The organism is Phaeobacter sp. NW0010-22 (genome assembly GCF_040365955.1).
Taxonomy (GTDB): domain Bacteria; phylum Pseudomonadota; class Alphaproteobacteria; order Rhodobacterales; family Rhodobacteraceae; genus OMPR01.
Genome location: NZ_BAABWT010000008.1, coordinates 115,344 through 173,014, shown reverse-complemented (window position 1 = coordinate 173,014; position 57,671 = coordinate 115,344). Strand labels below are relative to the sequence as shown.

Here is a 57,671-nt window from a genome sequence, read left to right as displayed (position 1 = left end):
GTTTGATTATTGTCAGGGGCAAACCGTCATAAGCGCTCTGCCATTTGCGCCGCGGTATGATGTTGGAAAGATCGTTTTGATCGGCCCTGCGGGGGCCTGCACAGGTCCCGAAACCCAATGATCGGGCGGTGCGGACCCCACCAGTGACGGGCGACGCGAGGTAATCGGCCCATTATGTTGATGCGCCTGTACTGTTTCCCTATTTCTTGTGCCAATTGCTGCCAGTCCAGCCTCGTCTGCTTTGCGCGCATGACGTGAACTCAGAGGATCCTGACCATGACCGACAACATTCTCATCACGACCGAGGCACGCGTCACCACCGTGACCATCGACCGCCAAGATAAAAAGAATGCCATCACGCAGGCGATGTACGGTGCGATGGCGGATGCCATCGAAGAGTACGGGCAAACGGATACGGCCCGCGCGCTGATCCTGACCGGGGCGGGCGACATGTTCACCGCGGGCAATGACTTGCAGGATTTTTCGATCCAAGGAAGTGGAAAAAGCGAAGAGATGCCACCAGTGGGTCGGTTTCTGAATGCGATCCGGGATTGCCCGAAACCGTTGATCGCGGCAGTGAATGGGCCGGGGATCGGGATCGGCCTGACCATGCTGCTGCATTGCGATCTGGTCTACGCAGGTCAAAGCGCCACATTCGGCGCACCGTTTGTAAAATTGGGGCTGGTGCCCGAGGCCGGTGCCTCGATCCTGTTACCTGCATCTGTGGGCATGGCTGTGGCCAACGACATCTTGTTGGCTGGTCGGACCCTGACGGCTGACGAAGCGCATAGCTACGGCTTGGTCGCGCGTGTCTTTGCGGATGCCGATCTGATGACAGAGGTTCAAGCCATTGCCCAGTCGGTTGCCCAATCTGCCCCCGTTGCATTGCGTCGGTCCAAGGCATTGATCCGAAATCAGAAAGATCAGATTGCCGACCACATGGCAGCTGAAATCAGCGTGTTCGTAGAGCAGCTCAAATCCCCGGATTTTGCCGAAAGCGTTGCCGCGTTGATGCAGAAACGTGCGCCAAACTACGGCTGACCTTTTGAAACCGCCGCCATTATGACGGTGGGATGGCTGTGTTGTACATCTCGGCGGAAGTTTGCATTTCTTCTATGCCTGGAGGGGCCTTAGTTTATTCCAAGGCCCGGTGCGGCGCGCGCGGGCAGCGACGTGTATTTAGGCCTCTGACGGTAGCAAAGGTGCTGGAAAGCTGTGCTTAAACCTAGCCATCATTCTGGCGTGAGCCGAAGTTTGGAAGAATAGCCAGAAGGCAATGGAAGTGCCTTGGCGCATGGCTGTCTGGGGGTGGAGGGGGATTTTCGAATAGCGTTTGGAGGTTTGAAAAGATGCGGTACTTGCGCGCAAATCTACCAAAATGGGTGAATTTACCGCGTCGTGAATTCATAATACCGTGAATATTGCGCACTTCTCGCACTGGTTCTCAGGTAGGTGTACCTGAAACACATTAGGAGTGAAGCCCCATGGGGACCAACATGAACGTCTATCAATCTATTGCGCGATCCGTTGCTGATCATGGGGCAGCTACGATGTTTGGGCTGATGGGCGACGCCAACTTATTCATGGTAGATAGTTTTGTGCGCGATTGCGGTGGCCGATTTGTGCCTGCAGCGCACGAGGGCAGCTCTGTCTTGATGGCTTTGGCCTATGCGCATGTGGCTGGCAAAGTGGGCGTGGCGTCGGTTACTCATGGTCCGGCGCTGACGAACTGTATCACGGCGCTGACCGAAGGGGTGCGGGGTCATGTTCCCATGGTTCTGCTTGCGGGGGATACCCCGGTCGCCAACCCGCGCCATTTGCAAGGCATTGATCAACGTGAATTGGTTAAAACCACTGGCGCTGGCTTTGAGCAGGTGCGCGCGCCGGATACTGTGAGCAAGGATATAGCACGCGCCTTTTACCGGGCGCAGGTGGAACGTCGCCCTATCGTTGTGAATATGCCAGCGGATTTTATGTGGCAGGAAACCGAGCACGACGTACAGGTGCTCGACGTGTTCACCGCTCCGGGTGGTGTAGCGCAGGGTGACATTCTGGACGAGGCGATTGGTATGATCGCGTCTGCACGCCGTCCTTTGATATTGGCCGGTGCGGGCGCAGTTGGTGCGCGCGATCAGTTGATCAAACTTGCCGACAGGTTGGAATCCCCGCTTGCGACGACGCTGAAAGCCAAGGGGTTGTTCAATGATCACCCTTATAACATTGATATATTCGGCACACTCTCCACACCCGCGGCCTATGAGCTGATTGCCCAGTCTGATTGCATCATTTGTTTCGGAACGGCTCTGCATGACTTTACCACGGACCGTGGTAAGCTGATGAAAGATAAACGCATTATTCAGGTGGACATCGAACCCACCGCGATTGGTGGGGGGTTGCACCCGGATGCGGCTTTGGTGGCGGATTCAGGTTTGACCGCAGAAACCATCCTCTATTGGTTGGACGAAGCAGAAATCCCTGCGAGCGGGTTTACCCGCGAGTTGGACATCGAAACTCTTACGGCACATCCAACGGGATCAGACAAAACGACAGATGGTTTTGTGAATTATGTGCAGGCGCTGGAACGGTTTGAACAAACGCTGCCGTCTGACCGCATTCTGGTCACGGATGGGGGTCGTTTCATGACCGAGGTGTGGTGCCGTATTTCCTCCCCTGATCCGCAGAGTTTCGTTGTAACTGCGAACTTTGGGTCCATTGGTTTGGGCATCCAAGAAGCCATTGGTGCGGGGGTGGCAGCACCCAACCGGCCTGTGGTCGTCTTTAGTGGCGATGGGGGATTCATGATGGGCGGGATCAATGAATTCAACACCGCCGTACGTCTTGGTCTGGATCTGATCGTGATTGTTGCCAACGATTCAGCCTATGGTGCGGAACATATCCAATTCCTCGACAGGAAAATGGATCCCAGCCTGACACAGTTCGATTGGCCCTCTTTTGCAGAGATAGCCACTTCGTTGGGGGGGCAGGGCATCGAAGTGCAGTCTGCCGAGGATTTGGAAGCCGCGATTTCTGCGCTTGAGACTCGTAAGGGACCTGTGTTGATTGAACTGCGCATTGATCCAAACGATGTACCGCGTATGCGGATCTAAAACGCCCTTTGGGAATCGGAATTTGGACCGATCAGAACGGCGACGGATCTCCGTCGCCGTATCTATTTGTGGGAAAGGCTTTTTGGATCGGGGTGTTTTCAAATTGTATACCGACAAGAATTCAAGATTGTCCGCAAATCAATTGACATTTCTTTCTGCCCTGTCAGAAAGAATATCATCAATCGAGGACATGACCCAACATGAGCACAAGCGTTGATTTGGTGTACGAGCAAGTGCGTCACATGGCGGCCAATTTTGAATTCAAGCCAGCAGAGCGCATCAACGAAAGTGAGCTGTCCAAACGGCTTGGGGCAAGTCGCACACCGCTGCGCGAGGCGATGAACCGGTTGACGGCCGAAGGGCTGTTGATGTTTGAGGCTGGGCGCGGGTTTTTCTGCCAACCACTCAATCCGCAACTGGTTGTGAACCTTTACGAATTGCGAGAGGCGCTGGAGACCGCAGCCATTCGTGCCGCGGTTGAACGGGCAAGTGATGACCAGATTGCCGAACTGCAGCAATTCATTCTGGATACGGCAGGTCGCTATACAGACGGAACCCCAACGCGGGAAATCGTTGCACTGGACGAACAGTTTCACCTGATGATCGCCAACCTGTCAGGCAATCCCGAATTGGTGAACATGATCGAACTGACTTACGAACGCATTCGGTATGTCCGCTGGATCGCGATGCGCGAAAAGATCGACATTACCCATGCGGCTCACATGCACATTTTTGAGGCGATCGCCGCACGTGATGCGGATGCTGCCGTGGCCCGGATGCGCGATCACATCAAGAAACACAACGCAGAAGCGACCGAGATTGTAGGCAAGGCTTACACGCATCTTTACGTCCCTCAGCAATAAAAGACCCTGAAAAGGTATCACATCATGACAATGGTATACGGCGGGAAATCTGTTTACGGGGCGGTGTTGGGTATTTTGATGCTCGAAGCACGGTTCCCTCGTATTTTTGGCGATATTGGCAATGCGACGACGTGGTCGTTTCCAGTGCAGTACAGGGTCGTCAAAGGGGCAAGCCCGGACAAAGTTGTGCGTCAGGATCCGATGCTGTTGGTGGATGATTTCATAGCCGCCGCGAACGAGTTGGTTGAATCTGGATGTGATGGGATCACCACGAATTGCGGCTTTCTGGCACTGACCCAAGAGCGTATTTCCAAGGCCGTGCCTGTGCCTGTGGCCACTTCTTCGCTTATGCAGATCCCGATGGTTCAGGCCTTGTTGGCGCCGGACAAAAAGGTTGCCGTTCTGACCATTTCCAAAAATACGCTGACGCCTGCGCACCTGCGTGCGGCGGGGGTGAAAAACCTGGATGAGGTTCCCATTTTCGGGACCGATGAGGGCCACACCTTTACCCGCAGTATTCTGGATGATCACGAAGCTATCGACTTCGAAGCTTGTCGTCAGGATATGATTGATGCGGCGCGCCAGATTGTCGAAACGGATCGCGATGTCGGGGCTATCGTGCTGGAATGTACGAACATGACGCCCTATGCGCTCGACGTTCGAAAAGTGACCGGGTTACCGGTGTTTTCAATCCATTCCTTTGTGAACTGGTTCCATCAAGGTCTGATCCCAAGCCGGTTTCCATTGGATCTTGATGATCCACGATCCGGCCTCTTTTAAGGCCGGATCGTGGGGCCTGCCTTATTCGAAATAGGGGAGGTTCTTTGCTTTGGCAGCGCGGACCCAATTGGGAACAAACGGGATGATCTTGTCCTGCGTTGGCACCATCATCTCGATAAAGCTTGCTCCGGGGTGGTCGATTGCGTCCTGCAAGATCGCCTCGATATCATCTTCGCTGGTGATGCGTGCGGTTTTAAAGCCAAAGGCCTCAGCCAGTTTGATGTAATTGACAGATCCGAAATCAGTCGACCAAGGCTCATCCACATCGTCCAGCAACAGGGCTTCGCCCCGGATCCAGCCAAAGGCGTCATTGCGGGTCAGGATGACGGTTACGTTTTTGTTGCTGCGTCGGATGGTTTCCATATCGCCCATCACAAAGCCAAATGAGCCGTCCCCGGTGAACGAAATGATTGGCCCGTCCGAGGCGTAAGACGCCCCCAAAGCTGCGGGAACCGAATAGCCCAACGCGCCCATGGAATAGTTGGTGATATAGCGGCGCCCGGCCTCTTTGATGGTCAGCAAGGCAGAAGGGTAAATCGCGCTGACGCCGGGTTCGGACGTCACGATCGCATTTGCCGGCAGGATTTTGTCCAACGCCTGACTGAGCTTGACTGGTGATACAGTCCCTTCGGGCATTGGAATGTTGGAATTGAACACTTTGTCCAACGCGGTTTTCTTGATCGGGTTCAGATCGATCTCATCACGTTGCAGCGTTGGGTGATCTGCTTTGATGATCTCAACCATGTATTCCAAGCTGGCGCGTGCATCGCCAACCAGCCCGATTTTGACCGGGAAATTGTTGCCCACGTGGGCTTCGGCGATATCGAGATGCATGAACGTTTTTGCGTTCGGGTCGCCATACAGTTTCCAATGATCGGTTGCGGCACTGTCGGTGTTTGTCCCGATAAAGAACACGGTGTCTGCCTCGCGGACATAGCGGTTGGAATACTCCATGCCACCCCGTCCCCCGATCACGCGCAGCGCCAAAGGATGGTTTTCGGGAATGGTGCCTTTGCCCGGCGTTGTGGTTCCAACTGGAATTTGCAACAATTCTGCCAGCTCAAGAAGCGCGTCCGTCGCTTTGGAAATCAGCCCACCTTGGCCACAGACAATGACCGGTTTTTCGGCGGCGAGCAAAACCTCAACCGCGGCTTTGATCTTGCTGTGATCGGCGACGGGCCGGTGCGCCGGATAAACGCTGTAGTCGCTTTCGGCGTATAGATCCGTGATCTCGGCCTCTTCGTGAAACACGTTGATCGGGACGCGAATGTGCACAGGGGCAGGGCGCCCCGAGGTCGCCACGCGGAACGCGCGCCGGAGTAGAAAGGGGATGTCCTTGGCATTGGTCAGCACAAAGGACTCTTTGCAGATGCTGTCATACAACGCGGATTGGTCCACGCCGGTTAGACCGTGCTTTTTGTCCTGATTGATTGGGATATCCGAGCTGAAGAAAATGACAGGAACAGAGCTTAGATAAGCTTCGGTAATGCCGGGGGAGCAATGTGTGACGCCGGGGCTTGGCGCCTCGAGCACACAGGGGCGGCCGGTGATTTTAGCATAGGCTTCGGCCGCGTACGAGGCCGTGCGTTCGTCTCGAGTCAGAACATATTCGATGTCGGAATGTTCGCGCCATTCCTTATACCACCCGATTGTGGTTTCCCCGGGCAGGCCAAAAACATGCTTAACGCCATGAAGTTCAAGCATTTTCAAAATGATCTGTGCACCGTTTAAGGCGGTAGGAGTTGTCTCGTTCACGGCGTGACCTCTGCGTTATTGAATTGCATTACATTCTGTATACAGTTCGTAATGCCAAAAGGTACGCAGGTCAACGATCAGCATACATTGCGAGACCGTTGTTAATGATGCGCGTTTAAACAAAGGGCAATTTTCAGTGGATCAGACTGTGTTTGAAAGGGCCGCCAGCGTGATCTTTGGGCTGGCGGACCGTGCGGTTCAGATGTCAAAAAAGACGGTTTCGTTTTCGCTCTGCAGTCGGACATCAAACCGATAAACGATCTGACCATCGCGGTCTGTGCGTTTGGCGATCAGGGTGGCGCGGCGGCGTTCCCATTCGATCAGGTTCAGCACTGGATCGGCGGCATTGGCATCCATCTCATCGTCAAAATAGATGCGCGTGTTCAACCCGACATTGATACCCCGCGCTACGATCCAGAGATTGATATGAGGGGCCTGCATCCCAACATTGCGTCCGCGCGTTGCACCCGGTTTGACAGTGTCGAACCCCCATTCACCGGTTTCAAAATCGGTAATGACACGCCCCCACCCGCGAAATCCCTCTTCGACGTCTCCACCGCCTTCGGGGTGGGCATAAATGCCCGTTGCATTGGCCTGCCACGCCTCTAGCAGCCCATCTTTGATGGGCGATCCGGTGCCATCAATCACGACCCCTTCTATCCGGACGCGCTCCCCATTGGCATTAGGGCCGCAAATGTCCCATCCCAACTCCTGACGATAGATGTCAAACCCGGCAGCCCCCGGCGCCAATCCGATGTGCACATAGGGTCCCGCGGTTTGCGAAGGGGTTTCTTTGAGGTAATTCAGATCCTGAGACATCAGTTGCCCTCCAACCGGTTTTCAAACAGGGTCGACCGGCGCCCGCGCAAAACGATGTCGAACTTGTAAGCGATTGTATCCAAAGGGATCGTCGCGTTCAGATCCAGCCGGGCGATCAGCTGCTCGATGGCATCGGGATCCGGGATCGTGTTGACGATCGGGCACTTGTGGATCAGCGGATCGCCCTCAAAATAAAGCTGCGTAATCAGGCGTTGGGCAAAGCCCGAGCCAAAGATCGACAGATGAATATGCGCAGGTCGCCAGTTGTTCACGAGATTGCGCCAGGGATAGGCACCGGGTTTGACCGTGCGGAAATAGTAATACCCGTTTTCGTCGGTCATCGTGCGCCCGCAGCCGCCAAAGTTTGGGTCAATCGGGGCAAGATAGGTGTCTTTCTTATGCCGATAGCGTCCACCGGCATTGGCCTGCCAAATCTCGACAAGCGTGTTGGGCACAGGGCGCGCGTTTTCGTCCAGAACCTTGCCATGGACGATGATGCGTTCGCCAATCGGGCTTTGATCCGGCTGCGCGTAATTGCTGAGCAGATCATTATCGATCGGGTCAATGTCCGCATGGCCGAAAACCGGTCCCGTGATTTCGCTGACCGAGTTTTGCAATGAAATCAGTGCGTACCGAGGGGATCGCGCAACACTTGTTTTATAGTTGGGCGTCAGGGCGGCTGGGTGCCGCTCGCGGTCGCGTTGATAGAATTCGGCTGGTTTAGACATGGCTGGATGACACCTCTGGCTGGTCCTGTCTGTGCATTTCCCTTGTCACTCCTGTTCCATCTCTTCGTAGGTCTGTTTGGCCAGCTTTAGCGCGTGGTTGGCGCGGGGCACGCCTGCATAGATCGCGACATGCTGAAACGCCTCGAGCACGTCTTGTTTGCTGGCCCCGGTGCGCGCGGTGGCGCGGATATGCATCGGGATCTCTTCGAAATTGCCAAGCGCCGCCAGCAAGGCCAGCGTCAGCATGGACCGTTCCCGGTCGCTAATCCCGTCCGAGGCCCAAACCGTGCCCCATGCCCCTTCGGTAATCAAGGTTTGGAACGGTTCATCTATTGGGGACTTCGCCGTTTCAGCCCTGTCAACATGGGCGTCGCCCAATATGCACCGCCGCACTTTCATGCCCGCGTCAAAGCGATCATTCATGACGATGTCTCCTGTAGGAATGCGGGGGGAGTTTATCTCTATGTCGGAGCAGGTTTGCCATTTTCGAACGCATCAGTACGGCAAGCCTACATAGTTCTGGGCAAAGACCGACTGCGCTTCGCGGTTTCCACGCAGGAAATCGACATCGGCCTTTTGCATCTTCAGGTCAAATGCATTTTGGTCGGGAAAACGATGCAATAGGTTTGTCGTGGACCAGCTGAAACGCTCGGCCTTCCAGATGCGCGCCAATGCTTTTTCGGAATATTGGTCGATGCCGTCGCTTTTGCCCGTTTCGTACATTTGCACCAAACCATTGTACAAATAGTGGATATCACTGGCGGCAGTGTTCAACCCCTTTGCGCCTGTGGGTGGAACAATATGGGCCGCGTCCCCGCACAGAAATAAACGCCCCCAGCGCATCGGCTCGGTCACAAAGGATCGGAGCGGGGCAATGGATTTCTCGATCGAGGGACCTGTCACCAGCTTGTCTGCGTATTCGGCGGGGATACGTCGTTTTAGCTCGGTCCAAAACGCGTCATCTGTCCAATCTTCGGGGGCATCAGACAGCGAGCACTGAATATAATACCGGCTCAGGTTTTCGTTGCGCATCGAACACAAGGCAAAGCCGCGTTCGGAGCCAGAGTAAATCAGCTCGTCATTCACGGGTGGGGTTTCCGACAAAACACCCAGCCAGCCGAACGGGTAAAGCTTTTCATATTCTTTTCTGATGCTTAGGGGAATGGTTTGGCGGCTTATGCCGTGGAACCCATCGCATCCGGCGACATAGTCACAATCGATCCGATGTTCGGTGCCATCAACTGTATATGTGACATGTGGTGCGTCTGAATCCGCGCCGTGAATAGTCACGTTTTCTGTGTTGAAAACAATCTGACCACCCATTGCTTCGCGGGCTTCGTATAGGTCGCGTGTGACTTCGGTTTGGCCATAAACAACGACATTGCTGCCTGTCAGCTCTTTGAAATCAATGTTGAATTGGGTTTCGCCAAAGGAGATGACGGTGCCATCATGGGCAAAGCATTCTTTGTCCATACGGTCTGCGACCCCGGCTTCGCGCATCAGGTTCACAAAGCCGACTTCCAAAATACCGGCCCGTATTCGACCCAGAACGTAATCTTTGGTTTTGCGTTCCAGCACCACTGTGTCGATGCCTTTGCGGTGCAGAAGCTGACTTAGCAAAAGCCCGGAGGGGCCACCGCCAATGATCGCGACTTGGGTGCGCATTTTGACTCTCCTGAAATCTTCTACAGAGATATTGCTTGCGATAAACGATTAAGTAAAATGATCTTATGTCGATTTTAGTTTCGGAAAGTAGCAAGTAAGTGATCGATCGCCGTATCAAGTTTCGTCACATCCAATGTTATGTGGAAATCTGTCGCGAGCAGAGTCTGAAGGGCGCGGCGGAAAAGCTGTTTTTGACCCAACCGGCGATTTCTAAAACATTAAAAGAGCTGGAAGGCATTATGGGGGCAACCCTGTTGACCCGAAATCGGGCAGGGGTCGTTCTGACACGACAGGGAGAGGTGTTTTTACATTTTGCCGAGATGTCGTTGGCCTCGCTTCAGCAAGGGTTAACCGGGGTAGAGCAAGTTGGTGCGCGCGGTAAGACCCTTTTGTCTGTAGGGGCGCTGCCATCAGTTGCTGCGCGTCTCATGCCAAGTGTTGCAGCCAAGTTTGCCGAATTGGCCCCAAATACAACGCTTAGAATCGTGGATGGGCCACATAGCTACCTTGTTGAACGGTTGCGCCTTGGGGATTTGGACCTGGTGATCGGCCGATTGGGGCGACCAGAGACCATGCAGGGAATTACGTTTACGCAGCTTTACGAAGAACAAGTCGAATTCGTGGTGCGAGCGGGCCATCCGCTGTTGGATGCGCCAGATTTGAAACGGATCGGTGAATGGCAGGTGATTTATCCACCCGAAGGGTCTGCGATCCGGCCATTGGTGGATCGTTTTTTGATTGCCCACGGTGTGGGGCAGATCGACAATCGCCTCGAAACCGTGTCAGGGGCTTTTGGTCGTCATTTCACGCGGCATTCCGATGCGATCTGGATCATTTCAGCGGGGGTTGTGGCCAACGAAATTGCAGACGGGCATCTTAGGGCACTGCCGATTGATACCGCGATTACGCGCGGGCCAGTCGGGCTGATGCATCGCCCAGATGAAATTTTGTCTTCGCAGGCGCAGGTTTTTAGTCTTGCCGTGAAATTAGCCTTAGAAGAGCAGGAACTAGGAGCAGATTTTTAGCCACCCACGCCTATCCTGGAAGGGTGTGATGTGCCGTTTAAATTGCCCCATACGTCCGATCTTCGATAGGGATCTCAGCAAGTTCAGCCTCACAGTTGGACAAGAAGATGGCTTCGGCGTCGGACTGGCGGCGGGCAGGATTTGTGATCAGATAGATGTTCACCAAGGGCAGGTCATCATAAGGCGGCAACTGGCGAATGTTGCCCGCAATCACGTCTTGCTTTGCGACGTGAAGAGGCAGCGCGCCAATTCCGACATTTGCCATTATCATCCGGCGAATTTCATTCAGGCTAGAGGACACGCCGCGCCAAGTGTTGGCCAGACCCGCACGGGCACGCAGGCGGGAAATGACATCCAGTGGACCGCCTTCGGCTTCTGTTTGAAAGGCTACGAACGGCTCACCTTCCAGATCTTTGGGGCGGATTTTCTTGGCAAGAAACAAGGGATGGCGGGCGCCGCAAAAGAGCCCAAAGAATTCTCTGTATAGAACCAATCTGTCCAGATTCTGCGGGGCTTTAGACAAGAGGCAGATGCCAAAACTCGCTCTGTTTTGCGAGATCATCGTTTCGACCTCGTCGCTTTCGTAAACTGAAAAGGAATAAGTTACGTGTGGATGTGCGGTGGAAAACCGATCCAAGAAGTCGTCAAAATGTTCAGAGATTACAGAGCTGGTGGTGGCAATAGAAAGATGTCCGCGCAGTTCTGCATTGTCGACATTCAAGAGCGAAGGGAGTTGCGAGATCGAACCGAAAATCTTGGCACATTCGGAATAGAGCGCATGGCCTGAGCGCGTGATGGTAAACTCGTTGGGTTTGCGAATGATGAGTGTCCGGCCCGTCGCTGTTTCGAGGCGCTTCAAAGCGGCAGAAACTGTTGGCTGCTTCAGGCCCAAAAAGTCAGCAGCCTTTGAAATACCGCGCTGTTCGACGATGACCATAAAGGTGCGCAGCAGATTCCAATCAAGGTTCCAAGGAAAGCGTTGTTGATGCGGTAAGCTCATAGATCTCATCTATATTGATAATGGCATATATTTATTTGCACGATATGAGAGACCATGCAAGTCTCAGCTTGAGCGGGGGTAATCCGCCAAGACTGCACGGGCCTTTACCCCGGCAATTATCAACAGGAGAGACAAAGATGACTGTTCGCCGTACCATCCTGAAATCTGCAATCGCCGCTGCTGGCTTTGCAGTAATGGGGCTGAACGCCGCTGTCGCAGAGGAGCTTGATACCCTGAAAGAAAAGGGTGTGATCCGCATCGCAATGTCAGGGGCTTACCCTCCGTTTAACTTTGTGAATGATGAAAATCAGGTTGTCGGATTTGACCCGGCGGTTGGCACGGAAATCGCCAAACGCATGGGGCTAGAGGCCGAAATTGTGACCACTGCGTGGGACGGCATAATTGGCGGGCTTTTGGCGAACAAATACGACGCGATTGTTGGGTCGATGACAATCACGGCCGAACGCGATGAGGTGGTTGATTTTGTTGGGCCATATTATTCGGATAAGCGCGCTATCTTCACCAAGCCAGGGTCAGATATTACCGACCTTGATGGTTTGAAAGGCAAGAAAGTTGGCCTGACTTTGGGCGAAACCCACGAGGATTGGGCCCGGGAGATGGGGTATTCAATCAATACTTACAAAGGTCTGCCTGAACTTCTGCTTGAATTGGAAAACGGGCGTGTTGATGCGATCGTCAACGACTCGATTGCGGCCATTCTGGCGATGACGGCCAAGGGTCAGGAATTTGCAATGTTCGACGATCCCGGCACCGAACCGTTTGGGGCGGGCATCGCAATTCGTCAGGGTAACCCAGCCTTGGCTGAGGAAATGCAAAAAGCGTTGGATTCCATGATGGAAGACGGCACCTATCTTGCGCTGGCCGAAAAGTGGATCGGCGCGGATATCCGCTAAGCGCTCTCCTCCCCGCCGTCGGCTTTGGCGGCGGGGCTTTCTTTTGGGCATGGACCGTTGGTGTGAGCTTGCATGTTCCTCAACATCGGTAAACCTTCGTTTCAGAGACGGTGCGCTGTGCCCGTTTCACAAGATATGGCCACAGGGGGGCAGCATGGATTTTGAACTGATGCTTAAGGTCTATCCGTTCTTTCTTGAGGCCGCTTGGATCACAGTGCTTTTGTCGATTTTGACGGCGATATTGGGTTTGACCTGTGGAGCGCTCGGCGCGGCGGCCCGCTTGTCAAGATATGCGGGATTGCGGTTTGTCGGTGCGGCTTATGTCAGTGTGTTTCGCGGCACGCCTGCTTTGATCCAGCTGTTTATCCTCTACTTCGGGGGGCCCCAGATAGGTATCCAACTGGATGCGTTCGAGGCGGGTGTGATCGGACTTGGCATAAACGCCGGCGCTTACATGACTGAAACCATCCGCGGTGCGATTATCGCGATCGACAAAGGCCAGCGCGAAGCGGCCCGCACCCTTGGGCTGAGCCAATGGCAAGCCATGTACAGGATAATTCTACCGCAATCTGCCCGGCTGATGGTGCGCCCGTTGGGGGTGAATATCAACGCACTGATCAAGGCGACTGCGCTGGTCGCGGCGATCTCGGTCGTCGAACTGACCTATACCGCGCAGCGTTACATTGGATCGACCTATAAGCCCTTTGAAATGTTCCTGCTGGCAGGGGTTCTTTACATGATCATCATCTATGTGGTCGGCCGTGGCATCGCCTGGCTAGACCGCAAAGTGCAAATCACCTGATCGGAAAAGGAAAGACTGATGGGCCTCGATTTTTCGATTATTCCCAAATATTTCGACGTGATCCTGCTTGGTTGTGCCTGGACCATTGGCATCACGGTTGCGGCTGCGATCCTGAGCTTTTTTGGTGGTATCATTTTTGCTGTGATTGCACTTTATGCACCTTGGATCATCCGCCAGCCGTTTCGTTTGATCGCGTGGCTGTTCATGGGGACGCCCCTGTTGTTGCAGCTGTTTCTGATCTATTTCGGGTTGGTTCAGATTGGCATTGATCTACCCGCCTTTGTGGCTGGGATCATCGGGTTGGGATTGCACTTTGCTGTCTATAATTCGGAGCTAATTCAAACTGCGATCTTGGCTGTCGACAAAGGCCAGATGGAAGCGGCCCGGACCTTGGGATTAAGCCGGGGCGAGGCGCTGCGCAAAGTCGTCATCCCACAGGCCGTTCGGGATGTGGTTCCGCCGATTGGCAACAATATGATCGCGCTTTTGAAAGACAGTGCTTTGGTGTCGGTGATCGGGGTGAGTGAACTGACACTGTCGGCGCAGCGGGTTATCGGCAAGACCTATCGCCCGTTCGAATTCTATATCCTGGCTGCGGCATGCTATTACGTCATCAACCTGGGCATGGAATGGGTGCAGCGCAAAATCGAGCGCCGCATCTCAATCTCCCGCTGATTTTACGAGGCCCTTCATGACCGAAACAACAAACTTTGTCGAAATCCGGCACGCCCAAAAATCCTTTGGCACGCTGGAGGTTCTCAAAGACATCAGCCTGACGGTTGAGCGTGGGCAGATTGTTGGCATCATCGGCTCGTCTGGCTCGGGCAAGTCGACCTTGTTGCGCGCTATCAATGATTTGGATCCGCTGACAGGTGGTGAAATCTGGTTGGATGGGGTGCAAGTGAACAAACAACTGCCGCATCGGCAGTATGAAAAGCACATCAACGAGATGCGCCAACATGTTGGGATGGTATTTCAGCACTTTAATCTGTTCCCGCATATGACTGCGCGCGAAAATGTCACTATGGCGCCGATGTTGTTGAAAAAGATCTCTAAGGAAGAGGCGAACAAGCTGGCAGAAGAACAGCTTGATAACGTCGGCATGTTAGAGCGGATTGATTATTACCCATCGCAACTGTCCGGCGGGCAAAAGCAGAGGGTTGCGATTGCGCGGGCACTGGCAATGAAACCCAAACTGATGCTGTTTGACGAGGCCACTTCGGCGCTGGATCCGGAATTGGTGGAAGAGGTGAATCAGGTCATGAAAAACCTCGCCGAACAGCACATGACCATGATCATTGTGACCCACGAAATGGATTTTGCGGCCTCGGTCTGTGACCGTGTGCTGTTCATGGACAAAGGCGTTGTTGTCGAAGAAGGCCCGCCCGAAGTCATTTTCAAGACCCCGACCAAAGACCGTACCCGCGAATTTCTCCGTAAGCATATCGAAGGTGCCAAGTGAGCGACGATTCCTCATATCTGTTCTATCAATCGCGCAACCCGCGTCCGTTTCTGGATTACGGCGAGGGGATCTATCTCTTTGATGAGGCGGGCAAACGCTATATCGATGGATCGTCTGGCGCGATGGTGTCAAACATCGGTCATTCCAACCCACGTGTGCTGGCCAAGATCAAGGCGCAGATGGACAAGGCGACCTTTGGCTATCGGTTGCATTTTCGCACCCATCCGTCCGAGGATCTGGCAGCGAAAACAGTTGCCATGACCCCCGATGGGTTGGACCGCGTGTTCTTTGTTTCGGGTGGATCAGAGGCAGTTGAGAGTGCTGTGAAACTGGCCCGTCAATTTGCGCTGACACAGGGGCAAAACGCACGCCACAAGGTGATATCGCGGTTTCCGTCGTACCATGGCTGCACCTTTGGTGCGTTGGATTTGACCGGTTATGATCCACTGCGCGAACCCTTTGCACCTATGATGGAGGGGATGCCCAAAGTGGCAGCGCCTGCGACCTATCTGGATCGCGACAATCTGAGTGAAGAGGCGCGTGGGATAAAATACGCCGACCTTTTGCGGGACAAAATTCTTGCCGAAGGGCCGGAAACTGTTCTGGCGTTTATCATGGAACCCGTTGGTGGGGCGTCTACCGGTGCCTTGGTTGCGCCCGATAGTTATTATGGCCGCATTCGCGACATCTGCGACGAATTTGGTGTGTTGCTGATCTATGATGAGGTCATGACAGGGGCAGGGCGCACCGGAAAATTCTTGGCGGCTGAACACTGGGGCATCACACCGGATATCGTTGCGATGTCCAAGGGGTTTGGCGCTGGATATGCGCCGCTTGGGGCAATTGTTGCTGGGGCGCGGTTGGTCGAACCTGTTCTGGATGCTGGTGGTTTTCTGCATGGGTTTACCTATGCCGGAAACCCTTTGGCGTGTTCGGCAGGATTGGCTGTTCTGGAAGAGATGGAAGATCAGGGATTGATCGAGAACGCCGCCAGAATGGGTGAGGTTTTGATGGTGCAGCTGCGTGCGCTGATGGATCGTTACCCCTTTATTGGTGATGTGCGCGGCAAGGGTTTGTTGACCGCATTTGAGTTTGTCTCTGACCGAGAGACGATGGAGCCGCTGCCACCCGAACTTGATGCTCATGCACGGCTTGTCGAACTTGCTTATGAACGTGGTCTGATCATCTACTCGCGCCGGACGCGCGGCGGCATGACTGGTGATCACTTTCTGATCGCGCCCCCATTGATCATCACCGAACAGCAGATCGACGAGTTGATGGTCATTCTGCGGGATGCGCTGGATGCCTTTGCTCAAGACGCCGGTCTGCCAGTGGAGGCGGCTAAATGAAGCTTCCAAACAAACAATGTGAGATAGAGGCGGCAATCGCGATTATCAAAGATGGGGATACGGTTATGATCGGGGGATTTGGTGTGCCGGGGACACCGATGACACTGATCCACGCCCTTGTGGCGCATGGCGCCCGTGATCTGACCTTGGTTAAGAATGATGCGAATGAGCCCGGCATGGGACTGGACCATCTGTTGAAGAGTGGTCAGGTTTCACGTCTCGTGACAACCCATCTGGGTTTGAACAGCTATGCGATCGGCTTGATGAACGAGGGGAAGATCAGCGTTGAATTCAACGCTCAGGGCATTCTTGCGGAACGCATTCGGGCTGGTGGTTCTGGGATAGGCGCGGTTCTCAGCGATATTGGAATCGGGACCGAATTGGCCGCGGGCAAACAAGTGGTTGAGATCGCAGGAAAACCTCATCTGGTTGAAGCGGCCCTGCGTGCTGATGTAGCGCTGATCCACGCTGCGTGTGGGGACACGTTCGGCAATCTTGCTTATGCGGCAACTGCGCAAAATTTTAACCCGCTGATGGCGATGGCTGCTGATTGTGTCATTGCCGAGGTCGAAACAGTTTTGCCATTGGGAGGGTTGTCGGCGAACGCGATACACACCAGCGGCGTTTTTATCGATCACGTTACCGAATTGGGTGATTTGTCCAAGGAATATGCTGTTGTCCAACGCTAGAGAACGCATGGTTGCCCGCGCCGCGCGTGAAATTGCGCCGGGCATGGTTGTTAATCTGGGCATTGGGTTGCCGACCAAAGTGATCAATCATCTATCTGCTGATTTTCCCGTCTGTCTGCACACCGAGAACGGGTTGGCGGGCATCGGCCCAACGCTGCCGCCAGAGATGGCGGATCGAAATTTAATTGATGCGGGGGGCGCATATGTTTCAACCGTGCCGGGGTCGGCCTTTTTTGACAGTGCCACCAGTTTTGCAATGGTGCGTTCTGGGCGGCTGGACCTGACAATGCTTGGTGCGTTTGAAGTTGGGGCCAATGGCGATCTGGCCAATTGGAAGATCCCCGGCAAGTTTAGCCCCGGGGTGGGCGGCGGTATCGAACTTGCGCAGAAAGCGCGCCGCGTCGTTGTTCTGACGACGCATACGGACCGTGCGGGAAATCCAAAGCTAAAGGCGGCTTGTTCGCTTCCGTTGACGGCCCATCGCTGTGTGGCGCGTATTTTTACTGAAATGGCAGTTATTGATGTGGGGCCGCAGGGGTTTGTACTTGTAGAAATGGCGCAGGGGGTCAGCCTCCCAGAAGTGATAGAAGCGACGGGCGCCCCGCTTGTGACACCCCAAACCCCACCCGCGACATTCTGAAAGGTTCCAAATGCAAGACGATCTGAAAGCCCGCCTGTGTGACGCTGTTGATGCTGGGTTTGACCGCCAAATTGCGTTTTTGTCTGAACTCACCTCACATCCATCGACGCGCGGGAATGAGCAGTCGGCGCAAAACTTTATGGCAGATGAATTGTCAGTACGCGGATATGAAATTGATCGCTGGCAGATTGATGTTGCAGAGATTGAGAACCTACCGGGGTTTTCGCCTGTCATTGGCCCTTATGATGATGCGGTGAATGTCGTCGGGACACACAGGTCGAACACACAGAAAGGCCGGTCTTTGATTTTGAATGGGCACATTGACGTGGTCCCCGAAGGGCCGCTTGATATGTGGGACACCCCTCCGTTTGAACCGCGGGTCGAAGGCGGTTGGCTGTATGGGCGTGGTGGCGGTGACATGAAGGCGGGACTGGCCTCGAACCTATTTGCGCTAGATGCCTTGCGGGCGTGCGGGTTTGCCCCAGCAGGGGATGTCCATTTTCAATCGGTGGTCGAAGAAGAGTGCACCGGAAATGGGGCGCTGGCCTGTTTGGCGCGAGGGTACAAAGCTGACGCGGTTTTGATCCCTGAACCTTTTTCTGAGCATTTGGTGACGGCGCAATTGGGGGTGATCTGGTTTCAGGTTCATTTGAAGGGACGCCCCACCCACGTTGCCTATGCGGGCAGCGGTGCGAACGCGATCGAGGCGGCATTTCCTTTGATCAAGGCCCTGCACGATATGGAACATCGTTGGAATGCGGCTGAGAACCGGCCTGATGATTATGCCCATATGGACCACGCATTGAATCTGAATGTCGGAAAGATCGAGGGGGGCGACTGGACCAGTTCGGTTCCAGCATGGAGCGTCTTTGATGTGCGAATGGCGATTTTCCCGGGCCAATCGATTGAGGCCGCCAAAGCCGAAATCGAAGAGGTGATTTTGGACGCGGCACGCGACAATGATTTCCTGCGTAATTCCTTGCCTGAAATCGTCTACCACGGCTTCCATGCCGAGGGGTACGCTCTGTCACAAGACAGTTCTGAGCGGGCAATTTCTGCCATTGAGATGTTAGGCCGCGCACATCAAGCGGCGACGGGGCAGGAGTTGGTGCGCGAAGCGATCACCGCCACCACAGATGCACGGTTCTTTGGACTTTATGCCGATACGCCAGCGTTGGTTTATGGTCCCCGCGCCGAAGCCATTCATGGCTTTAACGAACGTGTCGAACTCGAAAGCATCCGCCGTATTACAAAAGCCACCGCCATGTTCATCGCCGATTGGTGCGATGTCGAAGAAATTTGAGGACTGGTCAAATGCATGCTCTTTCTTCTGAACAAGTCGCATACCTCATAGCACTGCGTCATGCCTTGCACCGTCGTCCTGAAATTTCAGGCGAAGAGCAAGAGACGGCCGCGTGTATCTCTGCGGAATTGACCAAGCTTGGCGCTGATCGTTTGTGGTTAAACCTTGGTGGTCATGGTGTTGCTGCAGAATTCAAGGGGGCCGCAGAGGGGCCTACCGTTTTGTTGCGGTGTGAATTGGACGGATTGCCGATCCGCGAAATTTCAGAGCTGTTGTATAAATCCGAAATCGAAGGCAAAGGGCATTTGTGTGGTCATGATGGCCACATGGTTTCCATGTTAGGTGTCGGGATGCGGCTTGCGACGCGCCCTGCTAAGGGGCGCGTTATCCTGCTGTTTCAACCCGCCGAAGAAACCGGGGCAGGGGCCAAGGCCGTGATCGAAGACCCGCGTTGGCCTGAGATACGTCCAGATTTCGCCTTTGCTTACCATAATGTTCCGGGGCGCCCCTTGGGGGAAATTGGTCTGCGCGCGGGGCCGGGAAACTGTGCATCGCGTGGCATGCAGATCTTGCTCGAAGGGAAAAGTTCGCACGCTGCCGCGCCCGAAGACGGATTTTCACCAGCCAACGCCATGGCCAACCTGATGACCGCCTTACCTGCGCTTGGCGGTGGCGCGCTTGGCGATGACGATTTTGCGCTGAGTACGCTGACGCATGCCGTGTTGGGGGAACCCACATTTGGGATCGCCCCAGCGGATGGCGAATTGCGCGTTACACTGCGATCGATGACCAACGAGCGTATGGAAACGCTGATGGCGGATGCGCAGCATCTGGTCGAACAAAGAACCGCGGGCCTTGCGGTTCAAATTCTCTGGCATGATGTGTTTCGGTCTGTGGTGAATGACCCAACCGCGACAGAGATTGCCCGTCAAAGCGCACAAAAGATGGCGCTTGCGGTTCACGATATGGACATCCCCATGCGGTGGTCCGAGGACTTTGGACGTATCGGCGATGATGGCGCCAAGGGGGCAATGATCTACATTGGGTCGGGCGAGGATCAGCCCCAACTACATAACCCGGATTATGATTTTCCAGACACTTTGGTGCCCATTGTGACCGCGCTGTTTTGCGACATTACTTACGGTTTGTTGGGGCACGCGTAACAGTGACAAACGCGGGTATCTGTCCGGCGTCTTGGTGTACAATCCACCGGGAACGCATCTCGAAAAACCTAGAGCTGGCCCTTGGGTTGGTCCCTGCGGGGCGACGGTTCTGCGCCGTGTTAAAGGCCGATGCTTATGGTCATGGTATTTCGCAGGTTGTTCCCTTGGTTCAAGAACAGGGCGTGACCTGCATCGGGATCACCTCGAATGCCGAAGCACGCGCTGTGCGGGATGCGAGGTTTGGCGGTACACTTATTCGCTTGCGCACAGCCACCCCCCAAGAGATTGACGGCGCGCTTGGCGATCGCGTGGAAGAGCAGGTCGCCTCGATTTCAACGGCCCGGCTGATCCGGGCTTATATGGACACAAATCGATATAGGGACCGCGTTCACCTTTCACTGAATGCATCGGGTATGTCGCGCGATGCGCTGGAGGTTTCGACAGGCCCGGGGCAAGATACATGCCGCCAGATCTTGGGTGTATTAGGCAAAAATATCGGCGGGATCTGCACGCATCTCCCATCTAACGAGCCACATGAGCTCACTCAAAGCTCTGAGCTGTTTCAGCAGCAGGTATCTTGGGTTCTTGAGAACAGCGATTTGAGCCGCAAAGATGTGCTTGTCCATGCGGGCAGTTCGCTGACGCTTGTCTCGGGCGTAGACGTTGACACGGATATGTATCGATGTGGCGCAATTCTGTACGGAATTTTGAAGCCTGAGCATGGGTTCCGCAGTACAATGGATCTGGGCGCTCGGGTGGTCAGCTTGCAAGAGTACCCAAAAGGGTCGAGCGTTGGGTATGACAGAGCAAGCCATCTTGATCAGGATCGTCGGCTCGCCTGTATTTCGATCGGCTATGAGAATGGGTTTAGAAGGATCGCCCATGGTAAATGTGCGGTTTCGATTGGAAACGCTTTGGCCCCGGTGGTGGGCAAGATCTCTATGAATGCGATTGTTGCGGATGTTACGAACATCGCAAGTGTTCAGGTGGGGGATAAGGTCAGCGTGTTTGGTGATGTTGATGGCGCGCGGATTTCACCCCAGATGGCAGAGGCGCAATTTCAGACTATTCTGGCTGATCTTTTTACGGATTGGGGATTACGTAACCATCGTGTTTATCGATAGCAACACGAGCACCCGCGTGCCTTAATTCTTGCGGTTTCTTGCTTTGTTAGGGGTGGTCCCGAATTCCTGCCGATACGAATTTGCCAGCGATGAGGACGTCGAAAACCCGCTTGCCAGAGCCACATCAATCAACGGCATTTGGGTGTCGACGATCAGGGCCTGCGCATGTTTCAGGCGAATGTGTTTGTAGAATTTCGCCGGGGATTTCCCCAGATAGAACATGAACAATCGCTCCAGTTGGCGGGTGGACACACCAATTTCCCCGGCTAAAAACGCGATCCGAAGTGGTGTTTCAACATTGCCTTCCATCAAGGCGATTGCATTTTGCAGGCGCTTTTCAAAGAAATTGGGGCTCTTGCTTAGACCAGCGGGCTGATCGCGTTGAAATCCCCGAACATTTTCTAAAATCAGAGTGTTACTCAATTCAGCGCAGTCTTGTGGATTAAGGATTGCAGACAGAAGGCCAATGACGGTTTCTTGTGTGTGGCTTTGGCCTGCACAGGTGAGAATGCCATTGTTGTTTTCGACCAGATGATTTGTAAGCGTTGGGTAATCACCGGTTTCGTGCAGAATTCCGATGTCGCGCCAATGTGTGGTGACTGGTCCTGACAACGTGGCCGAGGTTTTGATGTATTTCGTTGCGGCGTCCGACAGTAGGATCGCCGGGCGTTTCAGCCGTTGCATCGCGCGAACGCGATTGATCCAGCCAGAGGCAGAGACACCTTGCCCCCCGACGACGATCAAACAATCTTTGAGGTATTCATCGCCAATTGTGGGTTCTGCGCGAACCAAAAGTTCTGAGCTGCTGGTGATCAGGCCGGGTTGATCGGAGGTGACATGCCAGGAAAACCGATCCACGTTGCAAACATCATTGGCCGTTTGAAGGACTTGGATGATCGCAGACAATTCAAAATCAGAAAAACCCGGTTGGACGAAGATCTCAACAGCAGCGGGATCACCAGTCGCAATCCGTTCAAGAAATCCCGTATTCCAGATCGCATTCTGCACGTCTGTCTCCAATTGGTTGGACGGCTTGGCCCGAGGTTAGGTATTGAGCATGGTTTGGCGGCGGCTGTCTAGCGTGACAAAGCGCCGAGGCTATGGACGGCCAAGAGATCCGACCCGTCCAGAATGCTTATCCTCCAAAACTTCCTCTGCCAGCACTTTTCCCGAAACCGCCCCGAGAACTGGCCGTGGCGCGGGACATGGGCGTCTTGCCCACGGTTGTGGCCGGGCGTGTGAACTGCGAAGTGGACATCTTGGTTGCGCCGCGGTTGCCAGAAAAGGTGCTGGAGCGGGCTGCGTTGGTGAATTTCCCATCCGCCGTTTTATAGAGCGGTTGGCTGGCAGACATGCCCTGCCGTCCACCGCCCAGCATATTGCCAATAAGGTATCCGGCCATGAGGGGCATGAAAATGCTACCAGACCCACCTTGGCTGGCTTCGGCTTCTGATCCACACGCGCCAACGCCATGCTGCTCTTCGCACACGGCCTGGCTGTCGTACCTCGGCGCGGCTTCGACATGCAAAGCGTTGGCGTCGGATATCGCGGTTTCACAATCTTGGGCCGTGAACATCCCGCCTTGTGTTGCCTGATTGGTGCAGGATGCTAAATCCGGAAAAGCTTGGGCATCTACCTGTTCGTCGCGACACCCTGCGAGCGTAAAGGCAGTGGCGCCAATAATGGCGATGGCGACACGGTTGGAACGTTTGGTCATGACAATCCTGTCTCTTGGTCGGGCGCGTGTACGGTGGCGTTCAGTTAAGCGGTAATATAGTGCGGTTTAAAGCGGGATAAATCCTGCGTGATGCGCGATGTGTCTTCGCGAATACCAATACCGACACAATCCTTGCCCACGACCCAGGCCCCGATAATTGGGCGAAATCCGTCAAAGCGGGGTAAGGGATGATAGGCCTGAATGATGCGTGGATGTTGTGCGTATTCGGTATTCTTCGCCTGTTCGATAATCTCATTGTTTTTGAAGATCGAAACCGAGGCCCCTTCGCGTGACAGGATCGGTTTGCTGACATGGCCCAATATCAGATCTGATTCAGCGCGTTCAAATGCCTTGGCAACATGAGGGGCTGCGGCGGATTGGGCTGTGAGAGCATCGACAATGTCTTGTTCAAAGAAGGCGGGCAAAAGGTTTGGGTGCCCTTCGAACATGTCCCATAGAACGGGCAGGATCGCCTTGTTCGACAACAGCGATTTCCACGCCGGTTCCAAAAACAAGCACCCGGATTTGGCTATGTGATCGGCATAGTCGTCCTGAAACAGATCTTCCCATGGATAGAGCTTGAACAGCACCCCCATGACGCGATCCTGATCATCCAGAAATTGCCCTTCGTCGCTGATCGCGATTTTGTCGATGTCGCAATAATGCGCCCCCAGACCGGCTTCGCGTGCGGCCCAGCCCATGGCTTCGACGGTGCCGTAGTCTTCGGGAGAGCCGCTGACGGCGGTGAAATGCAGATCGCTGTCCGGTTCGAATGTTTCGCGAAACCGAGCAACTAGGGCCTCGTGGATTCCGTTGAACTGATCACTGCCTTGGGGCAGGACGCCAGCCGCCAGCTGATCTTCGAGCCATTGCCATTGGAACGCGGCACTTTCATAGAGCGAGGTTGGCGTGTCGGCATTGTATTCCAACAGCTTTGCAGGTCCTTTGCCATCATAGGCGAAGTCAAATCGCCCATAGATTTCAGGGTCTCCACGACGCCAGCTTTCGGCCACCAGATCACGATGCGCTTGCGGGATTGCGAAGCGGTCCAACAGTTCTTCGCTTTGTAGGATATTGGCCACCGCCTCGCGGCACATTGCGTGGAGTTCGGTTGCTGGATCTTCGAGATCGTTTTCAATCTGCTCTAGCGAAAAGGCATAGGCCGATGTTTCATCCCAATAGGGCGCACCATGCATATCGGCGAAGGTAAACCCAACCTCTTGGGCGTGTGTACGCCAATCTGGTCGTTCGGGCAGGGCGATTTTTTGCATGTGACCTCTCCGGATATCTTGGACATCGTTTAGAGTGTTAGACCCCAAGTGGCCAGACTGGTTCGCTGCTACAAATGGATTGACTGATTGATAGTATTTCCATAATTCATGAAATATGGAAAATATGATTCTTGATCGCCTCACAACTCTTGGCCACCCACAGCGGATTGCTGTGTTTCGTTTGCTGGTGCGCCGGTATCCTGATGCGGTGCCCGCCGGGGAAATCGCTGCGGCGTTGGGGATCAAATCCAGCACGCTGTCGGTGTACCTTGCGGCACTGAAAAAGGTTGAGCTGGTTGTGCAATCCCGGCAGGGGACATCGGTTCGATATCAGGCCGCTGTCGATGCGGTCGCAGAAGTGACAGACTATTTGATGCGCGATTGTTGCAAAGGGCGCCCGGAATTGTGCCCGCCATCATCAATACCATCGCAAGCGGATGGCGCGCAGGTAGACACACCAAAACGCAATGTGCTGTTTCTGTGTAGCGGAAATTCCGCCCGGTCGATTTTCGCCGAGGCCATTTTGCGCACCGAAGCAGGTGATCGGTTCAATGTGTATTCGGCTGGGATGCAGCCAAAGTCCGAAATGAACCCCTATGCCGTCGAAATGCTGTCGACCAAAGGACATGATACTTCAGGGATGCGCTCCAAGAATACGGCGGAATTTCAAACACCAGACGCGCCGGTCATGGACTTTGTATTCACGGTTTGTGATCAGGCCGCAAACGAAGAATGTGCGGCGTGGTATGGTCAGCCGATCAGTGCGCATTGGGGTGTGGCAGACCCGGTTTCCGCAACAGGAACCGACGCCGAAAAACGGCTGGCGTTCCAGCAGGCGTACGGGCAATTGCGCAACCGTATCCTGGCTTTTGTTGCCCTTCCTTTCACAACTTTGGACCGCGCAGCGTTGCAGGCCAATGTCGATAACATCAGCACGATCAAGGATATTTAAGATGACAACTTATGCGATCAATGGATTAGGCCGTATGGGCAAATTGGCCCTGCGCCCGCTTTTGGAACGTGGTGCAAAGATCGCGTTCATTAATGATGCGGTTGGAGATCCTGAAATGCATGCGCATCTTCTGGAATTTGACACGGTTCACGGGCGTTGGCCTGCTGCGTTTTCGCATACTGCCGATAGCATAACGATTGATGACGTCCGTATCCCTGTGACCAAAACATCAATCTTGTCAGAGCTGCCTTTGGATGGTGTGGATGTGGTCATTGATTGCACCGGCGTGTTCAAAACCGAAGCCAAGCTGGCCCCCTATTTTGCGGCGGGTGTGAAGAAAGTTGTGGTCTCGGCTCCGGTCAAAGATGGAGACACCGCAAACATCGTTGTTGGTGTGAATGATGAAATCTATGATCCAGCCCAGCACCAGATTGTGACAGCGGCAAGCTGTACAACAAACTGTCTGGCCCCGGTGGTGAAAGTCATTCACGAGGGGCTAGGCATCAAGCACGGGTCGATGACCACCATTCACGATGTAACCAACACGCAAACCATCGTGGATCGCCCGGCCAAGGATCTGCGGCGTGCTCGTTCGGCGTTGAACTCACTTATCCCAACAACAACGGGCAGTGCTACCGCAATTACGTTGATCTATCCAGAGTTGACCGGCAAACTGAATGGCCATGCGGTGCGCGTGCCCCTGTTGAATGCATCACTAACAGATTGTGTATTCGAAGTTGAACGTGAGACCACAGTTGAAGAGGTCAACGCCCTGTTCAAGACCGCCTCTGAAGGGGCGCTGGCGGGCATTTTGGGATATGAAACGCGCCCCTTGGTTTCTACCGATTACACAAACGATCCGCGCAGTTCGATCATTGATGCCCCATCCACGATGGTGGTGAATGGTACGCAGGTCAAAATCTTTGCGTGGTATGACAACGAGTGGGGATATGCGCATCGTCTTGTTGACGTAGCCCTGATGGTAGGCGCCTCCCTGTGACACGCGACGGTTCGGGAATGGCAGCTTATGGCGCAGTCACAGCTGCGTATTGGGCCTTTATGCTGACTGACGGGGCCTTGCGGATGTTGGTGCTGTTGCACTTTCACACGCTTGGGTTTTCGCCGGTTCAGCTGGCCTATCTGTTTGTATTCTACGAGATTGCAGGCATCGTCACCAACCTGTCCGCTGGGTGGGTCGCCGCGCGGTTTGGTCTGACCCGAACACTTTATGCCGGTTTAACCTTGCAAGTGCTAGCGCTGGTTGCGTTGGCAGGGCTTGACCCAGCTTGGTCGATCACTGTGTCCGTGGTCTATGTCATGTTGGTTCAAGGCGTGTCCGGGGTAGCAAAAGATCTTGCCAAGATGAGTTCTAAATCCGCGGTGAAGCTGTTAGCCCCGACCGAAGGTGACGGGCTGTTCCGCTGGGTGGCCCTGCTTACCGGGTCCAAGAATGCAGTAAAGGGCCTTGGCTTTCTGTTAGGGGCGGCTTTGCTGGGGACATTTGGATTTGTGCCGTCGGTTCTAGTTATGGCAGCGGTTCTTGCTGTTATCTTGGTGGCGGTTCTGTTGCGTATGCCTGATGGCTTGCCCAAGGGGCGTAAGGACGCAAAATTCACCGATGTCTGGTCCAAGAACCGCAATATCAACTGGCTGAGCTTTGCGCGTGTCTTTCTGTTTGGCGCGCGGGATGTTTGGTTTGTGGTTGGCATCCCGGTTTATTTCTACGCGGTGCTTTCGGACGGGACCGAAGCGGGTAATCGCCAAACCTTCTTTTTGATCGGCAGCTTCATGGCGCTTTGGATCATCCTGTACGGTGCTGTCCAAGCCTTTGCACCGCGCGTGTTGCGTGCCGCGCATCGGTCCGAAGCGGATCTGGTGAAGGACGCGCGCACGTGGGTGGCTGCTCTGTGTGTCATTCCCGGTGGTCTTGCGGCGCTTGTGTGGCTTGCTGGTACGCCTGTTGCCTGGCTGACGTGGACGCTGGTCATTGGATTGTTGGTTTTCGGGGCGGTTTTTGCGGTCAATTCGGCCCTTCATTCCTATTTGATCCTTGCGTTTACCCAAGATGACCGTGTGACGATGGACGTGGGTTTTTACTATATGGCCAATGCTGCAGGGCGCTTGTTGGGGACGGTTCTCTCCGGGTTGAGTTATCAGATTGGGGGTCTGTCGCTGTGTCTTGCCACTGCGGCTGTGATGCTGGCGTTGAGCGCGTTTGGGGCGGGGCAGCTTCGTGCTCAACCGAAACCGTTTCCCTTTGTAGGTTTGTGAAGGGGGGTATATCCTCATCGCTGAAACGCGATGTCATAAGTCATTAACAGGAACCACAACGTGGGACGCACTACCCCAACTACTTTCTCAACCGGTCTGTCCCAAGTGGCCCACCTTCGAGTTCAGTTTTGTTAACTTCGCTACCCAGGGATGATTTTCGCTTTATTGCGCTGGATGTTGAAACATCGTGTGGGGACAGCGCAAGCATCTGCCAAATTGGTATCGCTTGCGTCGGATCCGATGGGGACATTCAAACATGGGCGACTTATGTGAACCCCTTGATGTCGTTTGCCCCATTCAATATCCAACTACACGGAATTGGGCCAGATACCGTCAAAAACGCGCCGACCTTTGCCGAAGTATGGGTCGATCTATTGCCGCTACTGTCGCGTCACCCCTTGGTGCAACACAGTCGGTTTGATGAAAAAGCAATTGATGCCGCATGCAAATCCCAGGGGATACCACGCCCCTCTCTGGTTTGGGCAAACAGCGTGACCATTGCCCGCGCAGCCTGGCCCGAATTGAAAGGCAATGGCGGTCATGGGCTAGGCAACCTGAAACAGGTGCTGGGTTTGGAGTTTAAGCACCATGATGCAGGCGAAGATGCGCGCGCAGCTGCACAGGTGGTGCTGAAAGCAGAGGCCGAGACCAACACCGCGTTTCACCACCTTGCGGGGCAAAAATCTGCATTTCAGATGGCGTTTCAGTTTTAATTCCGGGGGCACGGAACCCGCGCCCCGCGCCGGAAAAGAAACGTTAGGCGATGTCGAGCAGCACGTTGCCAATCGCTGTTCCGGTTTCCACCTTTTCATGGGCGGTCGCGATTTGGGCGAGCGTAAAGTGGCTGTCGATTTTGGTTTGCAACGTCCCCGATGCCAGAACTTCAGTTGCGATGGCGAGCGCCGCTGCTCGTTGCGCCGGGGTCAGCTCATACACGAGGAAAAAGTTCATCTTCAGTGACATATACAACAATTCACGAAACGGGGCCGCGATATCGTTCATATCGTTTGAACCGTAGCAAATCAGTGTTCCGTGCGGGGCAAGGACACCGGCGCGCAACAGGCTGACTGAGGACGAAAAATCCATGTCGATGATCGCATCGACACCTTTGCCGTTATTGGCGGCAAGGATGGTGTCCGTGAACCCGTCGGCGCGGTAATCAACAACGGTTGCGGCACCGGCCTCTCGCACCAGATCCGCGCGGCGTGGCGAAGCCGTTCCGATAACGGTCATACCATTGCGTACGGCCAGTTGGGTCGCATAATGGCCAACCGCATTCCCGGCACCGGTCACGAGGATTGTTTTGGCATCGCAGGCCTTGGCAAATTCGACGGCCTGAATCGCTGTGAGCAAAGGAATGCCAGCACAGGCCCCTTCGTCAAAGCTGGCGTTTTCAGGCAATTCGACTGCCTGCTCTGAGGGCAGCGCGATATATTCGGCCGCTGTTCCATCCGCCCGTTGCCATTGTCCGTTCCACAGCCAGACCCTTAGACCAACGCGTTCGTCTGATACGCCGGCCCCAACCGCAGCGATGACCCCGGCGCCGTCACTCTGAGGGATGACATACTCACCAGCCAAAGGCCGCGCGGCGCGTGTTTTGACGTCAGAGGGGTTAACGCCAGAGCGATGTACCTGAACCAGCACTTCACCCGCCGCAGGTTCGGGGCGCGCTCGGTCTCCGACAATCAGGACATCTGCGGCTGGACCGTTCTTTTCATAGTATGCAGATTTCATGGGCGAGGTGCTCCAGTTCAATTTCGGACGTTCCTAAAACGGATAGATCAATCTCACGATCCTGTCCTGTCGAAAAGGAATTGCCCTCACGTCTTATGATAGATTGTTTTCGATCAATTGGTTGATCCCAAGAGAGGCAAGAACAGTGAAAACAATTCGACCTGAGAAGAGATTTCACACTTCTTATAGAGCTGTTTTCGAAACACTTTGACGGTTTGTGCGCTGACCTCTAATCGCAGTCCAATCGACACCGAAGAATGACCCCGCAGGATCAATATCGCAACTTGGGCCTGACGAGGGCTCAGTTTGATGTTGTACATCTGTTGCGCGGATTGGATGAGTTTCGTGATCAGATCCTGTTCATTATATTGCCCGGTGGTGTTCAGGTCGGTCCAGTGCGATTCCGCAAGTGCAGTGACGACGGGTGCGATTCTTGCCGCATTGCGAGTAGCGCGTTGGGCAAATCTGTTGCCTGATTTTTGGTCGCGCCCCAAACAGACATGCACCGACACTCCTTTGGCCGGGTAAGCGGTAAACACCAGTTCATCAATCATGCCGGTGTTCTGATAATAATCCCGGAAATAGCGGTTTCTCATGAAATGGTCCGGTGCGATATCTTTGAGCTGATAGAGCCCAGCGGGCGCTTTTCGGGTATGTAGATCATGGAACGGATCCAACAGATACGCCCCTGTTAAATAGGTCTTTTCAAGGCTCATCTGCGCAATGGGTGAAAACGCATCATACATCAACGCGATGGGCGGGCGGTCCTGAAAATAGGCTAGCGTGGCGATGTTGTCGAAATCGATGCACTTGCTTAGCCAAACCTTGAGAGCTTCGGAAAAGGTTTCTGTACCAAGGCTCTGGATTGCTTTGCCAAGGTAGATTTCTGAACCGTCCATGGTGTTGCCCCTTCATACCCCTTTGGGGGTATATACCCCTTCATCTGACAAAACTAGCATCAAGGGTAAGAGCCAAGGGGTATCCATTAGGGAGCGGAAACCGCGTGACATCAGAGACACCAATTGCCGTTGATATTCAGGACGCGACCAAGAAATACGGCTCGTTCACCGCGTTACGAGACGTCTCATTGCGGATTCGCGATAACGAGTTTTTTACCCTTCTGGGTCCGTCGGGCTGCGGTAAAACCACTTTGCTGCGCACTATTGCAGGGTTTGAAACCCTGACCCAAGGGGCAATCAAGCTCTTTGGTGAAGACATCGCAGATTTGCCGCCGAACAAGCGACCGGTGAACACGGTCTTTCAGCAATATGCGCTTTTCCCGCACATGGATGTCACGGGTAATGTGATGTTTGGTTTGCAGATGCTGGGGCAGAGCGAACCAGAGGCGCGCAAGCGGGCAGGCGAGGTTCTGGAACTGGTGCAGTTGAGCGCCTTTGCGGACCGGTTGCCATCGCAAATGTCAGGAGGGCAGCAACAGCGGGTCGCGCTTGCACGGGCCTTGGCCCCAAACCCCAAAGTGCTGTTGCTGGATGAGCCTCTGTCAGCGTTGGATCTTAAATTGCGCCAAGCTGTGCGCTTGGAATTACAACAGATCCAACAAGAAACCGGGATCACCTTTATTTTTGTTACGCACGATCAAGAAGAAGCCCTGACCATGTCGGATCGCATCGCGGTCATTGCTGGGGGGCAGGTGCAACAAGTGGGTTCAACACGCGATATTTATGAAGAACCGAACAACAAATTCGTGGCGGATTTCATTGGGGAAACCAATCTGTTGGATGTGACGGTTACGGGGCTTGGGGAGGGACAGGCGACCTGTATTTTGCCCGGCGGGGGCACGTTTACCTGTCCGGCTGCCGACGGATCACATGAGGGGGCCGGACATCTTTCAGTGCGCCCAGAACGCATGGCGATTGTCCCGGTTGACGGTGCGGTGCTGTCGGGCGTTGTGACCCGACGGATCTATCTAGGTACAGACATGCATGTCGAGGTGACGCTTGATGATAGCGAGGTGATGACGGTCCGGGTTCAGAATTCCGCCGATACGCATATCCCAGAACGCGGTGATCGTGTTGGACTTGGGATGGAGGCAGCCGCAGCGCGTCTGTTGGTTGACTGATGGCTGGCGGGGGCATTTCCAGCGGCGGCAAAGGGTCCGACATGTACGAGGGGTTGGGCCCGCGACTTATCTTACCTGCATGGGCCATCATCGGGTTTTTCTTGGTGTTGCCCGTCGGTCTGATGCTGATCTATTCCTTTCTGACCAAAGAGTTTCGCGGTGGCGTAATTTGGGAGTTTTCGCTGGCGGCCTATGATCAGTTCTTTTTTGATCGCGGCCTGTTCGGGGATGAACCACCCAAAATCGAATGGACCTATATCAACATATTCTGGCGGTCGATCTGGCAGGCGGCCCTTGCAACTGTGTTCTGCCTATTCATCGGATTCCCGACGGCATGGTTTATCGCGACACGTAGCGGATCCAATCGGCAGATCTGGTTGTTTCTGATTACGATCCCCTATTGGGTGAATTTGTTGATCCGCACCATTTCGATGAAGTTCCTGATCCGTGACAATGGTCCGTTGAACGAATTCTTGTTGTGGACTGGATTGGTCGACTCACCGCTGCATATCATCAACACCAACTTTGCCGTGCAATTGGGTCTGTTCTATTCCTATCTGCCGTTCATGGTCTTGCCGATTTATGCCAGCGTCGAGCGCTATAACTTTGCCTTTTCCGAAGCCGCAGCGGATCTTTACGCAAGCAAGTGGGTGACATTGCGCTTGATTATCCTGCCTATCGTCAAGCCGGGCATCATTGCAGGGTGCATTCTGGTTTTCGTGCCCAGCCTTGGTGCCTTTTTGGCACCGGACCTGTTGGGTGGGGCCAAGAACTTCATGATCGGTTCGCTGATCGAAGAACAGTTCAAAGGGAACGCAGGTAACTGGCCATTTGGCGCGGCTATTTCGATGATCCTCTTGTCGATGGTGATGGTGGTGCTCACGCTTTATGCCCGCGCCCAATCCAAAGAGGAGGCAAGCCGATGACCCGTAAAGTTGACTTGCGCCGCTTCACAGGCTTTCAGGCCATCACTTGGGCCTGCCTGTTCATGCTTTATGCGCCGCTGATCGTGGTGATGGTGTATTCCTTTAACGACAGCAACTCGATCACGATCTGGGGCGGCTTGTCCTTGCGGTGGTACGGGGACGTGTTTTGGGGGCCTGAAGCTGAAAAATTCAAGGTGGCGGCGCTGAACTCGATTGTGATCGCAGTGAGTGCGGCAGTGGTGTCCACTGCCATCGCGACCTCTGCGGCCACGGCTTTGCTGCGGGCGGGACGATTTCGGGGGAAATCCCTAAGCTTTGTCTTGGTCAACATGCCGCTGATGGTGCCCGAAATCGTGACGGCGGTGGCCTCTTTGATCTTTTTCTCGGCGATCGGTTTTACAGCTGGCTATCTGACCATCCTGGTCGCGCATATCGTGTTCTGCATTCCGTTTGCCTACCTGCCGATTGCGGCACGAATGCAAAGCATCGAAGATGTCTACGAACAGGCTGCTCAGGATCTGTATGCGAGCAAATGGCAGGCGTTTCGCCTGATCCTGCTGCCGCTGATGGCGCCGGGGATCATCTCGGGCTTTCTGCTCGCTTTCATCATCTCGCTGGATGATTTCATCATTACCAATTTCGTCAAAGGAGCGGGGATTGAAACCCTGCCCACTGCGATCTTCGGATCGGTCAAACAGGGCATTAAGCCCAATATCATGGCTATTTCCACTCTGCTTTTGCTGGTCTCGGTGCTGTTTGTCACCCTGTCCTGGCTGGTTGGGCGGAAGGGTCAAAAACAATAATCCAACAGAGGAAGCCCACAATGAAAAACGCATTCAAACTTGGTGTCTCGGCTTTGGCGCTGACCTTGGCAAGCGGCGCTGCAGAGGCCGAAGGCAAGCTGTCAGTGTACCATTGGTTCGAATATATCCCGCAAGAAGTATTGGACAAATTTGCCGCCGAACACGGCGTCGAAGTCACCATGGATACCTACGACAGCAACGAGGCCATGTTGGCATCGCTTAAGGCGGGGAAACTGGGCAGCTATGATGTTGCTGTTCCGGGTGATTACATGGTTGAGATTATGGCTGGCGAAGGGATGTTGGACACGTTCGAACACACAGAGCTAAGCAATTTCGGGAATATCCAACCTCAGTGGGCTGATGTCAGCTTTGATCCAGGGCGCAAATCCTCGATCCCGTATCAGTGGGGATCTACGGGGTTTTCTGTGAACCGGGATGCGTATAGCGGTGACATCAACACAACCTCGATCATCTTTGATCCGCCAGCGGAACTCAAAGGCAAGATCAACGTATTGGACAGTCAGGGTGAAGTGCTTGCTTTGGCCTCGATGCATTTGGGCATTCCGCAATGCACCACGGATCGGGAGCAGTTGAAGGCGTTGAATGCACTGTTGCAAGGCGTCAAAGGAGACTGGGCAAGCTTTGGCTCTGACATTGCCAAGGATGTGTTGGTTTCGGGTGATGCTTCTGCGGGCATGATCTACAATGGATTTTCCGCCAAGGCACGATCCGAGGGGGCAAACATCGAATATGCCTTTCCGAAAGAAGGGTTCGTGGTCTGGATGGATAATGTTGTGTTGCTGAAAGATGCACCCAACCGGGACAATGCGATCAAATTCATGAATTTCCTGCTAGAGCCGGAAAACATCGCGGCGATCACCAATTATGCGCAGTATACCGCTGGTATCGAGGGTGTGGATCAGTTCCTAACGGACGAGGTCAAGACAGCGCCAGAACTGAACCCGCCCAGTGATCAACCCGGACAATTTGTGATGGCCTGTGATCAGGCGGTGCAAGAAGTCTACGACACGATCTGGACCAATCTGAAAAAGTAACTCCCCAGTCCCGGCCTGCCAAATGGTGTTGTGCACCACCGCCCCTTAGGCGGTGGGCCGGGAATTTTTGTCTTTCCTGAATCGAGGTTGAAAGAAAAACCGTGACCCATCCGTTGAAAACCACAGACGATATCCTGACCAAAGATGCGCATCTGATTCAGTCTTTTGCCAATCTGGATGCCTTGAAACAGAACGACGCCCGCACTGCAATTGTGGGGGCCGAAGGGATCCATGTAACGGACAGCGAAGGCAACAAGCTGATCGATGGGATTGGGGGGTTGTGGTGTGTGAATGTTGGACATGGCCGTCGGGAAATCATTGACGCCATAACGGAGCAGCTCAACACGCTTGACTACTATTCGACGTTCTACAACTTTACCCATCCAGCCGCCGCTGCACTTGCGGACAAGCTTGCCTCACTCGCACCTGGGAACCTGAACCGGGTCTATTTCGGCAACTCGGGATCCGTGGCCAACGACAGTGCCATCCGCATGTTACACCATTATAACAACCGCTTGGGGCGGCCGAATAAGAAAAAGATCCTGTCGCGCATGGGCGCCTATCACGGCTCAACCCATCTGGCGATGGCGATGACGACACCGGGATATTCCGAAGAGTGGGACACGGCCGCCGATGGATTGGTGTATCACCTGATGGAACCCTGCGCCTATCACCAGGCGGAGCCGGGGATGAGCGACGCAGAGTTCCTTGATGTGTTGGTCGAAGACATGGAAAAGGCGATTCACGACATCGGGGCCGAGAATATCGCCTGTTTTATTGCCGAACCTATTATGGGGGCCGGGGGTGTTTTGGTTGCACCTGATGGCTATCACAAGCGGATGCGTGAAATTACAGCGGCCAATGACATTAAATACATCGCGGACGAAGTGGTCACGGCATTTGGGCGATTGGGGGCTATGTTTGCGTCAGAAGATGTGTTTGGCATGCAGCCTGATATCATCAACACTGCCAAGGGCTTAACCTCGGGGTACCAACCTTTGTCTGCGACCATCATCAGCGATGAAATCTATGATGTGATTTCAGAACCGGGTGCGATGTTCCTGCATGGGATGACCTATTCCGGGCACCCTGCGGCTGCGGCGGCCGGGTTGGCCAATATCGAAATACTCGAGCGCGAAGATATTCCGGGGCAGGTTCAGGTCACGGGCAAGATTTTTGAAAATGCGCTACGTGGATTGGGGGACCTTGATATCGTAGGCGATGTACGCGGAAGCCACTTTATGATGGGCCTCGAGTTTATCAAAGACAAAGCGACAAAAACTGAGTTTGACGCAGACGATAATGTGGGTGGAAAAGTCGCCAAACACGCCCAAGATCGCGGGTTGATTGCACGTGCGCTTGGCAACAGCCTGATCTTGTCGCCAACCCTGATCTTGGACGCAGACAATATCGCCTCGATCGAAGCCATCCTGCGCGAAAGCATCAGCGCGACAATGGATGATCTCAAAGCATAGGTGATGTTTTAGCCAAGTGTATTCAGAGGCAGGGCATTGGTCCTGCCTCTTTTGACGGGGCAGTCGTTGCAGGCTTACAGGAACCGCTCGAGCAACATCTTGAACGTCGCGGCGAGTTCATCATGGGATTTGGGGGCTGCCCCGGTCTGGTTTTGCATCAAGTAGCGAAATACACCGTCCATCAGAGCATAGTGAATTTCAACTTCTTCAAACGACGTATGTCCTGCTTTTTCAAATGCAGTACGAACAATCGCGATCAACATGTTTTCGATTTCAATCGCGGCGGCACGGAACGTTTCATCAAACATCGCCTGTGTGCGAATATCATACCACAAACTATGCGACCTTCGTTCGTCGATGATGGAGGATGCAAGCGCCTGTGCAAAGGCTTCAATTACTTGATCGCGACCCTGCGCCTTGCTCAACGCGTCGATGATGTTTCGTGCAAATTCCTGTTTGTAAACCGACGCGCAATAGATGATCAGATCTGAGCGATCCTCAAAATAGTAATGCAACATGCCCAAGGACAAACCGCACTTTTCGGCAATGTCGCGCAATGACGTATTCGCATAACCCAGCTCTTTGAGCACCGTTATGGCGCTCTCTGCGATCAGGCGCTTTTTCTCGTCTCGCTTCGCATTCTTGCGGGCATGACGCTGTTGCAGCTTTTCGGGCAGGTCAGTCATGTTCGATCTCTTTGATCGGAAAAGTCGCGGGTCAATCTCATAGGGTGGGGCGTATCAAGCAAAGAAGCGAAATACGAGTGGGGACCCAAACCCTTACACCATGTTTGGGTCCCCGCCATATCAGAGTCCCCGTTCGATGAGCGTGTTACCGAATTGATCACGCAACTTGTTTTTCAACATTTTGCCGGTCCCGTTCAGTGGGATGGCATCAGCAAAAACCACCGCATCCGGAATCTGCCACTTAGCAACTTTGTCATGGAACAGGGCAAGGATCTCATCCTCGGTTGGGTCTGCGTCTTCTGCTTTGACGGCCACAATTATGGGCCTTTCGTCCCACTTGGGATGCTTTGCGCCGATGGCGGCGGCCATGGCCACGCCGGGGTGCGAGACGGCGATGCCTTCCAGATCAACTGATGAAATCCATTCGCCGCCTGATTTGATAATATCCTTGGTGCGATCTCGGATCACCATGAAACCATCTGCGTCGATGGTGGACACGTCACCAGTGTCAAACCAACCATCCGCTGTGAGCGCGGTGTCCTCTTTGCCGTAATACGTATCGACAACCCAGTGCCCACGCACCTGCAGGGCACCTTCGGAAACGCCATCATGCGGCAACGCCACGCCAGCATCGTCAACGATGCGCAGATCAATGCCGAATGGCGGACGACCCTGTCCCAAACGCAGGGCGGCCATAAGGTCAGCATCCAGCTCTGAATGCTTGCTTTTGGGACGGTTCGCCGTTCCCAATGGGCTGGTTTCCGTCATGCCCCAGGCATGGACCGTATCGCAGCCATAATCGTCGCGGAAGGTGGCGATCATCGACGGTGCAGCAGCAGATCCACCAATCACATTGCGCTTGAGGCTTTCCATTTTCGACCCGGATTTAGCAGCCGACGCCAGTAACATTTGCCAGATTGTAGGAACACCCAAGGCCAGACTGACCTGATATTCATCAATCATGCCCAACAGGCTATCTCCGTCCAATCCGGGGCCAGGCATGATCAATTTAGCGCCGCACATGGCAGCTGCATAGGGAATGCCCCATGCGTTTGCATGAAACATTGGGACCACAGGAAGGATCGTTTCCTGTGCCGACAACGACAAACCATCCGGCAAAGAGATCGCAAATGTATGTAACATTGTTGAACGATGGTAATACAGCACCCCTTTGGGATTGCCGGTCGTGCCCGAGGTATAGCAAAGCGAACAGGGGGTATCCTCGCTCAGGGCTGGCCATTGGTACGCATCATCCCCTGAGGAAACGAGGTCATCAAAGAACACCACGCCAGGCACGGCAGCAGCAACTTCGGGGTCGTGCGCACCCAAATAGATGAAGTGTTCAATAGTTTTCAGATGATCACGCGTGCCGGTGATCAGTGGCATGAAGGTCTTGTCGAAAAAGATCGCTTTGTCGGCAGCATCGTTGCAGATGAAAATGAATTGTTCGGGAAACAACCGCGGGTTCAATGTGTGGCAAACCATGCCCCCACCCGACACCGCAAACCAGACTTTCAGGTGCCGGTGATTGTTCCAAGCCAAGGTCGCAATGCGATCACCTTGCTCTAGCCCCAGCTTTCCAAGGGCCGAAGCCATCTGGCGCGCGTTGCGTTCCACTTCGCTCCAATTGCTGGTGTTGGTAGACCCGTCAATCTCGCGTGAAATGATTTCTGTGTCCGCATGGAATTTAGCGGCGTGCACAATCAGATCGCTGATCAGCAGATCCTGTTTCATCATTGAACCAAGCATGTCTTAGCTCCTCTGTTCTTTTGTTTTCAATTCTATATTCGACCAAAACGCTGCTAGTTGGCGTAGTTAGCTTTTATCATATCTGCGCATTTTTCACCGATCATGATCGACGGCGCATTGGTATTCCCGGAAACAACGGTCGGCATGATGGATGCATCCGCAACCCTGAGCCCTTGAAGCCCATGAACTTTGAGCTCGGCATCCACCACGGCCAGATCATCAACACCCATTTTGCAGGTCCCGACGGGATGATAGACCGTATCGGCGCGATCTCGAATATGGTTTTCCCATTCCGCGTCCGTCATATTGTCATGAACGCCAAAAAGCTCTTTGTTTTGATAGCCTTTCATCGCAGGCGCATTCAGGATGTCGCGGGTTTTACGCGCGCCTTTGATGAGCGTTTGCAGATCACGTTCGTCGCTCAGGAACTTGGGGTCGATGCTGGGAGCGTCCAAGGGGTCGCCTGAATTCAGAACCACTTCTCCACGAGAGTAGGGCCGCAGAACACAGACGTGACACGAGAAACCGTGCCCCAAATGCAGCTTGCGCGAATGATCATCAACAACAGCGATCACAAAATGGGTCTGCACGTCTGGGCGATCCAATGACGGGTCTGTTTTGAAGAAGCTTCCGGCTTCTGCGATGGTGGATGCGGCCATCGAGTTACCTGTTTTGCGCCATTCGATGAGCTCTTTTAACAGCTTAAAGGACCCGCGGAGCCCGATGCCCAAATTGTCGGTGTCTTTGGTCGAGTAGGCCAGAATGAAATCCAAATGATCCTGTAAGTTTTGGCCAACACCGGGCAATTCGTGCACCATTTCGATACCGTGTTGAACAATGTCTTGGGATCGTCCGACCCCTGAGAGTTGCAACAGTTGTGGGGATTGGAAGGCACCGCCCGACAAAACAACTTCTTTGTTTGCGTGTACTTCGTGCGTTTCCTTGCCGCTGCGATAGGCGACACCAACCGCTCGTTTCCCGTCGAAGATAACACGTGTGGCATGCGCTCGCGTAATCACCGTCAGGTTCGGGCGCTCTGCCATCACCGGGTGCAGATAGGCCGCAGCCGCGGAACACCGTTCGCCGTTTCGCTCGCTGTCATGAAACAACGTTGTCTGGTACAGGGCCGCACCTTCGTTGTCGCCCGCGTTGAAGTCCTGCGTTTCACGGATTTGCATCTGGGTGTTTGCTTCGACAAACGCTTTGGAGATGGGCCGAGGGGCTTTGGCGTTGGACACCTGCAGTGGACCCGATGACCCATGATGATCATCTGCTCCGTTAACGTTGTTTTCGGCCTTTTTGAAAAAGGGCAGAACATCGTCCCATGTCCAACCGTCACAGCCAAGAGCGGCCCAACCGTCGTAATCTTCTTTCTGCCCTCGAACATAAAGCATCGCGTTGATTGCTGAGGAACCACCCAATGTGCGACCCCGGGGTTGGTACCCTTGGCGCCCATTCAGGCCAGGTTGAGGCACTGTTTTAAAGGCCCAGTTGTTGATCTTTCCATAGCCGGGCAACATGGCAACGACCCCAACCGGTGTGCGGATCAACAGATCTTTTCCGTCTCCGCCCGCCTCGAGCAGGCAAACCGTCACATTTGGATCTTCGCTTAACCGAGATGCAATCGTTGCACCTGCTGATCCTCCACCCACGATCACAAAGTCATACATCATAACACCCCTCCCAAGGCTGGTCGCCGAACCGTCAGCGAGACCAGTGCACACTGGAAAGAATTCGTATCCGTCAGTGTGGTTGGCGTTTATTAGTCAAAAACACTGGACAAATGTCCAGTATTTCTGTTGGTACCGTAACGTCAAATCACGGCGCGCAGTCGGTTCATGGAGCAGACCGGTGCGTCAGAGAGCTGTTTGAGTCTGCTGATAGGCACCGGCCGGTGGTCATTCTTCGATAGAGGTTTCCGGAGGTAGGTCATCTGATTGGGTTCTGCTGAGAAACCAGATGAGCGACACAATTGAGAGCGCAAGCAGAGCCAAGGCAATCGGATAATTCACCAACTTACTCCAATCTCCGTTCATCAAGGCAAGGCTTTGGGACAGAGAGATTTCAAACCGTGGGCCTAAGAAAAAGGCGATGATGAAGATAACGACGGAAAATCCAAAGCTCGTCATCAGATACCCTAGGCCGGCAAAGATCAGCATGATTGCGACACCAAAAATGCCACCCGTCGCCATTGAGACACCGACGATGCAGAGCAATAGGGCAGAGGCAAAGATGATGGATTCCGGGGCTGATACGACCTTGACCCAGAACCGTAAACCCAGCTGACCGACCCACAGGTTCAGCAGGTTGGCCATGATCATCGCACCGAACAAGCCATAGATCAGTCTCCCTTGGTCTTGAAACAACAACGGGCCGGGCTGAATGCCGTGGATCATGAATGCAGAAATGATGAGGGCGGCGCCGACACTGCCGGGGATGCCAAGGGTCAATAGCGGGATCAGGTTTGACCCAACGACAGCTGAATTTGCGGACTCGGCTGCTGCGATCCCGTGCAGGTTGCCTTTGCCAAAGGTTTCGGGCTCTTTCGACGTGGTCTTGGCGCTTGCATAAGACATGAACGCGGCCGCGGTGGATCCGATCCCAGGCAAGGCCCCTAGAATTGTACCGATCACGGCACCGCGTAACATCGTGAAGCGGCATCCCCAATATTCTGCCCACGTCACCCGGCGATCATCCGGGTTCCCCGTATCATGCAGTTCAATTGCGCCGCGCATATCGCCACGGATTTGGGACAGGCGCCGCAGGATCTCGGATATGGCCAGCATACCGATCGCAACTGAAGGTAAAGGAAGACCATCGAACAGCTCAAAATACCCAAAAATCAACCGTGGCGTATAGTTTTCGGGGTCGCTGCCGATGCTGGCACACAGCAGACCCAGAGCGGCTGCAATGATCCCCTTGATCAGCGAATTGCCGATAAGGCCGGAAAGAACGGAAAAGGCAAAGATCATCAGCGCGAAAATTTCGACGGGGCCCATGCGCAATGCCAGAATAGCAAGTGGGGCCGAGACCGTGATAAGAACGATATCTGAAAAGGTGTCCCCGGTGACCGAGGAAAATAGCGCCATCTTCGTGGCTTTTAGGGGCTTTCCCGCACGGGCCAGTGGGTAGCCATCCATCGCGGTTGCCGCGGCATCCGGTGTTCCGGGCGTGTTCATCAGTACGGCCGGAACGGCACCCCCAACAAGTCCGCCCTTGTTCACACCCACCAGAAACGCAATTGCGGGCAGGGGATCAAGCCCAAACGTAAACGGGATCGCGATCGCCATGGCCATGACCGGACCGATCCCGGGCACGGCGCCGACGAACTGTCCTAATACCACCCCAAACAGGACAAAAGCGAGGTTCCAAAGGGTGAATGCATCGGCGAAACCAGCAAGGATTGTAGCTATATCTACCATTCGAACCTCAGGGTAGGGCGCGGTCTAAGACGTAGACTACGAGAAACCAAATTGTTGCGGGCAACACCGCGACGCCAAGGATCAGCCACAAAGGCCGCCGTTCGCCAATGAGCAGCATTAAAACCAATGCAATCACTGGGGCCGTGTAAGTAAAACCGAGGTAAGACATCGCCAGCAATCCGAGGGCAAGCAGACCAAAATAAAGGGCGGCTTTCTGAAATTCTATCATCCGCTGGGGTCGGTGAGTGGTGGGTTTTAGGATCAACAAAATACCACAGACGATAAGGACAATTGCAACGGCATTAGGAATGGTGGCGGGTAGAACCCAGCCGTCGTCAACCGCTTCGACAAAATTGGGGATGACTCCGAAATAAAGCACCAATCCAAACAGTGAAATGACGGCCCCAGCGCCACGATCTGCGGTAACTGACATCGAGTTCCCCCTTAGAAACAGACCCCGCCAGTTCGATAAACCAGCGGGGGCATTCATTTAGTCAGCAAACAGAACGCGGACGTTTTCAACACCATCCACCAGCATCTGTTTTGTGGTGTCCGGGCCAAGGTTCAGCGCTTCGGTCTGTGTCGCATTCTTAACGACTTCGGCAACTTCATCGGAAGCAATCGCATCACTCAGAGCTTTGGTCAGCGCAGCAAGGGCTTCGGGGTCTGTGCCTGCGGTCGTTGCGAAAAAGAAGTAAGGATCGACATACACGTCATAACCCGCTTCGCGCACAGTCTGTGTGTCGGGAGCATAGTTGTGCCGTGAATCATTGGCGCTTGCGATCATCTTGACGTCGCCGGATTCCAGATGCTGCAGGTGTTCGCCCGAGCCAAAACCGGCCAGCACTTGCCCGCCAAGGATCAGTTTCATGTTTTCAGCGCCACCTTTGGTGGAAACATACCGGAAACCTGCACCGGCCTCTTTGTCGACGGCGGACATCAGGAACTTTTGCGGTGCTGCGCTAAAGGCGATGGGCAAGCCATCATTGGCCTTAGCGTATTCGACCATTCCGGCAATGTCGTCGAATGGTGCATCCGCACTGGCAACAAGGGCGAGCTGAGCGCGTGCGACGGTGCCAAGATAGTCAAAACTGTCCAGATCAAACGGCAGCTGATCCCCGCGTTTAACCAAGTTGATCATGATGGGCATGTTTACACCCATGCCGATTACATTGCCCTTGGGCGGCATTTTGGAAATACCTGTGAACATGGCGACGCCACCGCCGCCTGTTTTGTTCTCGGCGATGATGTTCCAACCGGTTTGCTCTTTCATGACCTTTGCGATCACACGACCCATTGTGTCGGTCGATCCACCGGCACCAAAGCCGATTTGCAATCTAAGTGTACCGCTAGGTTTCCAGTCCGCGGCAGTTGCTGCGGTGGCAAGGGCCATAACGGCGCCTGCCAAAAGCCCGGTCAGTTTGGTTGTTAATGTCATGTTCGTACCTCCATTTGAACATTGCGGGGCGCGCCATACCGGCACGAATAATTAATTTTGGGCAGCGGCCACTTCAGCTGCTGCACCAATGCGAGCGCACATATCTAGAAACGTCTCTTGTTCCTCGGGGCTCAGCGCGGCATCAATGGTGTCGGCAAGTGTGATCATACGGGGGAGCATATCGTGATGCTTCTTACGGCCCGCTTGGGTCAGGGCGAAAACACGTGCGCGCTTATCGTGGTCAGACGGGCGCGAGGTTATGAACCCGCGCGTTTCCATTTCTTTTAGCACGCGACTGAGCTGACCCTGTTCAATGCGCGAAAACGTGATCAATTCCTTTTGCGTGGCCTTCGGCGCCATTGATAGGCCCATGAACACTCGCCATGACACCAAGCCAACGCCGGGTTCTTTGGAAACTGTGCGTGTGACATCTGATTTCAGCATACGTGAGAGCCGAAACACCGTGACTGCAAGCAGGCTCGCCCCATCCGGGATTTGGCCGGGTCGCATTCCTGTCAATCGCTTTACGGTGTCGCGCACTCTGGATTCCTTTTTTCGTTGCCACACTGTATGACTTCTCATACAAATTACCACATAAATATGATATGTCATGTAAATTGTTTTGGCTTCTGCTAGAACTGGATACATGACACGACTTGGGGGCCATGTTTGGCACCGTAACTGAAAGAAGAAATCCATGGCCAAGGCAAAGAATGTTCTTTTCATCATGTTCGATCAATTGCGCTGGGATTACCTAAGCTGTTACGGGCACCCGCACCTGCACACGCCACACATTGACCGGCTCGCTGAAAAAGGGGTGCGCTTTACGCGCTCCTACATTCAATCACCCATTTGTGGGTCTTCGCGGATGTCCACCTATACGGGCCGCTATGTCAAAAGCCATGGGGCCTCGTGGAATGGTGTGCCGCTTAAAGTTGGTGAGCGGACCATGGGGGATCATCTGCGCAAGGCTGGGATGTCGTGTAATTTGGTCGGCAAGACCCACATGCGGGCAGACAACGAAGGTATGGAGCGTCTTGGTTTGAGCCGCGATACCATCATTGGGGCGCGCGTGGCTGAGTGTGGTTTTGATGTGTTCGAACGTGATGATGGGCTGAGAGCAGAAGGTCCAAATGGATTTTATGACGATACAGGCGCAAAAACGTACAATGAGTATCTGACTGACAAAGGGTACGAGAGTGATAACCCTTGGCATGACTTTGCAAATTCAGGCTTGGACGAAGACGGCAACGTGCTGTCGGGGTGGTTCCTCAAAAACTCGACCGAGGCGGCCAATATCGCCGAAGAGGACAGTGAAACACCTTATCTGACCACGCGCGGGATGGAGTTTATCGAAGGAGCCCAAGGGCCATGGTGCTGTCACCTGTCGTATATCAAACCGCACTGGCCCTATATTGTACCCTCGCCATACCACGATATGTACGGGCCTGAACATGTATTGCCGCCAGTACGATCTGACGCTGAAAAAGAAGGCGCGCACCCGATCCTTTCGGCCTTTATGAACAGCAAGGTCAGCAAAGCATTCAGCGAAGAGCGGGTCCGTCAGGCCGTGATCCCTGCCTATATGGGGCTGATCAAGCAGGTTGATGACCAGATGGGCCGGTTGTTCAAGTGGCTTGAAGACACGGGCCGTATGGATGAAACGATGATCGTGCTGACGTCGGACCACGGCGATTTTCTGGGCGATCACTGGTTGGGTGAAAAAACGTTCTTCCATGACACTTCAACCAAAGTTCCGCTGATAATTTACGATCCCTCGCCCGAAGCGGATGCAACGCGCGGCACGGTGTGTGATGCGCTGGTCGAAAGTATCGATCTGGCTCCTACTTTCTTAGAAGTTGCCGGTGGTGAGGCTGCTGACCATGTGCTTGAGGGGGAATCCTTGTTGCCGATCCTCCATGGCACTGCAACTGAAACCAAACGCAAGGCGGTGTTCTGTGAGGTGGATTTCACCACTCAATCCGAGGCCGTTCTGCTGGGCGCGACCCCGGATGATGCATTGATGTTTATGGCGTCGACGAAAAAGTGGAAACTGGTACACTGTGAAAACGGGCATAGGCCCATGCTGTTTGATCTTGAGAATGACCCCAATGAGCTGAACGATCTGGGTGGTAGCGCAGAGCATACGGATATCATTGATGAGATGTACGCGTTGATGTTTGAGTGGACCCGACGCCCGGCACAACGCACCAGCTTATCCAAAGAAGAACTGCTGGACCTTCGGACCTCTAACAAAGGCAAGGGTATCATTCTTGGGGTTTGGGATGAAAATGATATGCCCGAGGCGGACTCGAGCAAAGTGCGCAATCGTAAGGCGCGTGCTCATTTTGAATAATTCGGCTTAGGGTGCGTGGTTGGTGCCGCGCACCCGGGTCGAAAGAACTGCCGCGCTGTGATGTCTGCGTGGCATCTGATTTGACGGACCGCCTGTTCTGCCCCACGCTAAAGCCTCAGATAATTTGAGGCAGAGCTATGAAATGGTTCATCTTCTGTGTTTTCGGAATGCTGGCGACATTTGCCAACGCAGCCGGGCGTGAGGCGAACCATTTGCAAGGGGCCGCGTCCCCGTATCTTTTGCAACATCTCTATAACCCGGTTGATTGGTACCCTTGGGGGCCCGAGGCGCTGAACAAGGCCAAGACTGAAGGCAAGTTGATTTTTGTCTCGGTTGGCTATTCCGCGTGCCATTGGTGTCATGTGATGGAGCAGGAGAGTTTTGAGAACGAACAGATCGCTGCAGCACTGAACGAGAGTTTTGTGTCGATCAAGGTCGATCGCGAAAGCGATCCGGATCTGGATGCACGGTTCCTGATGACGACCAAGGTTATGACAGGGGGAGGGGGCTGGCCAAACTCGGTTTTCCTCACCCCTGAGGGGGATCCGGTTCTTGCAGGTGGGTATGTTCCAGCCGCTGAATTTTTGTCCGTCATCACACAAATTCATCATGACTGGGTGAGAGATCCCGTATCTATTCGGTTAAAGGCCAATCAAGTTTCCAAGGTGATTTCCGCGCAGTTGCAGCAGAAAGCCGAAGCTTTGGAGGTTTCACAAGATATGGTTCAGGGTATCGTGGATACGCTTTTGGACGATATGGATCCCTTTAACGGGGGCTACGGTATAGTACCTAAATTTCCCCGCGAACCCTTGTTTCTCTTTCTATTGGATCACGCCGAACGCACCGGTGATGTTGAAGTGCTGGGGGTGGTTACGGATATGTTAGATGGCATGATCCACGGCGGTGTCCACGATCATGTAGGCGGCGGGTTTCACCGATATGCGGTCGACCCGGAATGGAACGAACCCCATTTTGAAAAGATGCTCTATACGCAGGCCCTAATCGGGCGGTTACTAGTGCGGGCCTGGGAAATAACTGGGTCTCCTGAGTATCGCCGTGCTGCAGAGCGCCTTTTTGACTATGTTTTACGCGATTTACGGGATGCAAACGGCGGTTTCTTTGCTTCGCAAAATGCCGATAGCAAGTCCTCCACTGGCGAAAGTATCGAAGGGGCGTTTTATACGTGGCCGACTGCAGTGCTGGATCGACTAGACAGAAGCGGTGCATTGCGGCGGGATCTTGTTCTGCCGACGCCTAAGGGCCAGGGGTCCGCACGCGAAATTTTAGCATTGCGTGCGTCCGTGATGGAAATGGCCCAGGAAAACGGAAGACCTGTAGGCGAAACACAGGCTGCTTTGGACCGTCTGTTGCAACAGTTGTTTGATCTACGCCAAACCCGACCTGCACCCTTTGTAGATCGCAAGATTATCGTGTCGTGGAACGCGGCGATGATCGAAACGCTGGCCCATGCTGGGCATCATTTTGAGCGGCTAGACTACACTGAAGCAGCAGCAAAGGCTGCGCGCTTCATCTTAGCGGAAATGCAGATGCCATCAGGATTGAATAGGGTTTGGTACAATCAAAGGCCAAGTGAACCGGCGCGCTTGGCGGATTATGCGGGGTTCGGGCGCGCGTTGATTGCCCTGCATGACTATGCAGCAACGCCTGAGATTGCAGGCGATTGGCTTGACCATGCGCAAGCCTTTGCAAATGAAATCGGGAAGAGGTTCGGATCCGCGAAAGATGGGTTTCGGATGAGTCAGGAAACATTGGGCCAACACGAAATTGTCCTGATAGAAGACGCCGACCTCCCTTCCGGCAATGCTTTGGCCTTGGACTTGTTCACGCAATTGGCCTTGCGAACAGATGCACCGGGTCTGCAACAAGATGCGTATGCTTTGGCATCGGCTCTGTCAGGTGGTGTGCTGCACTCCCCTGAAAAACGCAGCTACTTTCTGAAAGCTGTGCAAGACCTGAAAGTAGGAGCAACCGGGCCTGTTCGGTTTGCCGCCAATGGGGCCGTTCGAGGTGAGCTGCATCATGATAAAACAACCAACATTGCCACTGTTCAAATTTCGATTGCACAGGGTTGGCACATCAATGCAAACCAACCACTTGAGCGCCATCTAATACCTACTCAGGTGTCGGTAAGCGGGGCAAAAGGGGCGCTGGAGTATCCTAGCCCCCGCATCAAAACATTGGCGTTTAACGATGCACCGCTGGCTCTTTACGAAGGGGACATTGTGATTTCCGCTCAGTTAACCCCAGGTCCCGAAAAAACCTCTGTGCCGCGTATTACCCTTGTTTTACAGACCTGTAGCGAAGAAATCTGCCTGCAACCTGAAGAGTTGATTTTCACCATTTGGCCTACTGCAATGCAGAAGTGAAACAGGCGGGCTAGAAATTTGGCTGTCTAACCGGTTTTTTTCGGGCATTTGCCCCAATTTTGCCGCTTCTTTACGCTAATTTTAAGGAATTAGACACAAAGAACCCCTCATTTACGGGACCAGGAGTAGTTGCGTGAGCGGCATTCAAACCTCAGCTGAGCCAAACGATTGGTTTGCACTTACGTCAATGCAAATGAGTATGCTGTACGAAAGCATGCAGACGGGACGTGCTGGCACGAATATCGAGCAAGCCGTCGTTCATTTTGATCAGCAACGGCTTGATGAGGATACCGTCCGACGGGCCTGGCAAGAAATTGCGGCACGTCATGATGCGCTGCGGTTGGTGTGTGATTGGCATGATCGTGCCCACCCTCAGCAGCGCGTTACTGATAACATCTCGGTTCCTATCTCTGTGCTGGACTGGTCAACACTGTCTGCGGCGGAGCAAAAGAAAAACCTGGAACAGTTTCTGGAAGAGGATCGCGCACAAGGCATTAATCTGGAAACGGCCACCCCATGGCGGGTGACACTCATTCGATTGAATGACATCGCTTCGATCATGATCCTGACGATTCACCACGTGGTTGTTGATGGGCGCAGTATCGCTCAAATTCTGTGTGAATTTCTAGCCTATCTAAAAAGTGGCACGCTGCAGGCAATCCCTGCGCCCAGTTCAGATTTCCGGGCTTACTGTCTGGCCTTGGAGCAAGACCTTCTCAACCAAGAAGCGGCACAGATATATTTTAAGGACTATCTGGCTGATTTCGATGATATCGGTACGCTGAACCTTCCTCCGATTGGCGAAGTAGAAGAAACCGGAACGCGCCAAAAACTCGATGTGTTCGAACTTGAACCCCACCTCAAGCAGCAGTTGCAACTCTGTGCACGGAAATCTGGCGGCACGCTTGCCAATCTTGTTCAGGCTGCGTGGGGAATTGTTCTGGCTCGGTGGCAGGGCAGCGAAGAAGTTGCGTTTGGCGTGATCCGTAGCGGCCGCCATGGTGTCGCCGTCAGCGCCACCAGCGTCGGTTGTTTTATCAGTTCATTTCCGATGCGCATGTCGCTTGATAAAGACCTGACTTTGGGCATCCTGCTTGCGAAGCTCCGTCGGGATACGCTGGCATTACACCCTCTCGAACATACGTCGGCAAACGTGGTGCGTGAAAATGCTGATCTGAACGGCCAGCAATCCCTGTTCGACAGCTTGGTCATGTTTGAAAACGCGGACCTCGAAGGTCTGGTGCTTGGTAGCAGCCGCCCTCATCCTTCGCCGCGAATAGAGCTGCATGAAGAAGGTGGTATGCCGTTGACTTTGGCGGTTTATGGCCAAGAAAACATGCGGTTTGTTTTGGAACATGACCCTTCGCAGGTTCCATCTGTAGTCGCTGCACGGATGTTTGATCATCTGTTGGTATTGCTGCAAAATATGGCCCTTGCGGATAGGGAAACGCGTATTGGTGCATTAGAGATGCTTGGCCAGAGCGAGCGCGATGCGCTTTTGAAGCTAGCCCAACCGGATCGGGTATTAACCCACGACAATACGTGTTTAGTGCAACAATTCGAAGGCGCTGTTCAAGCCTCTCCAAGCTCAATTGCCATTGAAGCAGTGGGTACTGACACCAGCCTAACGTACCAAGACCTAGATGCCCGCGCGAAGGGGCTCGCGCTGGCTTTGCAGGCCAAAGGGGTGACTACGGGTGACGTTGTTGCCATTGGATTGCCGCGATCACCTGAATTCATCGTTGCCATGCTTGCGGTTCTGCGCACTGGAGCCGCCTTTGTTCCCGTGGACCCAACGTATCCCGCCAAGACGCGGGATCACATGCTGGCCGATAGCGGAGCCTCGGTTCTGATTGCAAATGCAGACGCACAACACAGCGTTGATTTGCCGGTGCTTTCGCCTGATCAGGGCCTGTCAACCAACCCAATGCCATTACCGACAGGCACCCCAGAGCAACGCGCCTACATTATCTATACCTCTGGTTCGACTGGAATTCCCAAAGGCGTTGCCGCCAGCCGGGAGAATTTTCTCTCGCACATCGCGGCGATCTCGTCAGAGTTTGAATTGACCTCTCAAGATCGGGTTTTGCAATTCGCCAGCCTGTCGTTCGACGTGGCTTTGGAAGAGGTGTTTCCAACGTTGATGGCAGGTGCCACGCTGGTTTTGCGAAGTGAGGACATGGCGCAGTCCCTTGGGACGTTTGTCGAGCAATGCCATGAGTTGCGGCTGAGTGTGCTGAACCTGCCAACGGCGTTCTGGTCACTGCTGGCGGATTTTCTACAGAGCTCTGAAAAACTAATGCCCGAATGCCTGCGTCTGATGGTTGTCGGGGGTGAGCAGGTGAAACCAAACAGCCTTATCGCTTGGCAGAAAGCGGTTCCAAACGTGCGTTGGTTAAACGGATATGGCCCGACAGAAACAACAATCACCTGCACCCTGCACGAAATAAGTGGAGCACAAACCGAAGCTGATATTCCAATTGGACGTCCCGTCGCTCATGCGACCACATATGTGATGGCGGCCGATGGAAGTATGGCACCCATGGGGGCTGTTGGCGAGTTGGTGATTGGCGGCCAATGCGTCACCCTTGGATATGTTGGCCGCCCCGAGGAAACAGACAAAGCCTTTGTTAGTGGGGCCGTAGTCAGAGAAAACCGTCTGTATCGTTCAGGTGATCGGGCGCAATGGCGTCCGGATGGGGCTTTGAACTTTTTCGGGCGCCGCGATCGACAAGCCAAAGTGCGCGGATATCGAATTGATTTGCGCCAAATCGAACATGCCATCGAGTCGATTGATACCTCATTCGAGGTGCTGGCCGGTGTTTTGAATGAGGGCACGGCGGCGGCGCAACTGGTTGCTTGGATCGAAGGTGACAATCGAGACAAAAAGGAACTTGAAGCCGAAGTCGCGGACCGCTTGCCCGCGCATATGCGCCCAGCGCTCGCTTTTGTGCCTGAATTCCCCAAAACGGCGGGTGGAAAAATTGATAAATCCGCACTGCCCGATCCAGAGCCATCGGCTGTTGAGGCACCAGAAAACAGCACGCCTGTAAGCCAATTAGAAGCTGATATTTGCATGGCTATGGCCAAATCTCTGGGTCGGAAAACCGTTGCCCCATCGCAAGATTTCCATGATCTGGGCGGCCATTCGCTTTTGGCGGTTGAGTTGATTGGTCGTCTCGAAACACTCTCTGGTAAGCGGCTGGGGATCATGGATTTCCGGGAAAATGCGACGCCACGCGCACTTGCGCGATTGTTGCAATCGGAAACCGACCGACCCAAGCGGATTATCACAATTCAGCCACAAGGAACGCGCCCGCCCTTGTTTGCCGTTCACATTCTTGGCCCAAACGAAGAGTACTTTAGACCCTTGGCAGCACATCTTGGGCTAGATCAACCGATCATGGGAATTTCAGTTGGATCGCTAGACAAAGATACGCCAACCGGCATTGAAAACACTGCAAAAATTTACTGCGAAGAGCTGAACAAGTTCTACCCGACTGGGCCAATTAGTCTGATGGCCGTGTCTTTGGGCAGTTACATGGCGCTCGAATTGGCGCGACAATTGAGACAAAGCGGCCGGGATATTGGATTGGTTGCGTTCTTTGATGCAGCAGGCCCGGGGGGGCGGGATGAATATCAAGGTTGGCGGCGTCTCTGTGCCCATTTCAAGAGGGCACAGTACATTGGTTTGAAATTCCCGGTGCAGATCGTGAACAACCGTATTCACAATCTTAAAAACTTCTTTGCCTCCAAGAAGATTCAAAAGGCAACGTCCGAAGGAGATGCCAAGGCGCCTATGACGGTCTATGAATTCATCGCCTCGAACGAAATTGCGGTGAACGAATATTCGCCGGGTTCATTGGACGTTCCCTTGACGATTTTCCGGGCAGAGAACCACTTTTTCGACACGGAAATTGCCCGCCAGACTGGCCTTGGATGGGAACCTGTTGCGACCGCTGGATTTGAGGTGGTTGATGTCCCGGGCGGGCATCTGTCCCTGTTGCAAGAACCCCATATCGACACGCTTGCAAAACGGATGGCGGAATCTTTGGACAAGCACGTTGGACGTGATTGATCGTCTATGAACCGGCTCGTTTAAATCCCTAACCGGCGACTGTTCTGAGCCGCCGGTAAGCGATGCAAGGTTAACTGGCTTGCGCAAGCAGAGAAGCGTTGCCGCCTGCAGCTGTGGTATCGACGCAAATATGACGCTCCAAATGGCAGCGGTCTCCGAAATCTTCACCATTGATCAGCGGGATCAACGCTCCATCCCGTGCAGCCAAGACTGTCCGCATTTCGCGCAAGCTGCTTTCATTTGCCCAAGACACAACCGCATCAAAGCCAGACAGAGTCCCGAGTTGATCTGGCGTGAGCATCCCATCAACATCCGCTTTCCCCTGCGCACCAGGCGCGATGACAACAGCCCCACATCCATGGGCGCGTGCTATCTGCGCTTGGTTTTGCGCGGCCTCTAATGTGGGACCAAGACAGAGGAACACACCCCGCCCATACGTCGAAAGCACATTGGATTCACCGGTAGGTCCGGGCAGTTGCAGCCGGCTGATGGCAGTGCGTGACGGGCGTGGTGTCTTGTCTATCACTGCCTGTATCGTGGCCGGATCTGCGACCGGTCCAGTTGGCATCGAGAAGGCGAGCGATTTTTCAGATGCAAAGCGTTTTACATAAGATGGCCCGCCCGCCTTGGGCCCCGTGCCAGACAAACCCTCACCCCCAAAAGGTTGGCTGCCAACAATCGCGCCAATTTGATTGCGGTTGATGTACATATTTCCGACATTCAGCTGCGATGTGACCTGTTCAATCCGATCATCAATGCGAGAGTGCATTCCAAACGTCAGACCAAACCCAGTTGCATTGATGGCGTTTACCACTTTGTCCAAATCAGCGGCTTTGTAAGTCGCCACATGCATGACCGGGCCAAAGACTTCTTTCTCAAGATCCGCGATACCGGACACCTTTAGGACAGTTGGCGCGACAAAGGTCCCGTTTGTCGGAACGTTCAATTCCTTCAGAACCCGGTTTTGAACGCGCGCGTCCTTAATGTAGTCCATGATCTCGTCTTGTGCCCCGGCATTGATAACAGGGCCGACGTCGGTCGCAAGATCCCAGGGGTTTCCAACAACCAGCTCGTCCATTGCGCCATACAGCATCTCAAGGAACGGCGCGGCGACGTCTTCTTGCACATACAGCAGTCGCAATGCCGAACAGCGTTGTCCCGCAGACTGAAACGCCGATGCTACGATGTCTTTGATTGCCTGCTCGGGCAGGGCGGTGCTGTCCACGATCATCGCATTCAGCCCCCCGGTTTCTGCAATCAACGGCGCGCTGGGAGTTATTTCATTCGCCATGGCACGGTTGATGGTCTGAGCCGTCTGCGTAGACCCAGTAAAACAAACACCCTTGATGCGTGGATCTGAGGTCACACGGGCGCCTACAACAGAGCCGCGCCCTGGCAAAAGCTGCAAGGCAGAGACGGGAACACCCGCGTCATGCATAAATCCTACGGCAATACTGGCAACAATTGCAGTTGGGTCAGCAGGTTTGGCAACAACCCCGTTCCCTGCCGCCAAAGCAGCCGCGATTTGACCCGTAAAGATCGCCAACGGGAAGTTCCAAGGCGAAACACATGCCATGATTCCACGAGCAGGGCTGTTCAATTCTGTGCCGCGCACTGCATAATACCGCAAGAAATCAACTGCTTCGCGTAATTCAGAAATCACGTCCAACGGGGTTTTCCCCGCCTCACGAGTGAGGGCGGCAAACAATTCGCCAAAATTGGCCTCATACAAATCCGCGGCCGTGTTCAGAACGCGAGCACGGGTTTCCGCATTTTCATTCCAAGGGCTTGCTGCTGCGAGGGCTGTATCCACGTCCTGATGCGTGGATTGGATGACAGTTCCGACCAGATCGCTATGATCTGCAGGGTTTCGCCCTTCGCGCGCCTCGGTTCCATGGACCTCACCCGCAATCAGCGGCTGCATCTGCCATTGGTGGGTGTGAAATGGCATGCGCGCGGCAGCGATAGCGTCCAAATCATCGTCATCATGTAGATCCCACCCAATGGAGTTTGGCCGTTCCGCACCATACAGATCCGAAGGCATTTGAACTGCAGCATTCAAACCGCCAACGCCGTGTACTTCAAAGGGGTCCGCAGCAACCGTTTCAGCCGGAACCGTTTCATCAACAATCTGGTTCACAAAGGACGAATTCGCCCCGTTTTCTAGCAAACGTCGCACGAGATAGGCCAGCAGATCGCGATGTGCCCCAACCGGAGCATAGATCCGACAGCGCGTACCATTTTCCTTGAGCACAAGATCATGCAGGCTATCGCCCATGCCGTGAAGGCGCTGAAATTCGAATGTATCCTTGTCGGTCGCCATTTCCAGAATGCTGGCCACCGTGTGGGCGTTGTGCGTGGCAAATTGTGGGTAAATTCGGTCAGTCATACCCAATAGTTTTCGGGCGCAGCAGATATATGAAATGTCCGTGGCCACCTTGCGTGTAAACACGGGGAAGTCTTTTAGTCCTTCGACCTGTGCACGCTTCACCTCGGTATCCCAATAGGCACCTTTGACCAGACGTACCATGATTTTGCGATCAAGCTCGATCGCGAGGGAATTCAGCCAATCCAAAACAGGGGCCGCGCGTTTGCCATAAGCCTGAACCACAACTCCAAATCCGTCCCAGCCAGACAACGACGGGTCACGCAGAACAGCTTCGATCACATCCAGCGATAGATCGAGTCGATCAGCTTCTTCGGCGTCAATGTTGAAACCCATGCCCGCCGCTTTGGCTTGTTGCGCCAATTCCAACGTGATTGGAACCAACTCCTGCATTACACGTGATTTTTGACCAACCTCGTACCGTGGGTGCAGGGCGGACAATTTGATGGAAATTCCAGGATTGCTGCGAATGTCATCAGAATTGCATTCGCCTGCCAGATTGCGGATGGCATCAGAGTAAGCCGTTTGAAACGATTGCGCATCCTGTGCCGTTAACGCTGCCTCGCCTAGCATGTCGTAGGAATAGGTGTATCCTTGTTTTTCTTTGCTTTTCCCTCGGGTTACCGCCTCTTGAATGGTTTGACCCAAAACAAATTGCGCGCCCATTTCTTTCATCGCGCGGCTTACGGCGGCGCGGATGACAGGTTCGCCCAAGCGTTTAACGGCCCCTTTCAAGGTCGCAACAAGACCGGTTCCCTCTTGCAGAACCTTACCTGTCAACATCAACCCCCATGTGGAGGCATTGACCAACGAGGATGAGGATTGTCCCAAGTGCTGCCCCCAAGCGGATGGCGCAATCTTATCTTCGATCAACGCATCAATGGTGTCTGCGTCCGGGACCCGCAATAGCGCTTCGGCCAGACACATCAACGCGACGCCTTCGCTGGTGGACAGACCGTATTCGGCCAGAAACACCTCCATCAGACCCGGATTGCTATCATTGCGGATCGCTTTGACCAGGCTCGATGCGCGGTTGTGCGACATCGCCCGCTCAACCGCGTTCAACGCGTGAACGCTCATAAGATCCCTGAGAACCTCGGCTTCGGGGCGAAGGTGGTTTTTGCGCAGAGCGGCACGGTGTGTGAGCAAAGTGGTCATGTTTCTTCCTGACTCCGAGATTTGCCCAAGGATATCAAAAAGTGACAAGTCATACTGACTTATCACTTTACATTTTCAACCCAAAATCACTTAAGTTGAACCATCATTCAGTCTGATAGGGTGTCGAAATGAAGGATGGCGGGAAACTTGATCGGCATGATGTTGAAATTCTCAAGATTCTCAACACAGAAGGGCGCCTGCCGGTCACTGAGCTGTCGGATCGGGTTGGCTTGTCGAAATCACCCTGTCAGGCACGGTTGAAACGACTCATCGCTGAGGGGTATATCCGAGGGTTCAAAGCTATCCTTGATCCGCAAAAGCTGGGTCTGGAACAGGTCGTGTTTGTTGAAATCAAGCTGACGGATACGACTGAAACTGCCTTGTCTGAATTCAATGCCGCGGTTCAGTCGGTTCCAGAGATTGAACAATGTCATATGATCGCCGGGGCGTTTGATTACCTGATCAAAGTGCGTACCAAAGACATGAAAAGCTATCGCGAGGTGTTGGGGCGTGTGGTGTCTTCGCTGCCGTATGTTGGCAGCACATCGACACATGTTTCGATGCAATCAGTGAAAGATGTCGCCTTTTAAATGAAAGACTGCGGCGATGTCCTAACGGGATCGATCAAAGCGACTAAGATTTTCGATCTCAAGGGAACCCTGCCAACCCATTTTCCAAAGGCCTAGAGCTGATCATGTCGCGACGATACTACAATCTTCCCACGCTTACGACGCTCAGCACCTTTGAAGCCGCAGCCCGTCATCTGAGCTTTAAGGATTCGGCCCAAGAGTTGTCCGTCACACCGGGCGCCGTCAGTCACCAGATCAAAGCTTTGGAAAGCGAACTGAACACGCCCCTGTTTCTACGCGGTCATCGTGGGGTTGTTTTGACTCCAGATGGCGCGGCTCTGTTTGATACGTTGTCGACCTCGTTTTTGAAGGTCTCTCAAAGCCTGAATAGCATCCGTGATCGCAATATGACCACTGAAGTGACGATTGGGTCCACAACTGCGGTTGCGGCACAGTGGCTGTCGCCAACGCTGACCCGGTTTTGGCGAAAGTTTCCTGACCAAGACGTGTATCAGGTTGCGCAGGATCGGTTGTTTCACGCCTGCCCGGAAATTGATCTCTTCATCCGGTACGGGCGGGATCCAAACTCGACGATGGAACAAACCCCGCTGTTTCGCGACCAATTGGTTCCTGTGGCCAGCCCCGAATTGGCACAAAAACTAAATGGGTGCGTGTTAAAGGACATCGCCGGGCAAAGGCTAATTCACCTTGAATCTGAAGACACAAATTGGACGGGCTGGCACGAATGGTTTGGCGAACTTGGATATCTTGGTGCGGTCTCAACCGGGACGCGGGTCAATCGATACTCTGTTGCACTCCAAGCAGCGCAGGACGGGGCAGGGCTTGTTCTGGGGTGGCAACGCTTGATCACCCCTTTGATTGATGCAGGTAAATTGGCGCCGATCAGACCGCACGTGTTGCCGGCCCCACATCAATTCTATCTTGTCGGACATCCCGACAAAGACCTTTCTGAGGGTGTGCGTACCCTCAAAGACTGGATCATAAACGAGGTTCAACAAAATGACATTTGACAGGGTACTTCATTTTGCCAACCTTCAGCTTAGACTTCCCAACGTGTCGTCAAGACGATCCAACATGTTGGTCACCTAACGCTAGGTGAATCGTATGACTTTTCCTGCAATTGAGAACTACTAAACAAGGACTTGCAGACATGACCCCACTTGAAATGCATGGTGTCCAATTGATTGGTCACGGCGGTATCGAAAAGTTGGAATACCGTTCGGACCTGCCGGTTCCCACTCCGGGTCCGGAAGAGGTCCAGATTCGCGTAACTGCAGCGGGCATCAACAACACAGATATCAACACGCGCATCGGCTGGTATTCCAAGGCAGTGACCGCCGACACCGAAACGGGCGGTGCCGAGGGGTTCGATAACGTTGATAACGACGATGCCAGTTGGTCCGGAGTGCCGCTTAAGTTTCCGCGCATTCAGGGCGCTGATGTGTGCGGCTATATCACGGCTGTTGGGGCGAATGTTGATCCAGCACGGATAGGGGAACGGGTGCTTGTGCAAGCTTTGCAGCCCGTGCGTGATGGAGAGCCCTTTACCTGCATTACCTTTGGCTCAGAATGCGACGGTGGATTTGCCCAGTTTACCGTGGCGCGATCAGAATTCACGCATGCCATCAACTGCGATTGGACGGATGCTGAATTGGCCTCGGTTCCTTGTGCGTATTCCACAGCGGAGAACATGCTGCATCGTGCATCAGTTGGGGCAGAGCGGGTGCTGATTTCAGGGGCATCCGGCGGAGTGGGGTCGGCTGCTGTGCAGCTGTGCAAACGGCGCGGGGCTCATGTCATTGCCATCTCATCGGCTGCAAAGGCTGACAACGTGCGCGCTTTGGGAGCAGATCAGGTGATCGACCGGAACGCGGATCTGGTGTCTTGTCTTGGGGCAATGTCTGTGGATGTAGTGATTGATCTGGTGGCAGGTCCGCAATGGCCCAGTT

The 57,671-nt window shown here is 54.0% G+C and carries 50 protein-coding genes (2 of these 50 cut by a window edge); 31 read left to right on the top strand and 19 right to left on the bottom strand.

What is annotated here, in order from left to right; all coding sequences use genetic code 11:
* The 5 genes from ABWV33_RS17575 to ABWV33_RS17555 form a co-directional block, all read left to right on the top strand.
* Window positions 1–121, top strand: the final stretch of a protein-coding gene (locus ABWV33_RS17575; protein ID WP_353332595.1) for a CobW family GTP-binding protein. The gene continues 710 nt to the left of window position 1, outside the view; 121 of the gene's 831 nt are visible here — the last part of the coding sequence; its start codon lies off the left edge, out of view; the stop codon is at window positions 119–121.
* A 155-nt stretch (window positions 122–276) separates the two neighbouring features.
* Complete coding sequence (locus ABWV33_RS17570; protein WP_353332593.1) at window positions 277–1,041, top strand: enoyl-CoA hydratase; 765 nt, start codon at window positions 277–279, stop codon at window positions 1,039–1,041.
* 443 nt (window positions 1,042–1,484) lie between these two features.
* Entirely contained in the window at window positions 1,485–3,107 is a 1,623-nt protein-coding gene (locus ABWV33_RS17565) for a thiamine pyrophosphate-binding protein (RefSeq protein WP_113822088.1), read from the top strand.
* Between the two features lie 200 nt (window positions 3,108–3,307).
* Window positions 3,308–3,970: a GntR family transcriptional regulator gene (locus tag ABWV33_RS17560; protein WP_164619746.1), complete on the top strand. Its 663-nt coding sequence runs from the start codon at window positions 3,308–3,310 to the stop codon at window positions 3,968–3,970.
* A gap of 30 nt (window positions 3,971–4,000) precedes the next feature.
* Window positions 4,001–4,750 carry an aspartate/glutamate racemase family protein gene (locus ABWV33_RS17555; protein ID WP_121999021.1) on the top strand — a complete coding sequence of 250 codons (750 nt, stop codon included), beginning with the start codon at window positions 4,001–4,003 and terminating at the stop codon, window positions 4,748–4,750.
* Between the two features lie 21 nt (window positions 4,751–4,771).
* Here ABWV33_RS17555 and ABWV33_RS17550 read toward each other — a convergent pair whose 3' ends face one another.
* The 5 genes from ABWV33_RS17550 to pobA all read right to left on the bottom strand — a co-directional run bounded on the left by ABWV33_RS17550 (window position 4,772) and on the right by pobA (window position 9,717).
* Complete coding sequence (locus ABWV33_RS17550) at window positions 4,772–6,505, bottom strand: thiamine pyrophosphate-binding protein (protein WP_353332590.1); 1,734 nt, start codon at window positions 6,503–6,505, stop codon at window positions 4,772–4,774.
* A gap of 198 nt (window positions 6,506–6,703) precedes the next feature.
* Window positions 6,704–7,324 (bottom strand): protocatechuate 3,4-dioxygenase subunit alpha, encoded by a 621-nt coding sequence (gene pcaG, locus ABWV33_RS17545; protein WP_353332588.1) that lies wholly within the window; start codon window positions 7,322–7,324, stop codon window positions 6,704–6,706.
* Window positions 7,324–8,052, bottom strand: a complete 729-nt coding sequence (gene pcaH, locus ABWV33_RS17540; RefSeq protein WP_353332586.1) for a protocatechuate 3,4-dioxygenase subunit beta — start codon at window positions 8,050–8,052, stop codon at window positions 7,324–7,326. Before pcaH ends, pcaG begins: the two co-directional genes overlap by 1 nt.
* A 45-nt stretch (window positions 8,053–8,097) precedes the next feature.
* On the bottom strand, window positions 8,098–8,475 hold the full coding sequence (pcaC, locus tag ABWV33_RS17535; protein WP_353332584.1) for a 4-carboxymuconolactone decarboxylase: 378 nt from the start codon (window positions 8,473–8,475) through the stop codon (window positions 8,098–8,100).
* A 72-nt stretch (window positions 8,476–8,547) separates the two neighbouring features.
* Entirely contained in the window at window positions 8,548–9,717 is a 1,170-nt protein-coding gene (gene pobA / locus ABWV33_RS17530; protein WP_353332582.1) for a 4-hydroxybenzoate 3-monooxygenase, read from the bottom strand.
* A gap of 98 nt (window positions 9,718–9,815) precedes the next feature.
* Here pobA and pcaQ point away from each other — a divergent pair, with 98 nt between their 5' ends.
* The gene (gene pcaQ / locus ABWV33_RS17525) at window positions 9,816–10,742 is read left to right on the top strand and encodes a pca operon transcription factor PcaQ (RefSeq protein ID WP_353332580.1); all 927 of its coding nucleotides are present in this window, start codon (window positions 9,816–9,818) and stop codon (window positions 10,740–10,742) included.
* 37 nt (window positions 10,743–10,779) lie between these two features.
* Here the strand turns inward: pcaQ and ABWV33_RS17520 are convergent, their stop codons facing one another.
* Window positions 10,780–11,742 (bottom strand): LysR family transcriptional regulator, encoded by a 963-nt coding sequence (locus tag ABWV33_RS17520; protein ID WP_353332578.1) that lies wholly within the window; start codon window positions 11,740–11,742, stop codon window positions 10,780–10,782.
* A 137-nt stretch (window positions 11,743–11,879) separates the two neighbouring features.
* Here ABWV33_RS17520 and ABWV33_RS17515 point away from each other — a divergent pair, with 137 nt between their 5' ends.
* The 10 genes from ABWV33_RS17515 to ABWV33_RS17470 all read left to right on the top strand — a co-directional run bounded on the left by ABWV33_RS17515 (window position 11,880) and on the right by ABWV33_RS17470 (window position 21,188).
* Window positions 11,880–12,656, top strand: a complete 777-nt coding sequence (locus ABWV33_RS17515) for a transporter substrate-binding domain-containing protein (RefSeq protein ID WP_353332576.1) — start codon at window positions 11,880–11,882, stop codon at window positions 12,654–12,656.
* Between the two features lie 154 nt (window positions 12,657–12,810).
* Window positions 12,811–13,458: an amino acid ABC transporter permease gene (locus tag ABWV33_RS17510; protein ID WP_113822099.1), complete on the top strand. Its 648-nt coding sequence runs from the start codon at window positions 12,811–12,813 to the stop codon at window positions 13,456–13,458.
* Between the two features lie 18 nt (window positions 13,459–13,476).
* Entirely contained in the window at window positions 13,477–14,133 is a 657-nt protein-coding gene (locus ABWV33_RS17505) for an amino acid ABC transporter permease (RefSeq protein ID WP_353332574.1), read from the top strand.
* Window positions 14,134–14,149: 16 nt separating this feature from the next.
* Window positions 14,150–14,920, top strand: coding sequence for an amino acid ABC transporter ATP-binding protein (locus ABWV33_RS17500; RefSeq protein ID WP_353332572.1), 771 nt, complete (start codon window positions 14,150–14,152; stop codon window positions 14,918–14,920).
* On the top strand, window positions 14,917–16,269 hold the full coding sequence (locus tag ABWV33_RS17495) for an aminotransferase family protein (RefSeq protein WP_353332570.1): 1,353 nt from the start codon (window positions 14,917–14,919) through the stop codon (window positions 16,267–16,269). Before ABWV33_RS17500 ends, ABWV33_RS17495 begins: the two co-directional genes overlap by 4 nt.
* Window positions 16,266–16,958, top strand: a complete 693-nt coding sequence (locus ABWV33_RS17490) for a CoA transferase subunit A (protein ID WP_121998958.1) — start codon at window positions 16,266–16,268, stop codon at window positions 16,956–16,958. The genes ABWV33_RS17495 and ABWV33_RS17490 overlap by 4 nt, the downstream gene beginning before the upstream one ends.
* Entirely contained in the window at window positions 16,945–17,598 is a 654-nt protein-coding gene (locus tag ABWV33_RS17485; protein ID WP_353332568.1) for a 3-oxoacid CoA-transferase subunit B, read from the top strand. Before ABWV33_RS17490 ends, ABWV33_RS17485 begins: the two co-directional genes overlap by 14 nt.
* A 10-nt stretch (window positions 17,599–17,608) precedes the next feature.
* Complete coding sequence (locus tag ABWV33_RS17480) at window positions 17,609–18,901, top strand: ArgE/DapE family deacylase (protein ID WP_353332566.1); 1,293 nt, start codon at window positions 17,609–17,611, stop codon at window positions 18,899–18,901.
* A gap of 11 nt (window positions 18,902–18,912) precedes the next feature.
* Window positions 18,913–20,064: an amidohydrolase gene (locus ABWV33_RS17475; RefSeq protein ID WP_353332564.1), complete on the top strand. Its 1,152-nt coding sequence runs from the start codon at window positions 18,913–18,915 to the stop codon at window positions 20,062–20,064.
* A gap of 2 nt (window positions 20,065–20,066) precedes the next feature.
* Window positions 20,067–21,188, top strand: coding sequence for an alanine racemase (locus ABWV33_RS17470; protein ID WP_353332562.1), 1,122 nt, complete (start codon window positions 20,067–20,069; stop codon window positions 21,186–21,188).
* A 21-nt stretch (window positions 21,189–21,209) separates the two neighbouring features.
* On the opposite strand, the gene ABWV33_RS17465 is transcribed toward ABWV33_RS17470, so the two are convergent.
* The 3 genes from ABWV33_RS17465 to ABWV33_RS17455 form a co-directional block, all read right to left on the bottom strand.
* The gene (locus ABWV33_RS17465; RefSeq protein ID WP_353332560.1) at window positions 21,210–22,196 is read right to left on the bottom strand and encodes a GlxA family transcriptional regulator; all 987 of its coding nucleotides are present in this window, start codon (window positions 22,194–22,196) and stop codon (window positions 21,210–21,212) included.
* 127 nt (window positions 22,197–22,323) lie between these two features.
* A complete protein-coding gene (locus ABWV33_RS17460) occupies window positions 22,324–22,905 on the bottom strand; it encodes a DUF1190 domain-containing protein (RefSeq protein WP_353332558.1) in 582 nt (193 codons plus the stop codon).
* A 44-nt stretch (window positions 22,906–22,949) separates the two neighbouring features.
* Complete coding sequence (locus ABWV33_RS17455; RefSeq protein WP_353332556.1) at window positions 22,950–24,176, bottom strand: glutathionylspermidine synthase family protein; 1,227 nt, start codon at window positions 24,174–24,176, stop codon at window positions 22,950–22,952.
* Between the two features lie 115 nt (window positions 24,177–24,291).
* Between ABWV33_RS17455 and ABWV33_RS17450 the strand changes: the two genes are divergently transcribed.
* The 4 genes from ABWV33_RS17450 to ABWV33_RS17435 all read left to right on the top strand — a co-directional run bounded on the left by ABWV33_RS17450 (window position 24,292) and on the right by ABWV33_RS17435 (window position 28,112).
* Window positions 24,292–25,128: an arsenate reductase/protein-tyrosine-phosphatase family protein gene (locus tag ABWV33_RS17450; RefSeq protein WP_113822109.1), complete on the top strand. Its 837-nt coding sequence runs from the start codon at window positions 24,292–24,294 to the stop codon at window positions 25,126–25,128.
* A gap of 1 nt (window position 25,129) precedes the next feature.
* A complete protein-coding gene (locus tag ABWV33_RS17445; RefSeq protein WP_353332554.1) occupies window positions 25,130–26,128 on the top strand; it encodes an ArsJ-associated glyceraldehyde-3-phosphate dehydrogenase in 999 nt (332 codons plus the stop codon).
* Window positions 26,129–26,145: 17 nt separating this feature from the next.
* Window positions 26,146–27,399, top strand: a complete 1,254-nt coding sequence (gene arsJ, locus ABWV33_RS17440; protein WP_353332735.1) for an organoarsenical effux MFS transporter ArsJ — start codon at window positions 26,146–26,148, stop codon at window positions 27,397–27,399.
* A 128-nt stretch (window positions 27,400–27,527) separates the two neighbouring features.
* On the top strand, window positions 27,528–28,112 hold the full coding sequence (locus ABWV33_RS17435; protein WP_353332552.1) for a 3'-5' exonuclease: 585 nt from the start codon (window positions 27,528–27,530) through the stop codon (window positions 28,110–28,112).
* Window positions 28,113–28,155: 43 nt separating this feature from the next.
* Here the strand turns inward: ABWV33_RS17435 and ABWV33_RS17430 are convergent, their stop codons facing one another.
* Both ABWV33_RS17430 and ABWV33_RS17425 read right to left on the bottom strand, forming a co-directional pair.
* Window positions 28,156–29,133, bottom strand: coding sequence for an NADPH:quinone reductase (locus tag ABWV33_RS17430; protein WP_353332550.1), 978 nt, complete (start codon window positions 29,131–29,133; stop codon window positions 28,156–28,158).
* 113 nt (window positions 29,134–29,246) lie between these two features.
* Complete coding sequence (locus ABWV33_RS17425; protein WP_353332548.1) at window positions 29,247–30,032, bottom strand: helix-turn-helix transcriptional regulator; 786 nt, start codon at window positions 30,030–30,032, stop codon at window positions 29,247–29,249.
* Window positions 30,033–30,136: 104 nt separating this feature from the next.
* On the opposite strand from ABWV33_RS17425, the gene ABWV33_RS17420 reads away from it, so the two are divergent.
* The 5 genes from ABWV33_RS17420 (at window position 30,137) to ABWV33_RS17400 (ending at window position 35,472) form a co-directional block, all read left to right on the top strand.
* On the top strand, window positions 30,137–31,213 hold the full coding sequence (locus ABWV33_RS17420; RefSeq protein WP_353332546.1) for an ABC transporter ATP-binding protein: 1,077 nt from the start codon (window positions 30,137–30,139) through the stop codon (window positions 31,211–31,213).
* On the top strand, window positions 31,213–32,139 hold the full coding sequence (locus ABWV33_RS17415) for an ABC transporter permease (protein ID WP_113822115.1): 927 nt from the start codon (window positions 31,213–31,215) through the stop codon (window positions 32,137–32,139). The genes ABWV33_RS17420 and ABWV33_RS17415 overlap by 1 nt, the downstream gene beginning before the upstream one ends.
* Window positions 32,136–32,942 (top strand): ABC transporter permease, encoded by an 807-nt coding sequence (locus ABWV33_RS17410; RefSeq protein ID WP_353332544.1) that lies wholly within the window; start codon window positions 32,136–32,138, stop codon window positions 32,940–32,942. Before ABWV33_RS17415 ends, ABWV33_RS17410 begins: the two co-directional genes overlap by 4 nt.
* Window positions 32,943–32,962: 20 nt before the next feature.
* Window positions 32,963–33,997 (top strand): extracellular solute-binding protein, encoded by a 1,035-nt coding sequence (locus ABWV33_RS17405; protein WP_353332542.1) that lies wholly within the window; start codon window positions 32,963–32,965, stop codon window positions 33,995–33,997.
* A 101-nt stretch (window positions 33,998–34,098) separates the two neighbouring features.
* Window positions 34,099–35,472: an aminotransferase class III-fold pyridoxal phosphate-dependent enzyme gene (locus ABWV33_RS17400; protein ID WP_353332540.1), complete on the top strand. Its 1,374-nt coding sequence runs from the start codon at window positions 34,099–34,101 to the stop codon at window positions 35,470–35,472.
* Window positions 35,473–35,546: 74 nt separating this feature from the next.
* Here ABWV33_RS17400 and ABWV33_RS17395 read toward each other — a convergent pair whose 3' ends face one another.
* From ABWV33_RS17395 to ABWV33_RS17365, 7 genes are all read right to left on the bottom strand, one after another.
* Window positions 35,547–36,158 carry a TetR/AcrR family transcriptional regulator gene (locus ABWV33_RS17395; RefSeq protein WP_353332538.1) on the bottom strand — a complete coding sequence of 204 codons (612 nt, stop codon included), beginning with the start codon at window positions 36,156–36,158 and terminating at the stop codon, window positions 35,547–35,549.
* A 120-nt stretch (window positions 36,159–36,278) separates the two neighbouring features.
* A complete protein-coding gene (locus ABWV33_RS17390; RefSeq protein WP_353332536.1) occupies window positions 36,279–37,907 on the bottom strand; it encodes a long-chain-fatty-acid--CoA ligase in 1,629 nt (542 codons plus the stop codon).
* A 53-nt stretch (window positions 37,908–37,960) separates the two neighbouring features.
* Window positions 37,961–39,580: a GMC family oxidoreductase gene (locus tag ABWV33_RS17385; RefSeq protein WP_353332534.1), complete on the bottom strand. Its 1,620-nt coding sequence runs from the start codon at window positions 39,578–39,580 to the stop codon at window positions 37,961–37,963.
* Between the two features lie 225 nt (window positions 39,581–39,805).
* Window positions 39,806–41,329, bottom strand: coding sequence for a tripartite tricarboxylate transporter permease (locus tag ABWV33_RS17380; RefSeq protein WP_353332532.1), 1,524 nt, complete (start codon window positions 41,327–41,329; stop codon window positions 39,806–39,808).
* A 7-nt stretch (window positions 41,330–41,336) separates the two neighbouring features.
* On the bottom strand, window positions 41,337–41,762 hold the full coding sequence (locus ABWV33_RS17375; RefSeq protein ID WP_353332530.1) for a tripartite tricarboxylate transporter TctB family protein: 426 nt from the start codon (window positions 41,760–41,762) through the stop codon (window positions 41,337–41,339).
* A 57-nt stretch (window positions 41,763–41,819) separates the two neighbouring features.
* A complete protein-coding gene (locus ABWV33_RS17370) occupies window positions 41,820–42,767 on the bottom strand; it encodes a tripartite tricarboxylate transporter substrate binding protein (RefSeq protein ID WP_353332528.1) in 948 nt (315 codons plus the stop codon).
* A 51-nt stretch (window positions 42,768–42,818) separates the two neighbouring features.
* Window positions 42,819–43,307: a MarR family winged helix-turn-helix transcriptional regulator gene (locus tag ABWV33_RS17365; protein WP_353332526.1), complete on the bottom strand. Its 489-nt coding sequence runs from the start codon at window positions 43,305–43,307 to the stop codon at window positions 42,819–42,821.
* A gap of 157 nt (window positions 43,308–43,464) precedes the next feature.
* On the opposite strand from ABWV33_RS17365, the gene ABWV33_RS17360 reads away from it, so the two are divergent.
* From ABWV33_RS17360 to ABWV33_RS17350, 3 genes are all read left to right on the top strand, one after another.
* Entirely contained in the window at window positions 43,465–45,123 is a 1,659-nt protein-coding gene (locus ABWV33_RS17360) for an alkaline phosphatase family protein (RefSeq protein ID WP_353332524.1), read from the top strand.
* 137 nt (window positions 45,124–45,260) lie between these two features.
* Window positions 45,261–47,510: a thioredoxin domain-containing protein gene (locus ABWV33_RS17355; RefSeq protein WP_353332523.1), complete on the top strand. Its 2,250-nt coding sequence runs from the start codon at window positions 45,261–45,263 to the stop codon at window positions 47,508–47,510.
* A 133-nt stretch (window positions 47,511–47,643) separates the two neighbouring features.
* Window positions 47,644–51,588, top strand: a complete 3,945-nt coding sequence (locus ABWV33_RS17350; RefSeq protein WP_353332521.1) for a non-ribosomal peptide synthetase — start codon at window positions 47,644–47,646, stop codon at window positions 51,586–51,588.
* 70 nt (window positions 51,589–51,658) lie between these two features.
* On the opposite strand, the gene putA is transcribed toward ABWV33_RS17350, so the two are convergent.
* Window positions 51,659–55,132: a bifunctional proline dehydrogenase/L-glutamate gamma-semialdehyde dehydrogenase PutA gene (gene putA / locus ABWV33_RS17345; protein WP_353332519.1), complete on the bottom strand. Its 3,474-nt coding sequence runs from the start codon at window positions 55,130–55,132 to the stop codon at window positions 51,659–51,661.
* A 128-nt stretch (window positions 55,133–55,260) separates the two neighbouring features.
* Here putA and ABWV33_RS17340 point away from each other — a divergent pair, with 128 nt between their 5' ends.
* The 3 genes from ABWV33_RS17340 to ABWV33_RS17330 all read left to right on the top strand — a co-directional run.
* Window positions 55,261–55,722: an Lrp/AsnC family transcriptional regulator gene (locus ABWV33_RS17340; protein ID WP_353332517.1), complete on the top strand. Its 462-nt coding sequence runs from the start codon at window positions 55,261–55,263 to the stop codon at window positions 55,720–55,722.
* 104 nt (window positions 55,723–55,826) lie between these two features.
* Window positions 55,827–56,732, top strand: coding sequence for a LysR substrate-binding domain-containing protein (locus ABWV33_RS17335; RefSeq protein WP_353332515.1), 906 nt, complete (start codon window positions 55,827–55,829; stop codon window positions 56,730–56,732).
* 140 nt (window positions 56,733–56,872) lie between these two features.
* Window positions 56,873–57,671, top strand: partial view of an alcohol dehydrogenase family protein gene (locus tag ABWV33_RS17330; RefSeq protein ID WP_353332513.1) — the 5' portion only. It continues 293 nt past the right edge of the window; only the first 799 of its 1,092 coding nucleotides appear in the window; its start codon is at window positions 56,873–56,875; its stop codon lies beyond the right edge, outside the window.

What these genes read in the sequence shown, in the direction of transcription:
- ABWV33_RS17570 (WP_353332593.1), top strand. Translation starts at nt 277, where the DNA reads ATGACCGACAACATTCTCATCACGACCGAGGCACGCGTCACCACCGTG.
- ABWV33_RS17565 (WP_113822088.1), top strand. Translation starts at nt 1,485, where the DNA reads ATGGGGACCAACATGAACGTCTATCAATCTATTGCGCGATCCGTTGCT.
- ABWV33_RS17560 (WP_164619746.1), top strand. Translation starts at nt 3,308, where the DNA reads ATGAGCACAAGCGTTGATTTGGTGTACGAGCAAGTGCGTCACATGGCG.
- ABWV33_RS17555 (WP_121999021.1), top strand. Translation starts at nt 4,001, where the DNA reads ATGGTATACGGCGGGAAATCTGTTTACGGGGCGGTGTTGGGTATTTTG.
- pcaG (WP_353332588.1), bottom strand. Translation starts at nt 7,324, where the DNA reads ATGTCTCAGGATCTGAATTACCTCAAAGAAACCCCTTCGCAAACCGCG.
- pcaH (WP_353332586.1), bottom strand. Translation starts at nt 8,052, where the DNA reads ATGTCTAAACCAGCCGAATTCTATCAACGCGACCGCGAGCGGCACCCA.
- pcaC (WP_353332584.1), bottom strand. Translation starts at nt 8,475, where the DNA reads ATGAATGATCGCTTTGACGCGGGCATGAAAGTGCGGCGGTGCATATTG.
- pobA (WP_353332582.1), bottom strand. Translation starts at nt 9,717, where the DNA reads ATGCGCACCCAAGTCGCGATCATTGGCGGTGGCCCCTCCGGGCTTTTG.
- ABWV33_RS17520 (WP_353332578.1), bottom strand. Translation starts at nt 11,742, where the DNA reads ATGAGCTTACCGCATCAACAACGCTTTCCTTGGAACCTTGATTGGAAT.
- ABWV33_RS17515 (WP_353332576.1), top strand. Translation starts at nt 11,880, where the DNA reads ATGACTGTTCGCCGTACCATCCTGAAATCTGCAATCGCCGCTGCTGGC.
- ABWV33_RS17510 (WP_113822099.1), top strand. Translation starts at nt 12,811, where the DNA reads ATGGATTTTGAACTGATGCTTAAGGTCTATCCGTTCTTTCTTGAGGCC.
- ABWV33_RS17505 (WP_353332574.1), top strand. Translation starts at nt 13,477, where the DNA reads ATGGGCCTCGATTTTTCGATTATTCCCAAATATTTCGACGTGATCCTG.
- ABWV33_RS17500 (WP_353332572.1), top strand. Translation starts at nt 14,150, where the DNA reads ATGACCGAAACAACAAACTTTGTCGAAATCCGGCACGCCCAAAAATCC.
- ABWV33_RS17490 (WP_121998958.1), top strand. Translation starts at nt 16,266, where the DNA reads ATGAAGCTTCCAAACAAACAATGTGAGATAGAGGCGGCAATCGCGATT.
- ABWV33_RS17480 (WP_353332566.1), top strand. Translation starts at nt 17,609, where the DNA reads ATGCAAGACGATCTGAAAGCCCGCCTGTGTGACGCTGTTGATGCTGGG.
- ABWV33_RS17475 (WP_353332564.1), top strand. Translation starts at nt 18,913, where the DNA reads ATGCATGCTCTTTCTTCTGAACAAGTCGCATACCTCATAGCACTGCGT.
- ABWV33_RS17460 (WP_353332558.1), bottom strand. Translation starts at nt 22,905, where the DNA reads ATGACCAAACGTTCCAACCGTGTCGCCATCGCCATTATTGGCGCCACT.
- ABWV33_RS17455 (WP_353332556.1), bottom strand. Translation starts at nt 24,176, where the DNA reads ATGCAAAAAATCGCCCTGCCCGAACGACCAGATTGGCGTACACACGCC.
- ABWV33_RS17450 (WP_113822109.1), top strand. Translation starts at nt 24,292, where the DNA reads ATGGAAAATATGATTCTTGATCGCCTCACAACTCTTGGCCACCCACAG.
- ABWV33_RS17445 (WP_353332554.1), top strand. Translation starts at nt 25,130, where the DNA reads ATGACAACTTATGCGATCAATGGATTAGGCCGTATGGGCAAATTGGCC.
- arsJ (WP_353332735.1), top strand. Translation starts at nt 26,146, where the DNA reads ATGGCAGCTTATGGCGCAGTCACAGCTGCGTATTGGGCCTTTATGCTG.
- ABWV33_RS17430 (WP_353332550.1), bottom strand. Translation starts at nt 29,133, where the DNA reads ATGAAATCTGCATACTATGAAAAGAACGGTCCAGCCGCAGATGTCCTG.
- ABWV33_RS17425 (WP_353332548.1), bottom strand. Translation starts at nt 30,032, where the DNA reads ATGGACGGTTCAGAAATCTACCTTGGCAAAGCAATCCAGAGCCTTGGT.
- ABWV33_RS17415 (WP_113822115.1), top strand. Translation starts at nt 31,213, where the DNA reads ATGGCTGGCGGGGGCATTTCCAGCGGCGGCAAAGGGTCCGACATGTAC.
- ABWV33_RS17410 (WP_353332544.1), top strand. Translation starts at nt 32,136, where the DNA reads ATGACCCGTAAAGTTGACTTGCGCCGCTTCACAGGCTTTCAGGCCATC.
- ABWV33_RS17405 (WP_353332542.1), top strand. Translation starts at nt 32,963, where the DNA reads ATGAAAAACGCATTCAAACTTGGTGTCTCGGCTTTGGCGCTGACCTTG.
- ABWV33_RS17395 (WP_353332538.1), bottom strand. Translation starts at nt 36,158, where the DNA reads ATGACTGACCTGCCCGAAAAGCTGCAACAGCGTCATGCCCGCAAGAAT.
- ABWV33_RS17390 (WP_353332536.1), bottom strand. Translation starts at nt 37,907, where the DNA reads ATGCTTGGTTCAATGATGAAACAGGATCTGCTGATCAGCGATCTGATT.
- ABWV33_RS17385 (WP_353332534.1), bottom strand. Translation starts at nt 39,580, where the DNA reads ATGATGTATGACTTTGTGATCGTGGGTGGAGGATCAGCAGGTGCAACG.
- ABWV33_RS17380 (WP_353332532.1), bottom strand. Translation starts at nt 41,329, where the DNA reads ATGGTAGATATAGCTACAATCCTTGCTGGTTTCGCCGATGCATTCACC.
- ABWV33_RS17375 (WP_353332530.1), bottom strand. Translation starts at nt 41,762, where the DNA reads ATGTCAGTTACCGCAGATCGTGGCGCTGGGGCCGTCATTTCACTGTTT.
- ABWV33_RS17370 (WP_353332528.1), bottom strand. Translation starts at nt 42,767, where the DNA reads ATGACATTAACAACCAAACTGACCGGGCTTTTGGCAGGCGCCGTTATG.
- ABWV33_RS17360 (WP_353332524.1), top strand. Translation starts at nt 43,465, where the DNA reads ATGGCCAAGGCAAAGAATGTTCTTTTCATCATGTTCGATCAATTGCGC.
- ABWV33_RS17355 (WP_353332523.1), top strand. Translation starts at nt 45,261, where the DNA reads ATGAAATGGTTCATCTTCTGTGTTTTCGGAATGCTGGCGACATTTGCC.
- putA (WP_353332519.1), bottom strand. Translation starts at nt 55,132, where the DNA reads ATGACCACTTTGCTCACACACCGTGCCGCTCTGCGCAAAAACCACCTT.
- ABWV33_RS17340 (WP_353332517.1), top strand. Translation starts at nt 55,261, where the DNA reads ATGAAGGATGGCGGGAAACTTGATCGGCATGATGTTGAAATTCTCAAG.
- ABWV33_RS17335 (WP_353332515.1), top strand. Translation starts at nt 55,827, where the DNA reads ATGTCGCGACGATACTACAATCTTCCCACGCTTACGACGCTCAGCACC.